Source organism: Raineya sp. (assembly GCF_053497555.1).
Map to the genome: position 1 here is coordinate 1 of NZ_JBRCWE010000060.1, position 57,671 is coordinate 57,671.

The 57,671-nt window shown below is 38.5% G+C and carries 48 protein-coding genes and 2 tRNA genes; 22 read left to right on the forward strand and 28 right to left on the reverse strand.

Translation table 11 applies throughout. The annotated features are described in order from the left end of the window. From ACWITO_RS07365 to ACWITO_RS07380, 4 genes are all read right to left on the reverse strand, one after another. A partial coding sequence (locus ACWITO_RS07365; RefSeq protein ID WP_448529351.1) for a hypothetical protein occupies positions 1 to 260 on the reverse strand: 260 nt, incomplete at its 3' end. 143 nt (positions 261 to 403) lie between these two features. Continuing rightward, the gene (locus ACWITO_RS07370) at positions 404 to 1,570 is read right to left on the reverse strand and encodes a DNA polymerase III subunit gamma/tau (protein WP_448529352.1); all 1,167 of its coding nucleotides are present in this window, start codon (positions 1,568 to 1,570) and stop codon (positions 404 to 406) included. 85 nt (positions 1,571 to 1,655) lie between these two features. Next, positions 1,656 to 2,042 carry a response regulator gene (locus ACWITO_RS07375; protein WP_448529353.1) on the reverse strand — a complete coding sequence of 129 codons (387 nt, stop codon included), beginning with the start codon at positions 2,040 to 2,042 and terminating at the stop codon, positions 1,656 to 1,658. Between the two features lie 9 nt (positions 2,043 to 2,051). After that, complete coding sequence (locus tag ACWITO_RS07380) at positions 2,052 to 2,765, reverse strand: superoxide dismutase (RefSeq protein WP_448529354.1); 714 nt, start codon at positions 2,763 to 2,765, stop codon at positions 2,052 to 2,054. Positions 2,766 to 2,992: 227 nt separating this feature from the next. Here ACWITO_RS07380 and ACWITO_RS07385 point away from each other — a divergent pair, with 227 nt between their 5' ends. Further along, positions 2,993 to 3,517, forward strand: coding sequence for an HNH endonuclease (locus tag ACWITO_RS07385; protein WP_101357766.1), 525 nt, complete (start codon positions 2,993 to 2,995; stop codon positions 3,515 to 3,517). 228 nt (positions 3,518 to 3,745) lie between these two features. On the opposite strand, the gene ACWITO_RS07390 is transcribed toward ACWITO_RS07385, so the two are convergent. After that, complete coding sequence (locus ACWITO_RS07390) at positions 3,746 to 4,570, reverse strand: sterol desaturase family protein (RefSeq protein ID WP_448529440.1); 825 nt, start codon at positions 4,568 to 4,570, stop codon at positions 3,746 to 3,748. 220 nt (positions 4,571 to 4,790) lie between these two features. Here ACWITO_RS07390 and dtd point away from each other — a divergent pair, with 220 nt between their 5' ends. The 6 genes from dtd to ACWITO_RS07420 all read left to right on the forward strand — a co-directional run bounded on the left by dtd (position 4,791) and on the right by ACWITO_RS07420 (position 9,299). Next, entirely contained in the window at positions 4,791 to 5,243 is a 453-nt protein-coding gene (gene dtd / locus ACWITO_RS07395; RefSeq protein ID WP_448529355.1) for a D-aminoacyl-tRNA deacylase, read from the forward strand. A gap of 311 nt (positions 5,244 to 5,554) precedes the next feature. After that, entirely contained in the window at positions 5,555 to 5,965 is a 411-nt protein-coding gene (gene rpsL / locus ACWITO_RS07400) for a 30S ribosomal protein S12 (RefSeq protein ID WP_448529356.1), read from the forward strand. Positions 5,966 to 6,083: 118 nt separating this feature from the next. Beyond that, positions 6,084 to 6,551: a 30S ribosomal protein S7 gene (gene rpsG, locus ACWITO_RS07405; RefSeq protein WP_101359883.1), complete on the forward strand. Its 468-nt coding sequence runs from the start codon at positions 6,084 to 6,086 to the stop codon at positions 6,549 to 6,551. 36 nt (positions 6,552 to 6,587) lie between these two features. Further along, a complete protein-coding gene (gene fusA / locus ACWITO_RS07410; RefSeq protein WP_448529357.1) occupies positions 6,588 to 8,714 on the forward strand; it encodes an elongation factor G in 2,127 nt (708 codons plus the stop codon). Positions 8,715 to 8,872: 158 nt separating this feature from the next. Beyond that, on the forward strand, positions 8,873 to 9,178 hold the full coding sequence (rpsJ, locus tag ACWITO_RS07415; protein ID WP_101359881.1) for a 30S ribosomal protein S10: 306 nt from the start codon (positions 8,873 to 8,875) through the stop codon (positions 9,176 to 9,178). A 47-nt stretch (positions 9,179 to 9,225) separates the two neighbouring features. Next, positions 9,226 to 9,299, forward strand: a tRNA-Arg gene (locus ACWITO_RS07420). Between the two features lie 134 nt (positions 9,300 to 9,433). Here ACWITO_RS07420 and sucD read toward each other — a convergent pair. The 5 genes from sucD to ACWITO_RS07445 form a co-directional block, all read right to left on the reverse strand. Further along, a complete protein-coding gene (gene sucD / locus ACWITO_RS07425) occupies positions 9,434 to 10,321 on the reverse strand; it encodes a succinate--CoA ligase subunit alpha (RefSeq protein ID WP_448529358.1) in 888 nt (295 codons plus the stop codon). Positions 10,322 to 10,440: 119 nt separating this feature from the next. Next, on the reverse strand, positions 10,441 to 11,061 hold the full coding sequence (locus ACWITO_RS07430; protein ID WP_448529359.1) for an HmuY family protein: 621 nt from the start codon (positions 11,059 to 11,061) through the stop codon (positions 10,441 to 10,443). A gap of 18 nt (positions 11,062 to 11,079) precedes the next feature. Beyond that, positions 11,080 to 11,535, reverse strand: a complete 456-nt coding sequence (locus ACWITO_RS07435; RefSeq protein ID WP_448529360.1) for a DoxX protein — start codon at positions 11,533 to 11,535, stop codon at positions 11,080 to 11,082. A 24-nt stretch (positions 11,536 to 11,559) separates the two neighbouring features. Continuing rightward, positions 11,560 to 13,617 carry a TonB-dependent receptor plug domain-containing protein gene (locus ACWITO_RS07440; protein ID WP_448529361.1) on the reverse strand — a complete coding sequence of 686 codons (2,058 nt, stop codon included), beginning with the start codon at positions 13,615 to 13,617 and terminating at the stop codon, positions 11,560 to 11,562. Positions 13,618 to 13,648: 31 nt separating this feature from the next. Further along, the gene (locus ACWITO_RS07445; RefSeq protein ID WP_448529362.1) at positions 13,649 to 14,545 is read right to left on the reverse strand and encodes a DUF6607 family protein; all 897 of its coding nucleotides are present in this window, start codon (positions 14,543 to 14,545) and stop codon (positions 13,649 to 13,651) included. Positions 14,546 to 14,799: 254 nt separating this feature from the next. On the opposite strand from ACWITO_RS07445, the gene ACWITO_RS07450 reads away from it, so the two are divergent. The 5 genes from ACWITO_RS07450 to ACWITO_RS07470 all read left to right on the forward strand — a co-directional run bounded on the left by ACWITO_RS07450 (position 14,800) and on the right by ACWITO_RS07470 (position 23,322). Further along, on the forward strand, positions 14,800 to 19,131 hold the full coding sequence (locus ACWITO_RS07450; protein ID WP_448529363.1) for a T9SS type A sorting domain-containing protein: 4,332 nt from the start codon (positions 14,800 to 14,802) through the stop codon (positions 19,129 to 19,131). Positions 19,132 to 19,316: 185 nt separating this feature from the next. Then, positions 19,317 to 20,042 (forward strand): glycosyltransferase family 2 protein, encoded by a 726-nt coding sequence (locus ACWITO_RS07455; protein ID WP_448529364.1) that lies wholly within the window; start codon positions 19,317 to 19,319, stop codon positions 20,040 to 20,042. A gap of 388 nt (positions 20,043 to 20,430) precedes the next feature. Then, the gene (locus ACWITO_RS07460; RefSeq protein ID WP_448529365.1) at positions 20,431 to 21,903 is read left to right on the forward strand and encodes an ArnT family glycosyltransferase; all 1,473 of its coding nucleotides are present in this window, start codon (positions 20,431 to 20,433) and stop codon (positions 21,901 to 21,903) included. 2 nt (positions 21,904 to 21,905) lie between these two features. Continuing rightward, the gene (locus ACWITO_RS07465; RefSeq protein ID WP_448529366.1) at positions 21,906 to 22,322 is read left to right on the forward strand and encodes a hypothetical protein; all 417 of its coding nucleotides are present in this window, start codon (positions 21,906 to 21,908) and stop codon (positions 22,320 to 22,322) included. A 4-nt stretch (positions 22,323 to 22,326) separates the two neighbouring features. Further along, the gene (locus ACWITO_RS07470) at positions 22,327 to 23,322 is read left to right on the forward strand and encodes an acyl-CoA reductase (protein ID WP_448529367.1); all 996 of its coding nucleotides are present in this window, start codon (positions 22,327 to 22,329) and stop codon (positions 23,320 to 23,322) included. On the opposite strand, the gene ACWITO_RS07475 is transcribed toward ACWITO_RS07470, so the two are convergent. The 3 genes from ACWITO_RS07475 to ACWITO_RS07485 all read right to left on the reverse strand — a co-directional run bounded on the left by ACWITO_RS07475 (position 23,319) and on the right by ACWITO_RS07485 (position 26,436). Further along, positions 23,319 to 24,203: a DUF3822 family protein gene (locus ACWITO_RS07475; protein WP_448529368.1), complete on the reverse strand. Its 885-nt coding sequence runs from the start codon at positions 24,201 to 24,203 to the stop codon at positions 23,319 to 23,321. The genes ACWITO_RS07470 and ACWITO_RS07475 overlap by 4 nt on opposite strands. 172 nt (positions 24,204 to 24,375) lie before the next feature. Next, complete coding sequence (locus ACWITO_RS07480) at positions 24,376 to 25,800, reverse strand: Glu/Leu/Phe/Val family dehydrogenase (RefSeq protein WP_448529369.1); 1,425 nt, start codon at positions 25,798 to 25,800, stop codon at positions 24,376 to 24,378. A 108-nt stretch (positions 25,801 to 25,908) separates the two neighbouring features. Next, the gene (locus ACWITO_RS07485; protein WP_448529370.1) at positions 25,909 to 26,436 is read right to left on the reverse strand and encodes a fasciclin domain-containing protein; all 528 of its coding nucleotides are present in this window, start codon (positions 26,434 to 26,436) and stop codon (positions 25,909 to 25,911) included. A gap of 139 nt (positions 26,437 to 26,575) precedes the next feature. Between ACWITO_RS07485 and ACWITO_RS07490 the strand changes: the two genes are divergently transcribed. Next, a complete protein-coding gene (locus tag ACWITO_RS07490; protein ID WP_448529371.1) occupies positions 26,576 to 27,232 on the forward strand; it encodes a phosphatidylserine decarboxylase family protein in 657 nt (218 codons plus the stop codon). A 3-nt stretch (positions 27,233 to 27,235) separates the two neighbouring features. On the opposite strand, the gene ACWITO_RS07495 is transcribed toward ACWITO_RS07490, so the two are convergent. The 3 genes from ACWITO_RS07495 to ACWITO_RS07505 form a co-directional block, all read right to left on the reverse strand. Next, a complete protein-coding gene (locus ACWITO_RS07495) occupies positions 27,236 to 28,027 on the reverse strand; it encodes a lipase family protein (protein WP_448529372.1) in 792 nt (263 codons plus the stop codon). A 133-nt stretch (positions 28,028 to 28,160) separates the two neighbouring features. After that, positions 28,161 to 29,066: an ABC transporter ATP-binding protein gene (locus ACWITO_RS07500; protein ID WP_448529373.1), complete on the reverse strand. Its 906-nt coding sequence runs from the start codon at positions 29,064 to 29,066 to the stop codon at positions 28,161 to 28,163. 99 nt (positions 29,067 to 29,165) lie between these two features. Then, positions 29,166 to 29,247, reverse strand: a tRNA-Leu gene (locus ACWITO_RS07505). Positions 29,248 to 29,369: 122 nt separating this feature from the next. Between ACWITO_RS07505 and ACWITO_RS07510 the strand changes: the two genes are divergently transcribed. Further along, positions 29,370 to 30,002 (forward strand): OmpH family outer membrane protein, encoded by a 633-nt coding sequence (locus tag ACWITO_RS07510; RefSeq protein WP_448529374.1) that lies wholly within the window; start codon positions 29,370 to 29,372, stop codon positions 30,000 to 30,002. Between the two features lie 91 nt (positions 30,003 to 30,093). On the opposite strand, the gene eno is transcribed toward ACWITO_RS07510, so the two are convergent. The 3 genes from eno to dnaK form a co-directional block, all read right to left on the reverse strand. Then, on the reverse strand, positions 30,094 to 31,371 hold the full coding sequence (gene eno / locus ACWITO_RS07515; RefSeq protein WP_448529375.1) for a phosphopyruvate hydratase: 1,278 nt from the start codon (positions 31,369 to 31,371) through the stop codon (positions 30,094 to 30,096). 151 nt (positions 31,372 to 31,522) lie between these two features. Beyond that, complete coding sequence (locus ACWITO_RS07520) at positions 31,523 to 31,870, reverse strand: MGMT family protein (protein ID WP_448529376.1); 348 nt, start codon at positions 31,868 to 31,870, stop codon at positions 31,523 to 31,525. A gap of 117 nt (positions 31,871 to 31,987) precedes the next feature. After that, positions 31,988 to 33,874 carry a molecular chaperone DnaK gene (gene dnaK / locus ACWITO_RS07525; protein WP_448529377.1) on the reverse strand — a complete coding sequence of 629 codons (1,887 nt, stop codon included), beginning with the start codon at positions 33,872 to 33,874 and terminating at the stop codon, positions 31,988 to 31,990. Between the two features lie 202 nt (positions 33,875 to 34,076). Here dnaK and ACWITO_RS07530 point away from each other — a divergent pair, with 202 nt between their 5' ends. Beyond that, on the forward strand, positions 34,077 to 34,571 hold the full coding sequence (locus ACWITO_RS07530) for an Lrp/AsnC family transcriptional regulator (protein WP_448529378.1): 495 nt from the start codon (positions 34,077 to 34,079) through the stop codon (positions 34,569 to 34,571). 2 nt (positions 34,572 to 34,573) lie between these two features. Here ACWITO_RS07530 and ACWITO_RS07535 read toward each other — a convergent pair whose 3' ends face one another. Then, positions 34,574 to 36,145, reverse strand: a complete 1,572-nt coding sequence (locus tag ACWITO_RS07535; protein WP_448529379.1) for a glycoside hydrolase family 10 protein — start codon at positions 36,143 to 36,145, stop codon at positions 34,574 to 34,576. Positions 36,146 to 36,428: 283 nt separating this feature from the next. Here ACWITO_RS07535 and ACWITO_RS07540 point away from each other — a divergent pair, with 283 nt between their 5' ends. From ACWITO_RS07540 to ACWITO_RS07550, 3 genes are read left to right on the forward strand one after another with little or no spacing between them, the layout of a single operon-like run. Next, on the forward strand, positions 36,429 to 38,042 hold the full coding sequence (locus ACWITO_RS07540) for a hypothetical protein (protein WP_448529380.1): 1,614 nt from the start codon (positions 36,429 to 36,431) through the stop codon (positions 38,040 to 38,042). Positions 38,043 to 38,070: 28 nt separating this feature from the next. Next, positions 38,071 to 38,310: a thioredoxin family protein gene (locus ACWITO_RS07545; RefSeq protein ID WP_448529381.1), complete on the forward strand. Its 240-nt coding sequence runs from the start codon at positions 38,071 to 38,073 to the stop codon at positions 38,308 to 38,310. A 27-nt stretch (positions 38,311 to 38,337) separates the two neighbouring features. Further along, a complete protein-coding gene (locus ACWITO_RS07550; RefSeq protein WP_448529382.1) occupies positions 38,338 to 39,312 on the forward strand; it encodes a permease in 975 nt (324 codons plus the stop codon). A 5-nt stretch (positions 39,313 to 39,317) separates the two neighbouring features. Here ACWITO_RS07550 and ACWITO_RS07555 read toward each other — a convergent pair whose 3' ends face one another. From ACWITO_RS07555 to ACWITO_RS07565, 3 genes are all read right to left on the reverse strand, one after another. After that, positions 39,318 to 40,451 (reverse strand): efflux RND transporter periplasmic adaptor subunit, encoded by a 1,134-nt coding sequence (locus tag ACWITO_RS07555; protein WP_448529383.1) that lies wholly within the window; start codon positions 40,449 to 40,451, stop codon positions 39,318 to 39,320. 23 nt (positions 40,452 to 40,474) lie between these two features. Then, complete coding sequence (locus ACWITO_RS07560; RefSeq protein ID WP_448529384.1) at positions 40,475 to 44,785, reverse strand: CusA/CzcA family heavy metal efflux RND transporter; 4,311 nt, start codon at positions 44,783 to 44,785, stop codon at positions 40,475 to 40,477. A gap of 95 nt (positions 44,786 to 44,880) precedes the next feature. Beyond that, complete coding sequence (locus ACWITO_RS07565; RefSeq protein WP_448529385.1) at positions 44,881 to 45,282, reverse strand: hypothetical protein; 402 nt, start codon at positions 45,280 to 45,282, stop codon at positions 44,881 to 44,883. A gap of 96 nt (positions 45,283 to 45,378) precedes the next feature. Here ACWITO_RS07565 and mutL point away from each other — a divergent pair, with 96 nt between their 5' ends. The 4 genes from mutL (at position 45,379) to ACWITO_RS07585 (ending at position 50,394) form a co-directional block, all read left to right on the forward strand. After that, entirely contained in the window at positions 45,379 to 47,226 is a 1,848-nt protein-coding gene (mutL, locus tag ACWITO_RS07570; protein WP_448529386.1) for a DNA mismatch repair endonuclease MutL, read from the forward strand. A 108-nt stretch (positions 47,227 to 47,334) separates the two neighbouring features. Then, positions 47,335 to 48,471, forward strand: a complete 1,137-nt coding sequence (locus ACWITO_RS07575; RefSeq protein WP_448529387.1) for a Na/Pi symporter — start codon at positions 47,335 to 47,337, stop codon at positions 48,469 to 48,471. A gap of 42 nt (positions 48,472 to 48,513) precedes the next feature. Continuing rightward, positions 48,514 to 49,512 (forward strand): isoaspartyl peptidase/L-asparaginase family protein, encoded by a 999-nt coding sequence (locus ACWITO_RS07580; protein WP_448529388.1) that lies wholly within the window; start codon positions 48,514 to 48,516, stop codon positions 49,510 to 49,512. A 300-nt stretch (positions 49,513 to 49,812) separates the two neighbouring features. Next, the gene (locus ACWITO_RS07585; RefSeq protein WP_448529389.1) at positions 49,813 to 50,394 is read left to right on the forward strand and encodes a Maf-like protein; all 582 of its coding nucleotides are present in this window, start codon (positions 49,813 to 49,815) and stop codon (positions 50,392 to 50,394) included. 152 nt (positions 50,395 to 50,546) lie between these two features. On the opposite strand, the gene rsgA is transcribed toward ACWITO_RS07585, so the two are convergent. From rsgA to ACWITO_RS07610, 5 genes are read right to left on the reverse strand one after another with little or no spacing between them, the layout of a single operon-like run. Continuing rightward, the gene (rsgA, locus tag ACWITO_RS07590) at positions 50,547 to 51,470 is read right to left on the reverse strand and encodes a ribosome small subunit-dependent GTPase A (protein ID WP_448529390.1); all 924 of its coding nucleotides are present in this window, start codon (positions 51,468 to 51,470) and stop codon (positions 50,547 to 50,549) included. Positions 51,471 to 51,473: 3 nt separating this feature from the next. Beyond that, a complete protein-coding gene (locus ACWITO_RS07595) occupies positions 51,474 to 53,018 on the reverse strand; it encodes an AlwI family type II restriction endonuclease (RefSeq protein ID WP_448529391.1) in 1,545 nt (514 codons plus the stop codon). Further along, positions 53,015 to 53,980, reverse strand: coding sequence for a DNA adenine methylase (locus ACWITO_RS07600; RefSeq protein ID WP_448529392.1), 966 nt, complete (start codon positions 53,978 to 53,980; stop codon positions 53,015 to 53,017). The genes ACWITO_RS07595 and ACWITO_RS07600 overlap by 4 nt, the downstream gene beginning before the upstream one ends. Beyond that, positions 53,916 to 54,983 carry a DNA adenine methylase gene (locus tag ACWITO_RS07605; RefSeq protein ID WP_448529393.1) on the reverse strand — a complete coding sequence of 356 codons (1,068 nt, stop codon included), beginning with the start codon at positions 54,981 to 54,983 and terminating at the stop codon, positions 53,916 to 53,918. The genes ACWITO_RS07600 and ACWITO_RS07605 overlap by 65 nt, the downstream gene beginning before the upstream one ends. After that, a complete protein-coding gene (locus ACWITO_RS07610; RefSeq protein ID WP_448529394.1) occupies positions 54,967 to 57,663 on the reverse strand; it encodes a D-alanine--D-alanine ligase family protein in 2,697 nt (898 codons plus the stop codon). Before ACWITO_RS07610 ends, ACWITO_RS07605 begins: the two co-directional genes overlap by 17 nt. Between the last annotated feature and the right edge of the window lie 8 nt (positions 57,664 to 57,671).

Genomic DNA, 57,671 nt, shown 5'->3' on the forward strand with positions numbered 1-57,671 from the left:
ACACTCGCCTGAATATCAAAGCGGGTAGCGTTTTGCAAAAATTCTTGCAATAATTTTATCCAAAACTCCTTTTTTTCTCTTACAATACCAACTTGTAGGCTATTTTCTAAAACTAAATGCACAATATCGTTTTCCCAAGTAAAAGGTCTGTCCAGAATTATTCTATCAGTAGAATCAAATTCATTATCATTTTGTTTGGCTCTCTGCACAAGTTTTTGCCAAGCCTCTTGCATTTCGGAAAGGCTAATCGGTTTTTTCAAAAAAGCCTCAATACTTTCGGCAATGCTTGTGGCTTTTTGTTGAGTAGCAGTATTTTTATGGCTAATCTGACTTTGAAGCGTTTCAATAGTAGGGAGCGGAAGCGTACTTTTGAACTCTTGCGGTTTAGTTTGGGCAGAGGGCGTTATGGGGTAGGTACTTTTTTTTTATCATCTACAAAAGTTTTATTTTGAGCTATTTGAGAAAGCTCAATGGCTTTTTGCAGATGGGCAATTTTCATCAAAGCAATTTCTACCAAAAGTTTAGGGTTTTTGCTATTTTTGTATTGAATATCTACTTGTTGGAGAATATTCATCGCCGAAATTAGCCAAGAAAGGGGAGTGTTTTTTGCCTGTTCGGCATAGCGTTTTTTGATTTCATCAGCAGTTTGCAGAAGGACAATAGTTTGGGTATCTTTACTTACGAGCAGGTTTCTCCAATGTTCTGCGAGTCCTATCACGAAAAGATGCCCGTCGAAACCTTTTTTTAGAATTTCATCAAAAATAAGCAAAGTTTGTGAAAGGTCATTTTGCCAAAGGCAATCTGTAATGCGGAAATAATAGTCGTAGTCAAGAATATGAAGGTTTTCAATAGTTTTTTGGTAGGTAATGGTGTTATCGGCAGAAAAAGTTACAATTAAATCAAACATAGAAAGAGCATCGCGTAAGCCTCCATCAGCTTTTTGGGCAATCAGATGCAGTGCTTGCGGTTCAGCTTTGATCCCCTCTTTTTCTGCAATAGAAGCCAAATGATTGGCAATGTCAGAAATTTGAATACGATTGAAATCATAAATCTGACAGCGAGAAAGAATAGTAGGGATAATTTTATGTTTTTCGGTAGTAGCCAAAATAAAAATAGCATAGCGAGGAGGTTCTTCCAAAGTTTTCAGAAAAGCATTGAAAGCCGCATTGCTAAGCATATGCACCTCATCTATGATATAAATTTTATATTTGCCATTCTGGGGCGGATAGCGAACTTGCTCCACTAAATTTCTAATATCTTCCACAGAGTTGTTGGAAGCCGCATCTAATTCGTGAATATTGAAAGAGGCATTGTTCTGGAATGCAACACAAGATTCGCACTCGCCACAGGCTTCTCCTTCGGAGGTAATATGGTGGCAATTGATAGTTTTAGCTAAAATTCTTGCACAAGTAGTTTTTCCTACGCCTCTGGGTCCGCAAAATAAGAAAGCTTGTGCTAAATGGTCGTTGAGAATTGCATTTTTGAGCGTAGTAGTAATATGGCTTTGCCCTACCACACTGGCAAATGTTGCAGGACGATACTTACGAGCCGAAACGATAAAATTTTCCATTTTCTATATGCTACGCAGTTTGAGGGTGCAAAGATTTTTTGTAAAGAAATTTGCCTCAAACTTACGAAAATTTTTATATTTTAAGTCAAGAAGTCATCTCTATTGCTTTTACAAGCTTATCTTTGGAAAAAGGCTTTACAATATAATCTAACACTTGTACGTATTTCTTGGCTTTGTCAAAATCACTTTGGTTGATAGAGGAAGAAAGCATAAAAATTTGAGCATTATTTCCTCCATTCAGTTTGAGGTAATTATCCAGAAACTCCCAGCCGTCCATTTCGGGCATATTGATATCCAGAAAAATAATATCGGGCTTGGGGTTAAGATTATTTTTCAGATAACTTAATGCGTCTTCGGCACGCAAAAACGAAATTACTTGATTTTGTTCGTGTAATTTTTTTATTACCGACTCACACACCATATTATTGATGCGGTCGTCATCAATAACAAGGTAAAACTTAGGTTTTATCATACATTATACTTATTTTGCTTGCAAGGCTAATTCATAGTTCTTGCCGACTTCGTCCCAATTTATTACATTCCAGAAGGCTTGAATGTAATCTGCTCGGCGGTTTTGATATTTTAAGTAATAGGCGTGTTCCCAGACGTCAAGACCGAAAATAGTTTTAGCGATAGGTGATTTATAGAGTTTTTGCATTAGCAAGTTATCCTGATTTGGTGTATTTTCCAAGAAAAGACCTCGTTTTTTTTCGTAAGCCAGCCAAGTCCAGCCTGAACCAAAAAGCGATTTAGCTTTTTCGCTGAAAGCCTCTCTGAACTTTTCAAAACTACCAAATTGTGTATTGATAGCTTCAGCGAGTTTGCCCGTAGGTTGAGGAGAGTTTTGCTTGGGTGTAAGAATTTTCCAAAAAAGTGAATGATTGTAATGCCCGCCAGCGTTGTTGCGAATTTTAGTGTCTTTATCTGTAAGATTTGCTAAAATTTCTTCCAAGCTCATTTTTTCAAATTTCGTACCTGCAATAGCCTCATTGAGGTTTTTTACATACGTAGCGTGGTGCTTGGTATGGTGAATTTGCATAGTTTGGGTATCAAAATGTGGCTCTAATGCCTCATAAGGGTAAGGTAAAGCAGGCAACTCAAACCCTTGTACGTTATTAGCCCAAAGCCATTCGGGTTTGAGAAGGGTTGCACTTGCCAAAAGAAAGGTGTTTTGTAAAAAGGCTCGTCTTTGCATAAAGATATGCTTTTATATTCAACAAAATTAAGAGAATTTTAGGGTACTTACAAATTTTTCTTTTGAAAGCCTGCTAAAAGTTCCCCAAAAAAGATGTAATAAATGAAAGTAAAATGAACTGAATAAAAAAATTTTATTAAATTTGATTTCGGCAAAATTTTTGTAGTGATTTTGAGCGATTTATCCAAATAAAATTGCTATATTTGCATTTGAAAATCTAACCGTCTATGGGTAAGGTACTCATACTCAATCAAGATTATTCTGCCCTTACGATTTGTAGCGTGCAGAAAGCCTTTATCCTTGTGTATTTGAACAAGGCTGACATTGTATCGGTTTCTTCCGAGGGAGAAATCCGAACCGTAACGCGTACCTTTCCACGTCCTTCTGTAATACGCTTGCACAAGTACGTGAGTTTGCCTTACAAGGGTGTAATTTTGAGCCGTCAGAATATTTTTCGTCGCGATGGGCACGAGTGCCAGTATTGTGGTGCAACAGCCGATTTAACATTAGACCACGTGCTTCCACGCTCAAGAGGAGGGAAATCTTCTTGGACAAATCTTGTTACAGCTTGCAAAACTTGTAATTCTAAAAAAGGCGACCTTACCCCCGAAGAAGCAGGAATGCCTTTGAAACGAAAGCCTATCAAACCTTCGTTCATAATGTTTTTGCGTGATTTTTCGGGCAAAATTGAAAAAGAATGGGAAATGTTTTTAGGTAAAAAAAATAAAGATGAAACCGTATGGAATGAGTGAGGCAAAAGCCTCACTTTTTTTGTATTGGGGAGAGGCGTTGAAAGCTGTTTCTTTGTGAAAATTTTTGACTATTTTGCTCAAAAGCATAGATGATTTGAAGTTATACTTAAACCTGATAGGTTTCCCAAACCTGTCAGGTTTTTAGTAGTTTGATTTTCAAGATTCTATTTCCCCAAAAATTACACGATTAGCTCTAAAAAAATCATAAAGTTTTTACGCTCAGTTGTTTTATTGTGTAGGAGGTCGGTAAGGCTGAAAAGGCATTTTCAAAAGTCCTTTCAAAGTGGCATTTTCTTTGGCTTCGGGGTGGGTATCTAACCCATAACGCAACTTTTCGGGTTTTTCAAAAGTATATGTTCCGAAAATCCTGTCCCAAATGGCAAAAATATTTCCGTAGTTGGTATCGGTGAGTGGGCGAGTGGTATGATGATGAATTTTGTGCATATTGGGTGAAACAATCACCCAACTTAATATTTTGTCCAGCTTTTCGGGCAAACGAATATTGGCGTGATTGAATTGAGAAAAAAACACCGAAAGGCTCTGATAAAGCATAACAAGCCACATTGGTGCACCCAAAAGTGCTACGCCCAAAGTGGTAAAAACAGCCCGAAACACACTTTCGCCAGGGTGATGGCGATTGGCAGTAGTAGCATCTACATTGGTATCGGTATGATGAACCAAATGAAATTGCCACATCCATTTTACCTGATGTTCAAGCCAATGGATAAAATACGCTCCTATCAAATCCAAGCCCAAAAGTCCGACTATTGCAAATGCCCATAGGGGAAGTTTTATCCACTGCAAAACACCAAATTTTTCGCTGACAGCCCAATCGCTGGTTTTGAGTATGAGCCAAGCAAAAGCAAAATTGATAACTACCGTAGTGAGCGTAAAAAACAAGTTGATACCTGCGTGTTTCCACTTGGCATAATTTGTTCTGAAAAGTGGAATAAGGCTTTCCAAAGACCAAAACAATGCCAACCCTCCTACCAAAATCGCAGACCTGTGCGTACTTGGTATCTCGCTGAAATAATTTGCAATTTGTTCAAACATAAGCAATAAGCATACAAAGATTCCATAAAAAATAAGGCTATTTACCAAATAATATTCTGCAATATACAAACTTTGCAAAATAAAAAAGGTTTCTCAAACAGACTTTTTTTGCACTTTGCTGAATAATCTCTAATATTGCTTTCTAATTTTTGAAAAAACTTTTATTCCTGCACTTTTGAAAAGCATTTTAACCCCACAAATCTGTAAATTTTAGTAAAAAATGATAGCAGTAATTCAAAGAGTAAAAAATGCTTCTGTAAGCATAGAAAACGAAATAAAGTCTGAAATTGGGAAGGGTTTGCTTGTTCTTTTGGGTATTGGCAACGAGGATACTCTTGATGATATTACTTGGCTTGCTAAGAAAATTGTACAAATGCGAATTTTTGCTGATGAAGAGGGGAAAATGAATCTTTCGGTGCAAGAGATAGCAGGGGATATTTTGCTGGTAAGTCAGTTTACATTGCTGGCAAGTACCAAAAAGGGTAACAGACCTTCCTTCATTGAGGCGGCTCGCCCCGAGGTAGCCATTCCTCTATATGAAAAGGCGATAGAAATATTTTCGCAAGAACTTGGCAGGGCTATTCAGACAGGAGAGTTTGGGGCAGATATGCAAGTGAGCCTTTGCAATGATGGACCCGTAACCATTGTGATAGATACCAAGAATAAAAAGTAATGGTTTGGACATTTACCCCGCCTTTCTATCGTAGCACAAGCAATGATGCCGCTCTGATTGACATCATCGCTCTCAAAAATATTTTGTGCCTTACATCAATTGCCTAAATCCTGCTTTCCTACTGAAAATAACGCCTAAACATTTACCAAATTTTTAGACAAGCTCTTTATCAGGACAGATTTTCAAAAAAATTGTGGAAGGCATTAATTGGAAGATTGCCGAAAATTATTTTTTACAAAAAATTTGGCAATAAAAAGTTTTTTCGTACCTTTGCACTTCAAAATTAAAAAAGGTCTAAAAATCTGAAGTAAATGCCTACTATACAGCAATTAGTGAGAAAAGGAAGAGAGGCGAAAAAGGCAAAGTCAAAGTCGCCTGCCCTTGATGCGTGTCCGCAGAAGCGAGGCGTATGTACCAAGGTTTATACAACTACGCCCAAAAAACCTAATTCAGCGTTGAGAAAGGTTGCCAAAGTGCGTCTTTCTAATCAGCAAGAGGTAATTGCCTACATTCCTGGCGAAGGTCATAACCTACAAGAACACTCCATCGTGCTTATTCGTGGAGGTCGTGTAAAGGATTTGCCTGGTGTTCGCTACCATATAGTTCGTGGTGCTTTGGATACGGCAGGTGTAGCCAATCGCCGCCAGAGACGTTCAAAGTATGGAGCCAAACGTCCTAAACCCGGTCAGCAGGCACAACCCGCAGGAAAAGGTAAAAAATAATTTCAAGGTTTAGAATATTTTTACAACTTCTAAACCAATTCATTAGAAAATTTAGTTTTCAGTGAAGTAAAACAGCCGATAGAGTTTCGGTTGAGTAACTTAAAAATTTGTTGGACTTATGAGAAAATCAAAACCACCTAAAAGGTACGTATTACCTGACCCCAAGTATAAAGATACTTTGGTAACCAAATTTGTAAATAATCTGATGATGGAAGGCAAGAAAAGTCTTGCTTACAGAATATTTTATGGAGCGATTGATTTGGTAAGTGAAAAAACCAAAGAAGACGGCTTGGAAGTATGGCGTAGAGCCTTGAACAACGTAATGCCTAGCGTAGAAGTAAGAAGCCGAAGAGTAGGCGGTGCTACGTTTCAAGTTCCTACCGAAGTTCGTCCTGAACGTAAGATTTCTTTGGGTATCAAGTGGCTGATTAAATATGCTCGCCTTCGCAACGATAAGACAATGGTTGAGTGTTTGGCTAACGAAATTATCGCCGCTTCCAAAGGCGAAGGTGCCGCTGTGAAAAAGAAAGATGATACTCACAGAATGGCTGAAGCAAACAAAGCGTTCTCGCATTTCAAATTCTAAAAATATTTTTATCCGTTTCGCTAACAACCTATAATTATGGCAGACTTAAAGTATCTCAGAAATATTGGTATCTCTGCTCACATTGATGCAGGAAAAACAACCACCTCTGAGCGTATCCTGTACTATACAGGTAAAACCCACAAAATTGGAGAGGTACACGAAGGTGCCGCCACAATGGACTGGATGGAGCAAGAGCAAGAACGTGGTATTACTATCACTTCTGCCGCTACTTCTACCCGCTGGAACTATCCTACCGTACAAGGTGAAATTACACCTGAATCTAAAACTTATTCAATCAACTTGATTGATACGCCCGGTCACGTAGATTTCACCGTAGAGGTTGAGCGTTCTTTGCGTGTATTGGACGGAGCTATCGCCTTGTTCTGTGCTGTGGCAGGTGTTCAGCCTCAGTCCGAAACTGTTTGGAGACAAATGGATAAGTATCGTGTTCCTCGTATCTGTTTTGTAAATAAAATGGATAGAGCGGGTGCCGATTTCTTTAAGGCTGTCAGAGAAATAAAAGAAAATTTGGGAGGAAATCCTGTTCCTCTACAAGTACCTATTGGTGCTGAAGATACTTTCAAAGGAGTAGTAGATTTGATTACCAACCAAGGCATCATCTGGAACGAACACGATGAAGGTAAAACCTATCAAATCGTTCCTGTTCCTGCGGATATTCAGGAAGATGTGAATTTCTGGCGTCAGAATCTTATTGAAGCTGTTGCTTCTTATGACGACCACTTACTTGAAAAATTTTTTGAAGACCCCAATTCTATTACACCTGCTGAAATTCGTGCCGCCATTCGTAAGGCTGTAATTGATATGTCAATGCAACCTGTAATGTGTGGTTCGGCTTTCAAAAATAAAGGTGTGCAGTCTTTACTTGATGCTGTTTGCGAATTTTTACCTTCTCCTTTGGATTTGCCTCCTGTAAAAGGCAAACACCCTGAAACTGAGCAGGAAATTGAACGCAAACCTGATGTAAAAGAGCCATTTGCGGCACTTGCTTTCAAAATCGCTACTGACCCTTACGTAGGACGTTTGTGCTTCTTCCGTGTGTATTCTGGTTCTTTGGACGCAGGTTCTTACGTACTCAATACACGTACAGGTAAAAAAGAGCGTATTTCTCGCCTTATGCAAATGCACGCCAACAAGCAAAATCCTATTGATAAAGTAGAAGCAGGCGATATTTGTGCGGGTGTTGGTTTCAAAGACATCAAAACAGGCGATACACTTTGCGACGAAAACAATCCTATCATTTTGGAAGCAATGAGCTTCCCTGAGCCTGTAATTGGTTATGCTATTGAGCCTAAAACCACTGCTGACTTAGACAAAATGAGTAACGCTCTTGCAAAGCTATTGGAAGAAGACCCTACGCTTAGTCTTTATACAGACCACGAAACAGGACAAACCGTTTTGCGTGGTATGGGAGAGTTGCACTTGGAAATTATCTTGGATAGAATGAAGCGTGAGTTCAAAGTAGAAGTAAATCAGGGTGCCCCTCAGGTAGCCTACAAAGAGGCTCTTACTTCTACCGTTGAACACAAAGAAGTCTATAAAAAGCAGACAGGTGGTCGTGGTAAATTTGCTGACATTGTATTTGAAATTGGTCCTCGTGAAGATGGCAAGCCCGGATTAGAGTTTATCAACGATATTGTAGGTGGAGTGATTCCAAGAGAATTTATTCCTTCTGTGCAGAAAGGTTTTGAGGCGGCAATGAAAAACGGACCTTTGGCAGGTTATCCTGTGGATTCTATGCGTGTTCGTTTGTTCCACGGCTCATACCACGAAGTAGACTCAGACTCCTTCTCTTTTGAAATGGCGGCTTCGCTTGGTTTCAAAGAGGCGGCTAAAAAAGCCTCACCCAAACTTTTAGAGCCTATTATGGCTGTAGAAGTTGTTACTCCAGATGAATTTACTGGACCTATTACAGGTGATTTGAACCGCAGACGTGGTGTAATGAAAGGAATGGACAGCAAAGGCGGTGCTCAAATCATCAAAGCAGATGTGCCTTTGGCAGAGCTATTTGGCTATGTAACTACGCTGCGTACCATTTCTTCGGGTCGTGCTTCTGCTACGCTTACTTTCTCTCACTACGATTTTGTACCTCAAAACATTGCAGAGAAAGTTATCGCAGAGGTAAAAGGAGCAAAAGCAAACTAATCACTCAAATTTAGGGTACAGAGTAGCTGGTAAAATACTCAACACTCTGTACCCAAGCCAATTTTCGGGAATAAATGACGCTTTCTGAAATTTGGCTACAATATAAAAAACGCGTCTTTCATTGGGTACAAACGTGTATCCGCAAATTTTCAACGACAATGACACAGAAAATTAGAATTAAACTGAAATCTTACGACCACAATTTGGTGGATATTTCAGCCGCAAAAATTGTAAAGGCTGTAAAAGACAACGGAGCAGTTGTTAGCGGTCCTATTCCTTTGCCTACGCGTAAAGAAATCTTTACCGTACTTCGTTCCCCTCACGTAAATAAAAAATCACGTGAGCAGTTCCAGCTTTGTACCTACAAACGCTTGATTGATATTTATTCGTCAAGTCCTAAAATTGTAGAAGCACTGCTCAAATTGGAACTTCCCAGTGGAGTAGATGTAAAAATTAAAGTCTAAAAAATTTGGAAGATTGCAAAAGATATTGTACTTTTGCAATCCAATTTGTTCTCGTAGCTCAACTGGATAGAGCATCTGACTACGGATCAGAAGGTTGAGGGTTCGACTCCTTCCGAGAACACAAAAAATCATAATTTATACAAAAAAGCCCTTTTGCAAGGGCTTTTTTTATTTGCTTAATGATTTCAAACAAAAATAAAGCACTCACATTGGGTTTGTAAGTGCTTTATTGGATTTATTTCTTGTAAAATTTGCTTATGAACTTTGTCCTTTACTTAAAACTCTCACCACAGTAGCACCAATATCGGCAGGTGAATGTACTACGTGGATACCACATTTACTCATAATTTCCATTTTTGCTTGAGCAGTATCATCTTTTCCGCCAATAATAGCCCCTGCGTGTCCCATACGTCTGCCTTTGGGGGCAGTTTGCCCAGCGATAAAGCCAATAACAGGCTTTTTATTGCCCGTAGATTTGATATATTCGGCGGCAACCGTTTCATAGTTTCCACCAATTTCACCAATCATTACAATGGCATCAGTTCCTTCGTCTTCCATTAACAATTCAACAGCTTCTTTGGTAGGTGTGCCAATAATGGGGTCTCCGCCGATACCAATAGCAGTAGAAATACCCAATCCCGCCTTTACAATTTGGTCAGAAGCCTCATAAGTAAGCGTTCCTGATTTTGAAACAATACCCACACGTCCGGGTTTAAATACGAAACCGGGCATAATACCTACTTTGGCTTCTCCGGGAGTAATGACACCAGGGCAGTTCGGACCAATCAGACGAGATTTTTTGCCTTTCAAGTATTCTTTCGCATACATCATATCCTTCACAGGAATACCTTCTGTAATACAAATGATTACCTCTATACCTGCATCAGCCGATTCCATAATGGCATCAGCGGCAAAAGCAGGAGGTACGAAAATAATAGAAACATTTGCTTGTACATCTCTTACAGCATCATACACGGTATTGAATACAGGGCGTTCTAAATGCTTCTGACCGCCTTTGCCCGGAGTTACACCACCCACAACATTAGTTCCGTATTCAATCATTTGCTGAGCGTGGAAAGTTCCTTCCGAACCTGTAAAACCTTGGACAATTACACGAGAGTTTTTATTTACCAAAACAGCCATAACAAGTGAAGTTTTTTGTTTTGGCAAATTACGAAAAAATTGTATTTCAATAAAATTTTAAGAGAAATGTTTTGAAAAATACTTGCAGAGGATATCCTCTGCAAGTATTTGCAAATAGCCTAAAAATTTGTCCCATTAGGTTGATATACGTAGCGAAAAGTGTAATAACGAGGAAGGTCTGAACTAGCATTAGGATTAGCAGGAGCATCTTTGTAATAGCTTAAAATCTCAAATTTTGCATATTTGCCGTTAGTGGTTTTTACTACAAAAACCCTTCCTGCAATAGGGGTTATTAAAAAAGTTTGAGAGTTGTAACTATACCACCCATTTCCACTGCCTGTGGGGATAGCATAAAAATTTTGTCCGTCTTGACGAAAACTAGAAGCACTTGGAACTTGATTGATTTCCTCAAAAGTTCCAATTTGCATACTTACTGCGGCTTGCCCTGTACGTTCGGTTTCTTCATTTAAACCAATTTTTGAACCTCCGTTCACAATAATAGTGAGTCCGCGAAAAGCTATGTCCCAGGTATCGTCAGTAACTATTTCCCCCTTTGCAAAACTAAATTTTGTAAAAGTTCCTCCTATGGGTTGCCCCGAACTTCCACCTCCCGTTTGTGGAGCATATAAGTTTTTGTAAGTTTTTACTTCCAGAGGTTCAGGAGTAGGCTCTTTCTTCTTACAAGATACTGCAGAGAGTAAAGTAGAAAAGATAAGCGTAAGAATTGAAAATCGGTTCATAACATTTTAATTTTTGGGTTAAAGAATTGATTTATTGAATAAAAGATGTTTCCATTTATGGTATTCAATACCTATAAGCCACAGGTTAAATAAAAACATTAAGCCTGTTTCAATGAGCTCACCAACCTCGTGAGGTTCAAGAAAAAGATGAAATAAGAAGATTTGGATAGTCATTGGGAAAGCAACTACTGCACCTATTAAGCGAAAAACTTGACTAAATAAAAGCAAACTCGCTAAAATTTCACTTATACCTAAAAATTGCCAAAAGTACCCTGTTTGTTTCATACCGAAAATGTAGTTTTTTATTTTAAGGGTGCTTTCATCAATTTTATCATACTCACCTTTTTTGAAGGCTTCTATTTGAGCATTAGGTGTAGGTAGAGGTTTGCTAAACTTACGAGTGCCACCCCAAAAGAGTGTCCAACCTAAAAAAAGGCTAATAGCAATGTTAAAAATAGAAAAAAACTTTCTCATACTTGTACTTTTATTTTTTATGGTTTAGAAATGAAACTGCATTTTTGCAAAAAACTGTCTGCCTGCAATGTTGGTAATATTCTCGGCATCAGTGAAATTAAACAAATTATTTGCTCCTGCTTGAAATGATAATTTATTCATAAAATATTTACTAATGGATAAATTTACCCAAAAATATCCTTTTACAAAGTTGTCATAGTTATCCAAAATACCATTGGCATTACTATCCAAAATACCAAATTTGCTTCTGTAAAAAAGTCTTGCTAAAATATTAGTTTGCCATTGAGGAATTTGGTAATTGATTTTGAAATTAAGTAAATGCTTAGACCGATTGAAAAGTCCAAAATAATCTGATGGTTGTAATTTGAATGATGCTAGTGTTTCAGGGTTGCGAGCAAATACTTGTCCGTTACGAATCTTTTCAACTATTCCCCAATCTTTGGCGGTAAGATATTGATAACCTAATGAAATATTGAGGTTCTCATAAGGACGATACGAAAGGTTTAACTCAAATCCTGATGTAAAAATGCGATTGATGTTAAAATAAGAAAAAACATTTTGTCCGTTTGTTAGTTGAGCTACTACTCGGGTATCAATAAGATTGCGAATTTGGTTGTAGAAGAAGTTTAAATCAATATGCCAAGTTTTTTGCTCAAAATATGTTCCTAAATTATAGTTTAAGGAACTTTCAGGTTTTAAGGGTTCAGAAAAATTTGCATCTCGCATAAATAATATCTGCCCTTGTTTTTGCAAAGTCTGGATTTTACTTTCAGCAACATTATATCCAAAAACAGCGTAGCCTACTGCACTATTGAGAAAATCAAAGTAAAGCTGGCGTAAATCGGGGGCTTTGTAGCCGTAACCCAAAGAAGTTTTTACGAACCAGTCTTTTAACAAACGATAGTTGAGTGCTAATTTAGGACTAAACTGTGATTGGTATTGTTGTTGGGCGTCGTAACGAAAACCTATTAGGAAATTCCATTTGTCTTTCAAAAACCACTCATATTGAGCAAAAACATAATAAGCTTTCAAAGTAGCGGTTTGTGAAAAATAAGTGCGTTTAAGGTTTTCGTGAGTTAGACCAATACCTGATGTAAGTGTATTTCCACTAAAATGCCAATAAGAACGAATTTCAGGTCGCCAAAACCATTGATTGTAAAAATTCTGTTCAAAGAGATGATTCTGAGAATTATTCAAGTATTCATCAAAACGAAAGTTTGTACCATAGAAATCGTAATTAATTTTCCAATGAGATGAAACTTTTTGTTCAATGAGCCAACTAAGATTCCACTCTTTCGTGTTGCTTTCTCCCTTCATTCTTTCTTGTTGAATAATAGCTTTGTAATCTTGATTTTGTGTGTAAAATCGGTTATTGAAGATGATTTTCCACTTTTCTGTAAAATTGAGTTGCAATTTAGGTTGAAATGTGAAGTTGCGAAAAGGCTCAACGGTTTGTAAATAATCGTTATTAGAGAGGTTATAGCCTTTTGATGCAAAAAAGTTACCAAATAAATCTATACCTATTTTATTCTTTGAGAGTTGTAAATTAAAAGAAGCATCGTGAGTACCGAAGTTGGCAATTCGGTAGCTTACAGCACCATTGGTTCTGAATATACTATCGGTAGAGATTTTTTTTGTAATAATATTGATAACCCCTGCCAGTGCATCAGAGCCGTAAAGTGAAGAGGAGGCACCTTTTACAATTTCTATTCTTTCAATATTGTGTAAACTAATGCGAGCAAGGTCAAGTGTACCTGCTCTACGCCCCACAAGTGGCTGTCCGTCAATTAAAATCATTGTGTAGGCGGCGTCTAAGCCCTGCATTTGTACCCCTTCACCTCCACCAAAATCAGGAATTGTGAGAAGCCCTGTCTGCTCTTGAATAATTTCGTGTAATCTGCTCAAAGCCGTTTTCTGAATAGCTGCTGCTGTAATAATTTGCGTGGGCAAAGGTAAAGAGGCTATAACTCTTTCGGTGCGAGTAGCAGTAACTACAATCTGTTCAATTTCTTGATTTTGCTTCAAACTATCAGTTTGCTGAGCCCAAACACTTAAATTAATTTGAAAAACACAGATTAGCATTATTTTATTTTTGAAATAACACATTAGGTTTTCAATTTTTAAGTTCAAAGAATTGCTCAATTAAACGATTGATTTCTTCTTGGGAAGCGGTATTTTTCAAAGCAAAGATGTGCATAAAAAGAGGTTTGTCTTCAAGACGCTTTTTGAGTTTGACATATTGGTTTTTAGCAAGTTCGCTATCCCATTTTTTACGTACTTTTGTCCAAAACTCACTATTCTCTCTCCACCATTTTTGAGCGGCGGCACAGCGGCTATCATCTACTTTTTTGTAGGGTATGAGCCCCTTTTCTTTGGCAAGCAGTTTCTCTTCCCCTTTCTCATTGATAATAACTTTATCGTTATCTTGCTCAAAAATCCATCCATAGGGAGTGATTTCGTGGCGATTACGGCGAATAAGCAAATTGTAATCATTTCTTTTAGTAAATTCTCTACGAGGTAGTGGAGAATAAGCAGTAGCCTCCCAGTAATGCTTGCCATCTTTGTGAATCCAAGAACCAGAACCTTCGTAGCGAGGCGAGTCATCTACTTGATATACTTTTTGCGTCCATTGTCCTTTAACTTTGTCTTTGGGTAAAACTATTTTTTTCCAATCTTCAAAACCATTGAATTGCATAATATGCGTATTTTCATAAAGCCAGTCTTGCCGCCAGTGCTTCAAAGCCCCTGTATCGTTGATTACAAGAATGTGCTGTAAAACAATTTTTCTGGGACTTTCCTCTACAAGTTCTACCCATTCAAGAGCTTTTTCGTGATAAACTTCTGAGGGTTTGTACTTTGCTACATCTTTGGGATAAGCAAATGTTTCTGCAAAATTGAATTCTATTTCATAACAGCCACACATTTGCTTGATGGCTTTTCTATCATCTTTGGGCTGAGCAATAAGGCATTGCCCCACTAACAAAATTGAAAAGAGCAGTTGAGTTCGCATATGTCTTTTAATTTTATTTAGACTAATTACAAATTTTGATACAAAGAAAATCATTATTTAGAAATAGTCCAAATAAAATTTGATTTTTTTTCAAAACCCCCTTTTTGGGGGGTAAAAAAATATCTAACACAAAGTATTTTTGGAAAAAATATGTTTCCAAAATTTTTGGAATAGAATTTGATTACCTTTTATGAGAAAATTGTATAAATAATCATAAAAATATATTTTAATATTTTGCAAAAATCACTACATCTATGAAAAAGTTACTACCAGCTATTTTCGCTATTTGGGCTCAGGTATCTTTTGCCCAGAGCATTACGGTAGGTACGGTTAGCCCGCTTACGCTCTGTGCAGGCGACCCTATTGCAGTACCTTACACACGAACAGGCACATTCAATCCTGCTAATGTATTTACAGCCCAACTTTCTGATGCTTCGGGCAGTTTTGCGAGTCCTGTGAATATAGGAACTCTTATTGGTACAGGCAATGGAACTATTGCCGCAACTATTCCCATAACTACTCCCAATGGTACTAACTACCGCATACGTGTTGTAAGTTCAGACCCTGCGGTAGTAAGTTCTAATGTTAGTGCCGCTATCACCGTAACTACTACTACAGGTAGTCCTTCTGTTTTTGGTAGTGGCGAATGGATTGCTTATGTTTTTGAAGGTAATATATTCGGCACTGCTACTTACAAAGGTTTTTATACACAAACAAGCCTCAATTTCAATTCAACTTCTCGTTGGGGGGCGACAAGCACTCCTTCTAACGCCAATGGTACAGGCGGTAATCCTTATACAGGTTGTGTCGTTGGAGTAGATAACCATTCGGTTAGCTATAAAAGAACTAACTTTACTTGTGGATATTACCAAGTAGATATTACTCATTCAGATTATTATGAAATGGTTGTTGATGGAGTAGTGGTAGCAAGCAATACAGGCGGTACTACTCGTACCAATCGTTGGCGTGGAATTTTGGGAGCTGGCTCGCAAGTAGAATTTAGATGGTATGATAACACAAGCCCCAATGTGAATAGCAACCTTGCAGTTACTTTTACAACGCTTTCAGCAGATGCAATGATAGTAACACCTGTACCGCCTATTTGTGCAAGTTCTTCTGCTACTATCAATTTGGTAAATTCAGCTTCTAATCAGACCGTAGACTTTCGCATTCCTGCACAAGCAAGCAATTATACTTTTACTTGGTCTGGACCTGCGGGTTTTACCACCGACCCAACAGGTACAACCCTAACCACCGCACCCGGAGCCGTAGGAACTTACACCGTTACAGCTACGCATAGCTCGGGTTGCGTAATTACAGGTAGTGTAACTGTAAGCTTAGCTCCACCGCCTTCGGTTACTATAGCACCTACCAATCCCACGATTTGTGCAGGAGAAAGTATAACCCTTACGGCTTCGGGAGCAGTAAGCTATCTTTGGTCTACGAGTGCTACTACACCCGCAATCACCGTTTTTCCTGTTACTACTACTACTTACACCGTTACAGGAACAGATGGCTGTACAAGTAGCAATGCCAGCGTAACCGTGAATGTTTTACCCAACCCCACCGACCCCGGCACCTTTGGCAATGGACATTGGTTTGTAGCTTGCTATCAGGGTAATAATTTTCAGAGATATTTTGGTTATTATACAGAAAACAATTTAAGTTTTAGTACAACCACTCGTTGGGCTCAGAATTCAACGCCCTCTAGTGCCAATGCGGCAACAGGACTTCCTTATACAAGTCCATTAAGTTGTGATATAAACGTAGATAATCACTCTTACACCTACCGCCGAACTAACTTTGCTTGTGGCTACTATCGTATCAGAGTTTTACAAAATGACGATTACGCTTACCTGTATATCAATGGTAATTTAGTTTGGCAAAGACTGACTGCCAGCAATACCAATGTAACTGCTTGGGAGGGATTTTTAGGGGCGACTTCTACGGTAGAAATTAGAGCAAGGGAATTTAGTGGCAATTCAAGGCTTATTATAGATGTAACAGAAATTTCGGCTACGCTTGCTCCCATTACTTCGCCTTCGGCAGTTACGATTTGTCAAGGTTCATCAACCAATATAACTACTAACGGACAACCTGTTCAGGTATTTTACAATACAGATGGTTCTTTTAATTCTTTTGGAACAAACTCCAATATCACTTGGACGCAAGTTACAGGCAATCCCGGCGATTTCACAATAACCCCAAGTGGTACAGATGCTACCGTTACGGCAAATGTAACTCCCACGCCCAATCCTGCTATGATACGAGCCACTTTTACAGACCCTTTCTCAGGGTGTAGTATCAGTAGAGATGTTGCTATCACGGTGAATCCTTTGCCTTCTACATCGGTTTCTGCCACGAATCTTACTATATGTTTAGGAGAAAGCACTACGCTTACGGCTTCGGGGGCAAATACTTACACGTGGTCGCCAGCGGCAGGTTTAAGCAGTACCACAGGACATATTGTTACAGCATCGCCTATGGTTACTACTACTTACACCGTTTCAGGTAGTAATAATTGTGCAACTATTGATGCCACCATTACTATCACGGTTATCAATCCGGGGCTTACAGGTTCGGAGTTTGGTATAGATGAATGGATTGCTCATTGCTATAATGGAGCAATTATTACTAACCCTGGCGGTGTAGCATATAGGGGCTACTATACAGAAAAAAGTATCAGTTTCAATTCACAAACTCGTTGGGCACAAAACCAAAACCCTACACTTGCAGTAGGCTTGCCCGATGGCTCTTTGGGCTACAATGGTTGTTCTGTAACCAACGACAATCATTCTGTGGTTTGGAAACGTACCAATTTCCCTTGCGGATTTTATACTATCAGTGTGGGCAGGGACGATAGATATGAGCTATTGGTAAATGGAAATTTAGTAGCCAGTAGTACCATTGCGGGCTTTTCACCTATTGTATGGTCGGGTTTGCTTACTACTACATCTACCGTGGAGTTTAGGGTGCAAGAAGGAACAGGCAATTCTTATGGACAATTGAGCATTGGCTTTGCCTTGGGCTCTGCTACCACAACTATCTGGACAGGTGCTGTGAATAACGATTGGTTCAATCCTTTGAATTGGTGTCCCGTTGTGCCTACGCAAAATATTGATGCTATTATTCCCGGAGGGGCTATCACAAATTTCCCTATCATCAATGCCACAGGGGCAGAAACTCGGAATCTACTCATTGCCACAGGAGCAACTTTGACCATCAACAGCGGTTTTGCCTTAAATATTCACGGCGATTATCAACAAGACGGTAACTTGGTAGCTAATACGAATACCATTGTTCGTATGCTTCATAATAGTACGCCTGCTTCAGCTACTATGCAGGTTGCAGGGACGGGGGCTTTCTTTAATTTAGAAATCAATAAATTGGCTCATCAGGTAACTTTGCTTTCTGGCGTGCAAGTGAATAATCAGCTCACTTTGGAGAATGGGGAACTCAATCTCAACAATAACACCATTTCTATCCAAAATCCTGCTCTTACTGCTATTGTAAGAAATAACAACGCTTATATTCGCAGTGAAACCAATGCCGCAACCAATAATAGTCGTATCTGTTGGAATACAGGTACTAATACAGGTGCATACGTGTTTCCTTTTGGGGTTTCGGTTTCAGAGTATATCCCTGTTACATTTAATAAACTGACTAATGTCAATACCACAATTTGTATTGCTACACGTGCTACGGGTCCCGATAACACTCCTTGGGCGGCAGGTGTAACTAATGTAACAGGTGTTTCGGGAGCAACGGCTATCAACGATGTAATTGATAGATGGTGGAACATTACTTCAAGTGTTAATCCTTTGCCTTTGCCCGGTGCCAATGTAACTTTCCGTTATAGAGGTGTAGAAAATACACTTGCTCCTTCACAAACGGATAATATCGCCGCTCAACACTGGAACGGCACTGATTGGGACGCTCCTTATGCCAACTCTTCCCCAGCTGTGGTAGCAGGCATAGGTAGTGTAACTGCGGTAGGTTTGCAGAATTTTTCTCCTTTTGTTTTGGTGCGAGAAGTTCGTCCTTTGCCTGTTCGCTTGATAGATTTCACGGCTCAAGCCCAAAACTCTTTTGTTACTTTGCGTTGGCGTATTGCTCAGAAAGTAAATAATGAAACCCATGTCATTGAACGCTCTGCTGATGGTAGAACTTTCCAAGCTATTGGTAGTATAAAACCTGAAAATGATGATAAATTTGAGTGGATTGATAAAAATCCTTTGCAAGGCATTTCTTACTATCGCCTGAAACGTACCGATACGCAAGGTGGTGTAGAATATTCACAAATTCGGGCTGTAAATCTAATAGCTTCACTTTTCGAAGGAATGTTTGTAATTCCCAATCCTAGCAACGGCGAGGCTGTTCTCATTACTCTACAAAGTATTCCTTTTGAAAATGGCAGGCTTACTATCACTGATGCCTTGGGAAGAGTAGTATTTGAAAAAACTATTCAAACAAACGAATTGGGCAGAGCTGATACACAACTGCACAACCTTTTGACCAAGGGCATATATGTTGCTCAAATTCAAACCGAAAGAAAAATCTATCAGCAGAAAGTTGTAATCAAATAAAAAGTTGAAATCGTAATGCTAAAAGCCCTTGCTTAAAAAAATTGCAAGGGCTTTATTTATTACGAAAACTATTCTAAACAGGTTGCTACTGAAAGCAAAAATTCTACTCTTTCTTGTAGCATTTATTTGTTTTTTGCTACTTTTGCAAAGTGCATATACCATTTTTGAAAATCAGCCCCAAAATTATGGCTCATCAAAAACTCTCCATCGTTATTCCTGCTTACAACGAAGCTAAAACCATAGAGTTCATTTTGGATAAAGTAAGAACGGTACATTTGATAAGCGAGCTATCTAAAGAAATTATCGTAGTAAATGACTGCTCCAAAGATAATACAGAGGAAGTTATCTTAAATTACCGAAAAAAATATCCTGAATGTAATATTCAATATTTCAAACACGAGAAAAATCAGGGGAAGGGGGCGGCTTTGCGAACAGGTATCCAAAAAGCAACAGGTGATTTTCTTATTATTCAAGATGCAGACCTTGAATACGACCCAAGAGAATATAATCTGCTTCTTCAACCTATTTTAGAGGGTTTTGCAGATGTTGTGTATGGTAGCAGATTTATGGGGGGGAATCCGCACAGAACTTTATTTTTTTGGCATTCCATAGGCAACAAATTTCTTACTTTCCTTTCTAATATGTTCACCAACCTGAACCTAACAGATATGGAAACTTGTTACAAAATGTTCAAAACGCCTATCATACAAAACATTCAACTACGAGAAAATCGCTTTGGCTTTGAGCCCGAAGTAACTGCCAAAATAGCACGTATCCCAGGCATTCGCATTTATGAAGTAGGCATTTCGTATTATGGTAGAACCTATGCCGAAGGGAAGAAAATCAATTGGAAAGATGGCTTTCGGGCAATTTATTGCATTCTGAAATATGGAATGTTGAGAATTAAGTAGTCAATAGGCTTATTCTATGAACTTTTTTATTGTTTTTTCTTTTTTATCCTTTGTTGCTCTTTTTGCGATTTTATACTCCGCTCCCCAAAGTCTGAGCAAAAGTAAAGTAAGAGAAAGTTTTTTACTTGCAACCCTAATATTTTTTTTATTTGTTGCAATAAGCACTGAAATATTAGGCTCATTTCACTTGCTTAGTGCATTTTCAGTAAGACTTTTGTGGATTATATTGTTTGTAGTTTTACTCGGAATTTGCTTTTACAAGTTAAAAAAAGCCAGTTTTTTGCTATCAAATGATAATTATGAAAGAATTGCAATCATAATTCTGGCTTGTTTACTGGTGGGACTACTAATAATTTGCATTATTCACCCTTCTACGAATTGGGATTCTATGACCTATCATTTGAGTAGAGTGATGCACTGGCAACAAAACCAAAGTTTGGAGTATTATGCTTCACATATTGAAAGACAAATTGTTTTTCAAGGTTTTGCCGAATATTTTATCTTACATACTGTATTACTTACCCAAAATGATTATTTTGTAAATATACCTCAATGGCTTTCATTTGTAGGGCTGATGGCAACCGCCTCTCTCATAGCTTCCGAACTTGGTATTTCACGTAAGGGGCAACTGCTTACAGCCTTTTTAGTGCTTGCTATTCCTATTGCTTTGTTACAAGTTCCTTCGACCCAAAATGATTTGGTAGGTTCTTTTTTTGTAATTTACTCGTTTGGGCTTTTTCTTAAAATACTGAAAAAAAAATATCAATATTCACTTCTATTAGGGATAAGTATTGGAATGGCTATTCTAACCAAAGGGACTTCTTATTTATATCTAACGCCTTTAATTCTTTTTTTTGTTATTTTTTGGTTAAAAGAAAGAACTTATGTGCTATTTAGGGCTGGGCTTATCACTGCAACTGCAATACTTCTGATAAATGCGGGGCTATTTTTCAGAAACCTCTATACCTTTCGTAGTTTGCTGATTTCAAACTCTACTGAAGTAAATGCTGTAAAAAATCAGACCTATCAATTGCAAAGTTTTTACAGCAATTTGATTAGGAATTTTTCCAATAATTTAGTTTTACCTCACCTTCAAACAACTGTATTTTGGGAAAATATTGTCAGAGGTTTGCACAAGGTTGCTCAAATAGATATAGATGACAAGCGTACTTCTTTTACTAATTTTGAAATGCCTTATGGGCAAAAATTTTATTCCCAAGACTATGCTCCTTCTCCCTTACACGCTTGGGCTTTTTTAATACTACTACCGATTTGGTATGTTTTTAGAGAAAAGTTGAGCAAAGAGTTCAAATATACATTTATTTGGGGGCTGGGCGGGTTTTTGCTTTTGATTTTTATGCTCAAATGGCAACCTTTTGGAGTTCGTTTCCAAATTCCCTTTTGGACTTGGGTTTCTGTTTGGATAGCCTACACCATTGATGTATTTTGGCAAAAAGAAAATAGGCTTAAAAAATGGTTTTTTCTTGTGCTCTATTTACTTTTATCTTTGAAGGCTGTATTTTATTTGTATAATTCTGCTAATTTGGCTCTCAAAGAAGAAAAAAATGTTTGGAATACCCCAAGAGAAGAATTATATTTTTTAGCTCGCCCCGATTTATACCCAAGCTACCAAAGACTTGTAGAGCAAATCATTCAAACTCGCTGTAAAAAAGTTGGGCTTATACTCAAATTAGACGATTGGGAATATCCATTATGGAAAATGTTGCACAACAGGGGTTTTTATCCTGAAATCAGGCATATTCAGGTAGAAAATATTACCAAATCTTTGGAAGATAAAAACTTCCAACCTTGCATTGTTGTAGAAATTGATAATCATAAGGGTATTGCTAAAATTCGTTAGTTATGGCTTGGAAAGAAAGGCTGTTTTTGGTAAGTATTATTATCGGGTTGATTGTTGCATTGTTTTTTACCATTGATGCCTACGAAAATCGTATCTTGAAAGAGGAATTTCGTGTGGTAGATGGCAAAAAAATCAAGAAGAAATACACCAAAAATGAAATTTTAGAAATGATAAAGTCCCTGCCCGACTATCAGGGAGATAGCCTGACTATCTTTGAAGATGGCACTATTCGCAGTTCTATTCCTGAATTGGACGGCGGTCTGAACTATGCCCAAACTGATAAAGCAACGCGTAAATATTTAGAAGATATTGCCCGAAACGAACATTTGCCTTTTGCTTTTGTGGTGTATAAGCACGTTTTACCCTATTACATTAACGAACACGTCAAAAATAAAAACAAAGACAATAAACCAAAATAAGGATATGAAGTTAGTGGAGAGTTTTGTAAAATTAGGTAATCATATTCCTCAAATACCTGATGAAATCAAGTTGAAGGCACATTTACACAATGCTTGGTTTTCTGTTGAAAATATTGAAAAAGCCCTTAAAGGCATTGAAATTTATTTGCAGAAGGAAAACTTACAAAAATGGTTAGCTTCTTATCAGGATAAATTGCCTATCCAAAATCCTAAAAAAGTAGCCGTAGTAATGGCAGGGAACATTCCTTTGGTAGGTTTTCACGATTTTTTGAGTGTGCTGGTTTCAGGACACACATTACTAGCTCGTATGAGCAGTGATGATAAAATTTTGTTACCCTATCTTGCCCAAAAACTTTTGGAAATTCAGCCCGAATTTGCTCAAAGGCTATTTTTTGTAGAAAAAGTAAATGAAGCAGATGCTATCATAGCCACAGGAAGCGATAACACCGCTCTGCATTTTGAATATTATTTTCGCAACAAACCGCACCTTATTCGTAAAAACCGAGTGAGCGTAGCCATACTCAACGGAAAAGAAAGTCAAGAGGACTTGGAAAATTTGGGAAATGATATTTTCACACATTTTGGACTGGGTTGTAGAAATGTCGCTAAACTTTTTGTACCCACAGGCTACGACTTTTCAAGATTCTTTCAAGCTACAGAAGGCTTTGCCCCAATCAAAAATCATCATAAATACGCCAATAATTACGAATACAACAAAGCTGTTTATCTGCTTCGCCCTGTAAAACATTTGGATAATGGCTTTTTGTTGCTTTCGCAAAATGATGAGATTGCTTCGCCTGTGGCTTGTTTGTATTATGATTTTTATGCCAGCGAGGCAGAATTGGAGCAAAAATTAAATTTGCATAAGCATAAAATTCAATGCGTAGTTTCGCAAAATGCTTGGTGGGCAGGAAGTATTCCATTTGGGAAAGCCCAATACCCTGAACTTTGGGATTATGCTGATGGTGTAAATACTTTGGAATTTTTACTCAATCTTTAAGCATTAAGGCAATGATATACGTTGTATAGGTCAAAATAGCGGTGGTCTATTACTTCGTCAAAAACATAGCTAAATGACAAACTAGAAGGTTTTTTACCAAATTCTACGTTACGTACATACTTTTGAAGTAAATTGTAAATGCCAGAATCTTTGCTAATTTCTCCATATAGTTTCACCTGACAAGTTTCAGCATCAAGTTGTAATTCATCTATGGCAAAAAGCACAAAATACACAAAATCTTGCGGACTTTGATAATAATAACGATTGTGTAAAAGCAAGTTATCGCCTTGTAGAATGGTCATATTCATATACTTGCTTTCAATGTAGATGAATATATTAGCACCTTCGTGGTTTTCTTGTAAAGCTCCTTCCAGAAAAGCATCGGACTGATGTAAAACTTGAATTTCTTTATTGGGATAGGCTTTTTTTGCCCATTCAACAAATTCTGTTTCTATGCGGAAAATGCTATGATACTTGCGTTTGCTATGGAAAAAACTTCTTACCTCTGCATTGTCCAAGTTGTTGGGATAAAGTTCAAGGTAAGTGTGTATTAGGGTTTCATCAAAAAAATCATCAGGAACGAGAGCAAAACAGCCACTGCGAGCCACTAAAATAATATCTTTCCAATACCCTGCCCGTAATACCAAATGGCTTTCCAAAATAGCATTGAGTTGCTCTATGGTATCGGAGCGGGTATTTAAGCCCGAAAAGCGATAATCTTCTAAAAGCATACACTTTTTTTGTGCTTCATCAACAACTACTACTCGCAGGTTTTTATCTTCTACGGAAAGAAATAATCCATACTGACTTAATTGGTTGATATCTAACGAAGGGTCATTGATACGATGAGTAACCCTGACTTTTTTGCTAATTTCCTGCATTGAATAAAATTTTGAGAATTGTCCGAGAAAATTCAATTTGCAACAAGCAAAAAAATAAAATATTTTTCAAACTTCAAAAATTCGGAATAAAATTTTGCAAAAAGGCTTTTACAAACAAGGGCTTCGCAGTGCAAAGCCCTTATCTGTAAATTATTGCCAGATCTATTAAATTTTAAGGGAAAATACCCATTAGTTGATAGCTCAAAGCTATTTTCTTGATAGCGATATAAAAGGCAGCAGTACGCAGGTCGCCAAGTTCAGGTTTTTGCTTCAAGGCTTCGCGAATTTCCTGATAAGAGCCTATCATTGTATCTTCCAAACCAGAACGTACAATATCTTCCTCATCTGCTCCCTGCACAATTTTACTTCTTTCTTCATAAGAAAGATGTTTTCCCGTCAGGGCTTCTACGGTATCTACTATTTTACCATAGCTTTTCTCTTCGGCACGCTTGCCCATACGTCCAAAACGCACATTAGAAAGGTTTTTGAGCCACTCAAAATATGAAACTGTAACCCCACCTGCATTCAAATATAAATCGGGAATGATTACAACGCCTTTTTTGAGTAAAATCTCTTCGGCAAGCATTGTAATAGGTCCATTAGCGGCTTCTGCAATCACTTTTGCCTTAATTCTATCGGCATTGTCTTTGGTAATTTGGTTTTCCAAAGCGGCAGGAATAAGAATATCGCAAGGCATTTCAAGCATTGAAAGAGAATTTTCAATGTTTTGAGCTCCGGGAAAATTCAGGATAGATTTGGTTTCTTTGCGATGCTTGAATACGGCTTCTACATCTAAGCCATTTTCGTTGTAGATACCGCCTTCATATTCGGCAATACCTATGATTTTCGCTCCTGCTTCGTGCAAAAATTTAGCTGAATGGTAGCCAACATTTCCAAAACCCTGTACAATGACTGATTTTCCTTGTACGCCAGTTGTCAAACCAATTTTCTTAACATCATCTTCATAGTTCAAAAACTCTCTGATGCCAAAGAAAACGCCCAAACCAGTGGCTTCGGTACGCCCACGTATGCCCCCGATACCTACGGGCTTTCCCGTAACACAACCTTGGGCATCTGTATCGCCAAACTTAAAAGTCATATAAGTATCTGCAATCCAGCCCATTTCTCTGCCACTTGTGCCATAGTCGGGTGCAGGAACATCTAAGGAAGGACCAATCAAATTCTTTTTGATAAGCTCGGCGGCAAAACGGCGAGTAACTTTTTCTAAAACTTTTTCAGAAACTTTGCGAGGGTCTATCTTCACCCCACCTTTTGCCCCTCCAAAAGGTACATTTACTACGGCACATTTGAAAGTCATCAGCGTAGCAAGGGCTTTTACTTCATCTTCCGACACTTCGGGGCTGTAACGAATACCTCCTTTGGTAGGCAATTTGTGCAAACTATGCTGAACGCGTATTCCCTCAATATTATGAATTTCGCCGTCAATTTCCACAGGAAAATAGACTTTATAGACACTATTGCAGTTTCTAATTCTTTCTAAAAGCCCTTGGGATAGCCCTGTGTGCTTGGCGGCTTTGTCGTAATAATACATTACGGTGTCCAGGAATTTTTTGCCTTCTTCCAAATAATTGCTCATAATTTTGCTGATGTTTAAGGTTAGAACATTGCGTTTTTCACCCGCTAATTTCTGCTTTTTCCCAAAAAAATCATAAAATTTCCCAAAAAAATTTTATTTCTGCTTGGGCTACTCAATTACTTTATTGATAGCGTGAATGATACCATTTTTGGCAGGAATATCCGCCGCTACTACTTGGGCTTCGCCAATGGTAATTTTATCACCTTCCACACTTACTTTGAGTTTTTTGCCGTCCAGAGTAGTTACTTCGGGTGTATTTTGAAGGGCTTTTACATCAAATTTACCCTTGATGATATGCCTTTTGATAAATGCCGCTCCTTGCGAAACAAACTTGCTCATTTTGGCTTCTCCCAGACTTTCAACCGCTTTGTTGTTGGGGGCAAGTACAGTATATTCGCCTTCGGTAAGGATTTTTGAAAACTCGGTATTGAGATAAGAGGCAAACATTGAAAAATTTTCACCTGTATTCAGAATATCGGTGATAGTAGGAGCTTCTTGCATATTGGCTATGGGCTTTTGCTCCTGAATAGCTTTGGTACTATCTTGCAGGTTTTCGGTGGTTGTTTGCGAACTTTGCTCGCCACTACAAGCCCCAAGTAATATAAGAGAAGCAATCAGAAAAAGGTTTTTGAACATATACTACAAAAGTTTTAGTTTGCAAAATAACGTGCAAAAGTGCAAAAAAAATTTCATTTCTCCGAAAAGCCCTGGTAGGATTTTTTGAAACAAATTTGGCATTTTGCCCTGAAAGAATTTTCTTTGCGAAAAAAACGTTATGTCTATTCATAGAGAAGGTTTTACTACGATATTTTTGGTTCTTTTCGCTTCTACTATTTTGTATTTGGGGGCAGTTTGGCTTTTCCCTGAAAATAGAATCGTGCAGAACGTTGTTTTAGGTGTTTGCTTAGTAATTTTTGTAATTGTTTTGCAGTTTTTCAGAAATCCTACAAGGCATATTGAGCAAAATTTTGCTCATATTCTTGCTCCTGCCGATGGCAAAGTAGTAGCCATAGAGGAAGTATTTGAAAGCGAATTTTTGCAAAGAAATTGTCGGCAGATTTCTATTTTTATGTCGCCTTTCAATGTCCATATCAATCGCAATCCTATTTCAGGCGAAGTAAGTTATTTCAAATACCACAAAGGCAAATACTTGGTGGCTTGGCACCCCAAATCCAGCACCGAAAACGAAAGAACTACCATCGCGGTACGCACTCCCGAAGGAAAAGAAGTGCTATTTAGACAAATTGCAGGGGCATTAGCCAAACGTATTGTTTGGTATGTAAAAGAAGGTGAAAAAGTACAACAAGGTGATGAGTTTGGTTTTATCAAATTTGGCTCAAGAGTTGATATTTTTATTCCTTTGGAGGCAAAAGTGGCTGTAAAAATTGGCGAAAAGAGTGTAGGAGGAAAGACAATTTTAGCTACTTGGTAGTTATCAGTAATGTTTTCTCAATCTTTCCAGATAGGTTTGTATAGAATGAGCTTGTAAGCCATCAGTGGAATAGTCCCAAAGCATATCCATAATTGTTGAAAAGGTATTTTCAGCCGTTTCAAAAATATTGCCGAAATACTCAATTTCAAAAAATCCATCGGCTTTCAGCTTTACTCCTATACCCGAATGATACAAATTGGGTGGGTTTTTCACTACACTATCTTCTTCGGTGTAGAGCCGAAAAGTTTGGTTACGCAGTACGTTGTCGTAACTGGAAGCAAAAAGTAAATCTCCTACTTTGGGTTGCCCGAAGGTATAAACGCCTTGTATAGAAAATTTTTCATCAAAAAGCCTACGAGCTGTTAGTTGTGCCAAAGCTCCACCTTGGCTATGCCCCGCGAGCCAAAGCCTTTGAGTAGGTTTGTAATGAAAGCGAAGTTGCTCTAATAGTTGCTCCCAAACTACTTGGGTTGCCTCCCAAAAACCTTGCCGCACATTGCCTATGCCATAAGCAAAGGAGCGGTTATCTACGTTATTGAGCCAATCTTCCAGACTATTTTCTTCTGTTCCACGAAAAACAATTAGAAAAGCGTTTTCGTTAGTAGCTACAAAAACATTGGTATCATAGCCTCTATTTTTACCTGCGTGCAAAAAAACAAAATGCCCGTATCCTAATGTTTGTAAATCATTTTGTAGAGTATTCTCATCTTCTCGGTATGCCCAAGCTGAAAGTTGTGCCAAATGTAGAGCATTTTGCAACTCAAAATCGTTGGCACTTTGTAAAAGAGGTAGCATAGTGGTAATTGTTTAGGTCTGATTTGCATTAGTGAAATAGGATTTTAGGCAATTGATGTCAGATAAAAATAACGAGGTAAAGTTCTTAAATTCTCTGATTCCCAAACTAAATCTAAAAGCTAACGCTCTAATCTTAGTTAGCACTTTCACCCACAAGTTGTATGAAAATATCATTGATACTTGGGATATTTTCTTCAAAATGATGAATTTCTACTTGTGGGAGTAAAAATCTCAAAAGGTCGTTAGGGCTTTGCTCGGGCGAAATTTGAATGATAAACTCTCTTTCCCCTTCCTTATGATTTTCCTTTAAGATATTCATTCCTTCGGGCAATTCGGCAATAATGCCATTACAACGCACTCTGTAAGAATGGTTTTTGTATTGTTTTTTGATATCAATGGTTTTCCCTTCTAAAATTTTTTTGGAACGATTGATCAGCACAATGTTATCGCATAGTTCTTCTACGGATTCCATTCGGTGGGTTGAAAAAAGAATAGTAGCTCCTCTTTTTCTTAGTTCCAAAATTTCATTTTTAATAATTTGAGCATTTACGGGGTCAAAACCTGTGAAGGGTTCGTCTAAAATAATCAGTTCGGGTTCGTGCAAGACGGTAGCCACAAACTGCACTTTTTGTTGCATACCTTTGGAAAGTTCCTCAATATTTTTTTCAGCCCAGCCCTGCATATTTAGTTTTTCTACCCAGTATTTGATGCGTTTTTTAGCTTCTTGGCTACTCAAGCCTTTTAGGCGAGCCAAGTACACAAGCTGTTCGCCTACTTTCATTTTCTTGTAAAGTCCTCTTTCTTCGGGCAAGTAGCCAATAGCTTGTGTATGCGAAGGATTTAGCTTTTCTCCTTTGAAAGTGATTTCTCCACTATCCAAGCTGATAATTTGCGTAATAGTACGAATAAGCGTGGTTTTTCCTGCTCCGTTGGGTCCTAAAAGTCCAAAAATACTTTGAACAGGTACATCAAAACTAACATTATCCAGTGCCTTGTGTGTAGCGTATTGCTTGCTTAGGTTACGAATACTTAAAATCATAGCAGATTTTTTTACAGAACGCAAGATACTAATTTTTATGTTGCAAGAGAAATAAAAAATCCTGAAAGGCTATTTGCTTTCAGGATTGCAGTTTGGGAGTGCGAAAGGAGGGACTCGAACCCTCACGGATTGCTCCATACGCCCCTCAAACGTACGTGTCTACCAATTCCACCACTTCCGCTTAAAATTTGGGATTGCAAATTTAGTAAAAAAAAGTTTTCTTGCAAAAAAACACGAATTTTTTTTCGCTTATCCACCCAAGTTTTGGTATCTTTGCGGGCAAAAAATCAAAATTCATTCAAAATGAAAAAATTAGCCATTTTCGCCTTCATCAGTCTTATACTTGGAGCTTGCGAGAACAAATCGCAAACAAGTAATAGCACCAATAATACTACTTCTACCAAAACCGAAGCCAAAAATGATATTGACAAAAGTATTGTATATGTAAATTCAGATTCGGTAATTGCCAATTACGAGCTGTACAAAAAATCTATCAAAGAATTTGAAGTAAAACGTAATCAGTACACAGGCGATATTGAAAACCAAGCCAATGCTTTTCAGAACAAAGTGCTACAAGCCCAACAAAAGGCTCAATCAATGACTATGGGTGAAATAGAGGCTACTAAAAAAAGCCTTGCCGCCGAAGAGCAACGTCTGATGCAATATCGCGAAACTTTGCTTCAGAATCTTGCCAGCCAAGAGAAAGAAATGGTAGAAAAAATCAATAAGAATATTGATGATTTTATGAAACGTTATGCCGAAAAAAATGGCTATAAAATGATTCTGGGCTACAAACAAGGCGTAACAGCTTGGTATGGCGATAGCCGTTTGGATATTACCCCCGAAGTAATTAAAGGACTTAACGAAGAATACAACCAAGCACAAGCGGGAAGCAAAAATGAAAAAGAAACCAAAAAAGATAGTGTTAAGAAGTAGTAATTAAGCAGATAAGTTGTGTGTGTTGAGTTGTTTCTGCTAATCTAAAAAAATAGGCTTCGCAATTGCGAAGCCTATTTTGCTTAAACACTTAAAACTTATTACCCGGATAGTAGGCTGTTTCATCAAGCATTTCTTCAATGCGTAGCAGTTGGTTATATTTTGCCATTCTATCTGAGCGTGAAGCCGAACCTGTTTTAATTTGCCCTGTATTGAGAGCTACTGCCAAATCGGCGATGGTGGTATCTTCTGTTTCTCCTGAACGATGCGACATTACGCTCTTGTAACGATTGCGATGAGCTAAATTCACTGCATTGATAGTTTCTGTAAGCGTACCAATCTGATTTACCTTTACCAAAATTGCATTGGCAACCCCTTCATTGATACCTTTTTGTAAAAATTCAACATTCGTTACGAACAAATCGTCTCCTACGAGTTGCACTTTATCTCCTAGTTTTTCTGTAAGCAATTTCCAGCCCTGCCAATCATTTTCAGCCATACCATCTTCTATGGAGCGGATAGGATATTTTTTTACCCATTCTGCCCAATAAGCTACCATTTCGGCGGAACTGAGGCTCTCGCCTGTACTTTTCTTGAAAATATATTTTTTCGTTTTGCTATCATAAAATTCAGAGCTTGCCGCATCCATTGCAATAAAAATATCTTCGCCGGGTTTGTAACCTGCTTTTTCAATGGCTTGCAAAACAACCTCTATGGCTTCCTCATTAGATTTCAGGTTAGGTGCAAAACCTCCTTCATCACCTACATTCGTAGAATGATTTTTATCTTTCAATACCTTTTTGAGTGTATGAAACACTTCCGTACCCATACGCAACGCCTCGCTGAAAGATTCAGCTTTTACAGGCATAATCATAAACTCCTGAAAATCAATGGAGTTATCAGCGTGGCTACCGCCATTCAGAATGTTCATCATTGGTACAGGCAAAGTATTGGCATTTACGCCGCCAATGTAGCGAAATAGTGGCAAGTTCAAAGAATTAGCCGCCGCTTTGGCAACTGCCAAAGAAACCCCTAAAATAGCGTTGGCTCCAAGTTTTTTCTTGTTGGGTGTGCCGTCTATTTCAAGAAGTATTTTATCAATCAGATTTTGGTCTAAAACATTGTAGCCGATGAGTTCATCAGCGATGATTTCATTGACATTTTCCACAGCCCTCAACACTCCTTTGCCGAGGTACTTAGTTTTATCGCCATCGCGAAGCTCAACTGCCTCGTGAGTACCTGTGGAAGCCCCCGAAGGAACAGCGGCTCTCCCTTTAATTCCTTCGTTAGTTAGTACATCTACTTCAATAGTGGGGTTGCCCCTTGAATCTAAAATTTGTCTTGCGTAAATTTCTTCTATAAATGCCATAATTTTCTGATTTTAAGTAAATGAAAATGAGCCTGCAAGTTAGAAAAAATGTTGTAAATGCAGAAGCAAGAAATAGCTGAATTGTTGAGTTTGTTTGCAGTACATCACCTAAATTGTACTGGAAGTAGGAAGCGAGAAACAGAATTATTTTTCAGAGTTCCTGAATGGGGTTCCAGAAATGCTTTTCAAAATCTTGGATTTGGTCGTCTATAACTCTGATGCCTTCGGCTTCCAAGAGTTCTTGCATTTGGGTAGGGGTAGCAAAAAAATGTTTGCCTGTAAGCATACCATTCCTATTGACAACCCTATGAGCAGGAATATCTGCTTGCGTATGAGAGCAGTTCAATGCCCAGCCTACCATACGAGCAGAAAGTTTGGTTCCTAAAAATTTAGCAATTGCTCCATAAGTAGTAACTCGCCCTTGGGGGATAAGGCGAACTACATCATAAACTTCCTGAAAAAAATTGGAATTTGATGATTTTGAACGAATTTTAGCCATTTTGTAGAGGTGATAAAGTCTTGAAGTCTTGAACTCCAAACGCTGACATAAATACAAAGCCAATAAAAAAACGACAACATCACTTGCAGGTGATGTTGTCGTAGAAGGATTTTGCAATTATTTTACCTCTTCAAACTCGGCATCAGTAACATCAGAGTCCTTACCTGTATTAGCAGAGCCATTCGCTTCAGAAGTATTCTGACTGCCCTGATACATTTCGGTAGAGGCTTGTTGCCAAGCGGCGTTTAGTTGGGCAAGAGCCGCATCAATGGCATTGACATCTTTATTAGCGTGAGCCTGACGCAAAGCAGAAAGAACATTTTCTATCGCCGATTTGCTACCTGCCGAAATCTTATCGCCGTATTCTTTAAGTTGTTTTTCAGTTTGGAAAATCATAGAATCAGCGGCATTGATTTTTTCAATACGCTCTTTTTCGGCTTTATCGGCGGCTTCGTTGGCTTTGGCTTCGGCTTTCATTTTTTCAATTTCATCTTTGGAAAGTCCAGATGAAGCCTCTATACGGATTTTTTGCTCTTTACCTGTTGCTTGGTCTTTGGCAGTAACATTCAAGATACCATTGGCATCAATATCAAAAATTACTTCAATTTTAGGTACCCCACGAGGAGCAGGCATAATGCCATCAAGGTGGAATCTTCCGATAGTGCGGTTATCTTTGGCAAGAGGTCTTTCACCTTGCAAGACGTGTATCATTACGGAAGATTGGTTATCTTCGGCAGTAGAAAACACTTCCGATTTTTTCACAGGGATAGTGGTGTTTGCTTCAATGAGTTTGGTAAATACGCCACCAAGCGTTTCAATACCCAAAGAAAGAGGCGTTACGTCCAAGAGCAATACATCAGTAATTTCTTTGTTGAGTACGGCTCCCTGAATAGCGGCACCAATAGCTACTGCCTCGTCAGGGTTCACGTTTTTGGAAGGTTTCTTACCAAAAAATTTCTCTACTTCCTCCTGAATTTTAGGAATACGTGTAGAACCTCCTACCAAAATTACTTCGTCAATATCATTTACACTGATACCCGCATCTTGAATAGCCTTGCGGCAAGGTTCAAGGGTACGGCGAATGAGGTCATCTACAAGTTGCTCAAATTTGGCACGTGTAAGGGTACGAACAAGGTGCTGAGGCACGCCATCAATAGGCATAATATAAGGCAAATTGATGTCGGTGCTTTGCGAAGAAGAAAGTTCAATTTTGGCTTTTTCAGCGGCTTCTTTGAGGCGTTGCAAAGCCATAGGGTCTTTGCGTAAATCTACGGTAGGGTGGTCTTTCATAAACTCTTCGGCGAGCCAATCAATGATTTTTTGGTCAAAATCATCACCGCCCAAATGCACATCACCATTGGTAGATTTTACTTCAAACACACCGTCGCCAAGTTCCAAAATAGAAATATCAAAAGTACCTCCACCAAGGTCAAATACAGCGATAGTAGCTTCTTTGCCTTTTTTATCCAATCCGTATGCCAAAGCGGCGGCAGTAGGTTCGTTGATGATACGCTTTACATCAAGCCCTGCAATGATACCCGCTTCTTTGGTAGCTTGACGCTCGGCATCGTTAAAATAAGCAGGTACAGTAATTACGGCTTCGGTTACGGTAGTACCCAAATAATCTTCGGCAGTTGCTTTCATTTTTTGAAGAATCATAGCCGAGATTTCTTGTGGAGTATAGAGGCGGTCGCCTATACGCACACGAGGGGTATCGTTGGGACCTTGCTCAACGGTATAAGAAATATGTTTGAGTTCGTTGCCCACTTCCGAAAATCTTTTACCCATAAAACGCTTAATGGACATCACGGTCTTTTTGGGGTTGGTTACTGCTTGCCTTTTGGCAGAGTCCCCTACTTTTCTTTCGCCATTATCCAAAAAAGCCACGATAGAAGGGGTAGTTCTACGTCCTTCGCTATTGGGGATAACCACTACCTCGTTACCCTCCATTACAGCTACACAGGAGTTTGTAGTTCCTAAGTCTATACCAATAATTTTTCCCATTGCTAAAAAGTTTTTAAGTGAATAAACATAACTTGCAAGGATTATATCAATGAATATGCCAATGCCAGAATACTGACAATTTGACATAAAGCAGACTTGGCAAAATTTTATTTTAATTTTTTCTGAAAAAATTTCTTTTTCCACTGAAAAAGGCTTTACTTTGCGGGCAAAAAAGTATTAAATTTCAAAATCCTTCAATCTTATGCAAGAAAAGAAAAGCTTAAAACTTGATGAACTTGACCAGCTCATTTTGGAAAAATTGCAAGCTGATGCCAAAATTACCAATGCCCAACTCGCCAAAGAAATAGGACTTTCGCCCGCTCCAACTTTGGAAAGAGTAAAAAAATTAGAAAAGTTAGGCGTTATTAAGAGCTATCACGCCGTAGTAGATGCCAACCAAATTGGCTTGGGTGTAACTACTTTTGTACAGGTTTCGCTGGTGAGCCACAAAAAGTCTGTTATTCAGTCTTTTGTGAAAAAGATTGAAAAAATTCCTAACGTGATAGAATGTCATCATATGACGGGAGCATCTGACTTTTTGCTAAAAATTACTGCCAAAGATATTCCTGCCTACCAAAAACTAATGCTGGAAGTAGTGAGCGAGATAGAAGAAATCAATCATATGCAATCAATGATTGTACTTTCTACTTTCAAGCATAGCCACGTTTTGCCTTTGGAGCAGGCTCTTGAAGACTAATCCTAATCTTCCCGAATTTCACCATCTTTAATAGGTGAAGCCATCGTCAGTTTCTTGACGGTGGCTATTGTTACTTTGGCGTATTGCCTGCTTTCGTTGTGCAGTCTATCAAAAGATTTTACTGCATAGATGTAGCGTCTATTTTGCTCCAAATCTTTATCCAAGAAATAGTTTTCCCGAAGAATAGCAACAATTTTAGAGGCATCTTCAAAATCCATTTCCATTTCGTTTTGGAAACGAAAAACTACATAATAATCGGGCTTTTCTTGGTCTGGGGCGGCTTTGGGGCTTTGCCAATACAGCAGAACGTTGTTGTGAAATACATTAGCTTTCAGACTATCAGGGGGTAGTGGTGGAATGGAATCTTTCCAAGGCATAGCAGGTACCAAAGCAGGAAAGCGAAACACAGAATTTTGCAGGCTATCGCAAATTTTGAGCGGATTGCGAAGCAAATGTTTAAGCGAAAAAAACATTCCGCCTTTGATATTTTTAAGAGAGCGATTGAGGCGAATTTGCCTGATGATTTCTTGGCTATCGTTCCAATTATCTTTTTCTTCGGAGTTGGCAACTTTGAAAAGTGCGTGTCCGCTGTAAATATGCCTTCCGAAGTTATTTTCATTCCACCATTCGGCAAGCACTTTGAAAGAGGCTTGTGGCGAAGCGATTGTCCAATAGGTTTGGGGGGCAAGATAATCCACCCAGCCTTGCTCTAACCACTTGCGAGTATCGGCAAAGACATTATCGTAAGCGGGTTGTCCTAAATTGGTAGCCGAACCTCTACTATCTTTGTTTTTGTTTCGCCAGCCTCCTGCGGGGCTTATACCAAATTTCATTTTAGGCTTGATTGCCCTGATGCTATCCGAAACAGCTTGTACAAACAAATCTATGTTGTTCCTTCGCCAATCTTCAATATTTCTGAAATCTTTGCCAAATTTATCAAAAGTATTGTCGTCATTGATTTTTTCCCCAGCAATAGGGTAGGGGTAAAAGTAATCGTCAAAATGCAAGCCATCAATATCGTACTTTCTGACTATCTCTAAAATGACTTGTAGCAAATACTCTCTCACTTCGGGAATACCCGGATTGAAATAAACCCTATCGCCATAACGAAAAAACCATTCAGGACGCTTGCGTGTGATATGCTCGGGGTGAATATGGCTGTAATTTACATTGGCAACGGCTCTGAACGGATTTATCCAAGCGTGAAATTCAAGAAGTCTTTTTCGGCTCTCTTCAATCATAAAAGCCAAAGGGTCATAACTGGGAGCAACACCTTGCTTGCCTTGCAGCACCTCTGACCAAAGTTCCAAACTGCTTTCATACAAGGCATCAGCGGCAGGACGCACCTGTACTATGATGGTATTCAGGTTTAGCTGTTTGCATTTTTCTAAAATGTTGATAAATTCTTTTTTCTGCTCTTCTGCCGAAAGCCCTTTACGAGAAGGGAAATCTATATTTGCCACAGTAGTTACCCACACTGCCCGCATTTCGGTGCGTGGATACAAGGCTTTTTGTGCAAAAGTTTGGGCACAACAAATCAAAAGTAAAACAAGAAATAAGCACTTTTTCAACACAAACAATGATTTTTTTCAAAAATAAGCAGAAAAATGTAAAATGCAAATTTCGTCAGCAGTACGAATTTGGGGGCAATTTTTAGATAGCTGATAAACAAATGTTTAATGATGCAAATTGTTTTCTTTGGCATAAGAAGCCGCCCTATCTAAAATTAGCAAGTTTAATGCTAAAAATCATTTTTTAGTGTGTAAAATTATCAGAACTTGCAATGAAATATGAACCAATAAAAATAACTTATTGTTTTCTTTCATTGAGAACTAATCAAAAAAATCAACAAAACTTATGAAAAAAAATTTGTTTTTTTCTATTCTTTGGATGCTTGTATTTACCCAGTTTTCATTTGCTCAAAGTGATTTTCCTTACGAAATTGTCTTGAACCCTGTAAGCGTTCCCAATCTGCCGAACTTACATTCTTACGCTTATGCCCAACATCAAGGCAAATGGCTCATCATTGGTGGCAGAAAAGATGGGCTTCACCCCCGTCAGCCATTCAACTCTTTCCCCGCTTCGCAAAATAATACCAATATCTATGTGGTAGATGTAAGCAACCGACAAGTTTGGAGTGCTTCGGTAGATGTATTACCCACCAACTTGAAAGAACAACTACAATCTACCAATATGAATTTTTATCAAGATACCGATACGCTCTACATTATAGGTGGCTATGGTTTTTCTGCTTCTCAAAACAAACACATCACTTACCCTTATCTAACTTCTGTGCAGGTTTCAAGCCTTATAAACGCCATTACCAACGGAGCAAATATTACACCCTATTTCAAGCAAATTCAGAATGATATTTTTGCCGTAACGGGAGGGCATCTTAAAAAACTCAAAAACTATTTCTATTTGGTAGGAGGTCATCGTTTTGATGGTAGGTATAACCCAATGGGTAATCCTACTTTTACGCAAACCTATACCAACCAAATTCGCAAATTTACAATCAACAACTCGGGCAGTCAGTTAAGTTTTGGTAATTATTCCGAAATCTATGATGAAGTGCATCTGCATCGTCGCGACTACAACCTTTTGCCTCAAATCTTTCCCAATGGCGAACAAGGTTTTACCATATCGTCGGGGGTGTTCCAAATCAATGCAGATTTGCCCTTTTTGTACCCCGTAGATATTAAAGAAAGTGGCTATACTCCCATTACAGATTTTAACCAATACCTTAGCCATTACCATTCGGCAGTAGCTTGCCTCTACGATAGCCTAAACAATAATATGCACTCTGTATTTTTCGGCGGAATGAGCCAATATTACTACCAAAATGGTAGTTTGGTGCAAGATAATTTAGTTCCTTTTGTAAAAACTATCAGTCGGCTAACCCGCGATAAAAACGGAAAACTCACTGAATACAAACTTTCTACCGAAATGCCTACTTTACAAGGGGCAAGTGCCGAGTTTATTCCCAACCTAAATTTACCGCATTACAGCAACAAGGTAATCAAGCTATCGGAAATCAATCAAGAACGATTTTTAATTGGGCATATTTTCGGAGGCATTCTTAGTACAGCCCTCAATCCTTTTTCAAGCAATCAAACCAATCTTACTGCTGCCGATAACAGCATCTATGAGGTTTGGCTTCAGAAAATTTCTCCGAGTGCTATCAGTGAAATGATTGTCAATGGTAAAAATCCTTATGATATAGAAATTTTACCTAACCCTTTCCGCAATACCTTCAAAATCAAATTTTATACCGATAAGCCTGTAAGAATGAGCTATATCCTTAGCAATAGTTTAGGACAGGTAGTGTTTGAATCAGAAGAAAAGCGATATAATATGGGGGAGAATCAGGTAAATGTTCGTGTCAGCAAGCAAGTGGCACAAGGATTGCTTTACATTACGGCTATATTTGATGACAAGCATTACGTAACAAGAAAAATTATTCATAACTGAACTAAACCTAAATAAACCCTAAACATTTATGTTACATATCAAAATACTCGGCCCCGGCTGTGCTAAATGTAAAACAACTTACCAGAATGTTTTAGATGCAGTGAAATCTGCTAATATTGAGGCACAAGTAGAAAAAGTAGAAGATGTAGAGGAAATTATGAAGTACAACATTCTCTCTACTCCGGCTTTGGTTATCAATGAAGAGGTAAAAATTAAGGGTAGGGTGGCTAATGTAAATGAAATTGTTGAAATATTGAGAAATTGTTGATAATTCTAACCTGTAACTGCCTGTATAATGTTTGATTGGCTGCAATCTTTTGCTGATTGGGTAGTATATGCTTTGCTCAATATCCCACAAAAGAGCCATTTAGGGCAATCGTTAGATTTCTTTATTTACGATACGCTCAAAATTCTTATTTTGCTTTTTTCAATGGTTTTTTTGATGGGGGTGGTGAATAATTATTTTCCCATAGAAAGGCTTCGCTACTATCTGCAAAAAAATAAATTGTACGGATTAGAGTACCTCTTGGCTTCTTTGTTTGGGGCAATTACGCCTTTTTGTTCGTGCTCTTCGGTTTCTTTATTTATTGGATTTGTACAGGGAGGCATACCACTAGGGGTAACATTTGCTTTTCTAATCACTTCGCCGCTTGTCAATGAAGTGGCAATTGCAGTTTTTTGGGGAGTATTTGGCTTGAAAGTAACACTCATTTATACTATATCAGGAATTTTATTAGGTACACTGGGTGGGTGGTTTTTAGGAAAACTGCATTTAGAAAATTGGCTTACGGATTGGGTGAAAAAGATTTTAGAAAAAAAGCTCAACAGCACAGCCTATGAAAACGAAAAATTAAGTTTTAGAGAAAGATTACCCGAAATTACGCGTGGGGCTTTGGAGATTGTTAGAGGCGTATTTTGGTATATCATTGTAGGGATAGCAGTGGGGGCAATCATACACGGATACGTTCCTGAAAACTTCTTTGCTCAGTATTTAGGGGGGAATGAGTGGTGGTCTGTACCATTGGCTACTATTTTGGCAGTACCTATTTATACAAATGCGTCGGGTATTGTGCCTATCATTCAAGTTTTGGTAAGCAAGGGTGTTCCACTCGGAACAGCCCTTGCCTTTATGATGGCATCTGTAGGGCTTTCTTTTCCCGAAGCTACAATGCTCAAAAAAGTAATGACAACCAAACTGATAGCCACCTTTTTTGGCATTGTAACGCTATTTATTATGATTTTAGGCTTTCTGTTTAATGCTATACTATAAAAGACTTATTCTTCTTTTTGCATTGCTCCTTGCAAATAGATAGCCCCTTGCTCTACCACAATGGCATTTTCGGGAATTTCTTTGAGTAGCTCAATGGCTACCCAATTTTCCTCTCGTTTTTTGATTTTGATAGGCATTTGGTAAAAGCGTTTTTGGTCAGTGGTGAAGAAAACAAAGTTTTCTTCACCTTCTTGTACAATAGCCCCTTCGGGAACTGCCCAAAACTCGCCTTCGCCTACTGCAATACGAGCATTTACATACATACCGGGCAAAAAGGGCTTGCCCACTTCTTCAAAATGAATATGGACGTTGGCTGTTTTGCTTTGCATATCAAAATTTTGACCTATTAAAAACACCTCTCCCTCAAACACCGCTTCGCCTAAATTCGGGCTTTGAAAATACACTTTTTGCCCCTTTTTGATTTTGGTAATATCTTTTTCAAAAACTTGCAGTTCTATATGTAAATGCTCTTTGCTCACAATCTCAAAAAGCACCGTTTCGGCAAGTACATTTTGCCCTCTGGCGATATTTACGCTTTTTACATAGCCACTGATAGGGGCGGTTACTACGAAAGTTGCACCGATAGAGCTTGCTTGCAAAGCCACAGGACTGATGCCCACAAATTGTAACTGCTTTTCAAGGCTTGCCAAACGAATTTTAGCACTTTGCAAATCGGTACTTACCTTTTGCAGATTTTTCTTTGTGCCTGCTTCGGCTTCGTCCAAACGGCTTTGGCGAGCAAATTCTTGCTCCAAAAAAACTATCTGATTTTTGGTGTTTAGGTACTCTTCTTGCAGGCTAATGAGGCGTAAGTTTTCCAAAACGGCAAGGACTTGTCCTTTTTGCACAAAATCTCCGATAAGCAAATCACATTTTTTTACAAAACCTTCCATTTTGGCAGTAACAATCGCTTTGCTTTCAGGTGGCACGTCTATCATTCCATTTGCCAAAATAAATTCGGAAATTTTTCTTTTCTGCAATTTCCCCAAACGAATACCCATTGTTTGGATTTGCTTGGCGTTGAGTTCTATGGAAACATTTTCTTGTGAGTTTTGAGGAACTTCCATTTCGCTTTCAACACCTTTCCGACAGGAAAGTAACACCAAAATCAAAATAACAAAAATTTGTACGTTTCGCATAATTAAAAGATTTTTGAATGATTTTACTGCAATAATTCCCACTGCAACACAAGTAAATTGTAGTTTGTGAGGGCATCTAAATACCCCAAGCGAATTTTCCAAGCCTGCTCGGTGGTTTGTACGAAAGTGGTGTAATCAATTTCGCCTACCCGAAACATTGTTTCAGCTTTTTCTAAAATGGCTCGGGCTTGCAAGAGTGCTGTTGTTTCGTAAAAATCAAGTAAAGAAACACTTTGGCTTATTTTGCTTGCAAGCACTCTCCGCTGATTTTCTTGGATTTGCTTTTGATAATCGTATTGGGTTTGAGCCAAATACTCTTTGGCTTTGGCGGCTTCAATACTTTTCTCGTAGGCTCTTGAAAAAATAGGCACTGCCACTCCCGCCTGAAAAACCTGTGCTATGGGTCTGCCTTCTACCGTCATCAGGTAGTAGCCCACCCTAAAATCGGGCAGACGCTGGGCTTGCCAAACTTTACGTTCTTGGGTGGCAATGTTTTTTTGCTCTCGCCAAAGTGCTAAAAAAGCATTTTCAGCACTAAACGCAAGTGTATCGGGCAAAGGCAATTTTTGAGCCAAATTGGTATCTAATGCTATTTTTTCCTCTTTGCCGAGCCGTAAGGCAAGCTCTTTTTCTAAAATAGCTTTTTCCTGCTCAAGCAAAATTTTATTTTGCATTGCTTCGCGTAAAAAAGTTTCCGCACTGATTTTCTCCAAAACGTTGCTTTCGCCTTCTTGCCACCTGCGGGTAGCTACTTTGAGCAGTTTTTCGTACAACTGCATTTTTGTTTGCCATACTTCTATGCGTTTGCAAACGAAAAGATGTTGGTAAAAAATAGATTTTATTTCGTTGGCGATAATTTTTTCTTGCAAAGCATAATCTTTTTGGGCAAAATCTATACGGCTTTGCCAAAACGCTTTTTGGGTTTTGTACAAACGAGGTGAAGCAAAACCTTGTGAAATTTGTGCCGAAAAATCTGTTTTTTCCAAAATATTGATTTGTCCGTATTGGGTTTCAAAAGCCATTTTGGGCAATTGGAAGGCAGTTTTTTGAAGTTTTTCCTGATAAAGCACTTCCGTTTTTTTGCTTTGAAGCAAAAGGTTCTGATTTTTGGCTATTTGCAAAGCTTCATCAAGGGAAATAGGCTTTTGAGCCTGTGCCGAAAATGCCCAAAGCATAAAGCTCGCACAAGCAATTATTTTAGAACTTGGTTTCATAGGTTTTCTCTCTGAAAAATAATACAAAATAGGTAGTACAATAAGCGTAAGGAAAGTAGCTGAAATCAAACCGCCGATTACTACCGTAGCAAGTGGCTTTTGCACTTCTGCTCCTGCCGAAGTGGAAAGAGCCATCGGCAAAAAGCCCAAACTCGCCACCGATGCCGTCATCAGTACAGGACGCAAGCGAACAAACACGCCTTGTAAAATTCTGCGGTGCAAATTTCTTAGCCCTTCTTGGGCTAAATGGTTAAATTGCCCTATTAGCACAATACCATTCAGCACTGCCACCCCAAATAGTGCAATAAAACCCACCCCTGCCGAAATGCTAAAAGGCATTCCACGAAGCCATAAAGCAAACACTCCACCTATTGCCGAAAGTGGTATAGCCGTAAAAATAAGCACGGCTTGCTTAAAAGAATGAAAGGTGAAGTACAAAAGCATAAAAATCAAGCCCAAAGCAATCGGAACGGCTATCATTAGGCGTTGTTTGCCCTTTTCAAGGTTTTCAAATTGCCCGCCAAACTCTACATAATATCCCACAGGCAAGCGTACTTGCTTTTTTTCAAAGATGCTTTGCATATCTTTCACAACACTTTCCACATCACGCCCTCGTACATTTACACCAATTACGATGCGTCTTTTGGTATTTTCGCGAGAAATTTGCACGGGGGCAGGCTCGTAGTCAATCCAAGCGACTTCCTCCAAACGTACTTGCGTACCACTGGCGGTACGTACATAAAGGTTACGAAGATTTTCAAGGCTACTGCGTTGGGTAGTATCTAAACGAACAACTAAATCAAAACGCTTTTCGCCTTCAAAGACAATTCCTGCCGCTTCGCCTGCAAAGGCTGTCCTTACGGCTTGATTAAGTGTTTGAATATCCAAGCCGTATTGGGCTATTTTGGTGCGGTTGTACCTGATAAGCATTTGGGGCAAGCCCAAGATTTGTTCTATCTTTACATCTGCCACTCCTTTGATTTTTCGGATTTTTTGGGCGGTTTGTTCAGCTTTTTGGGCAAGTGTTTCTAAATTTTCGCCATAAATCTTGATAGCAATATCCGATTTTACGCCTGTCATTAGCTCATTGAAACGCATCTGAATGGGTTGCTGAAACTCAAAATTTACACCTACGAAATGCTCTTCAAGGGCTTTTTGCATTTTTTCGGCGAGTTCCTCTTTGCTTTCGGCGGTTTTCCATTCCGATTTATCTTTCAAGATAACCATCAAGTCGTTGGCTTCAATGGGCATAGGGTCGGTGGGAATTTCCGAAGAGCCAATTTTAGAGACACAAGTTTTTACTTCGGGAAACTGCAAAAGCACTTTTTCCATTTCCGAAGAAATACGGATAGTTTCTGAAAGCGAAACACCTGTTTTGAGCCTTACTTCAATGGCAAAGTCGCCTTCATCAAGTTGTGGGATAAATTCGCCCCCCAAACGCCAAAAAATCAGTAGTGCTACTATAAAAAGTCCTGCGGTTGCCCCTAAAACTTGTATTTTTCGCCGTAAAGCCCACAAAATAATGGGCTTGTAGATTTGAGCAATACGAGCCATTAGCCTATCGGAAAAAGTAGTTTGAAAGTGGATTTTTTTGCTCAATCCCAAAGCCGACATCATTGGCACGTAGGTAAGCGAAAGAATAAATGCTCCCAAAATGGCAAAACTTACGGCTTGTGCCATTGGCTTAAACATTTTTCCCTCGACCCCCGAAAGCGACCAAATGGGCAGATAAACCATCAGGATAATGATTTCCCCAAAAGCCGCCGACTGCCTGATACGTTTTGCGGCGGTGAAAACCTGCTCGTCCATTTCTTTTTGAGAAAGCTGAAAACCTGCGTGGCGGGCAAGCAAATGCGTATAAAGAAAGTGTAAAATTGCTTCTACAATAATAACCGCTCCATCTACAATTAAGCCGAAATCAATTGCTCCAAGGCTCATCAAGTTGGCAGAAATGCCAAAAAGGTTCATCATTGCTAGCGTAAAAAGCAAAGCCAGTGGAATAACACTTGCCACAATAAGCCCTGCTCGCAAGTTTCCCAAAAATAAAATCAAGACAAAAACTACTATCAGTCCTCCCAAGGCTAAATTTTCAGAAACCGTGAGAATGGCTTTATTCACAAGTAGTGTTCTATCTAAAAAAGGCTCAATAATAAGCCCTTCGGGTAGGGTTTTTTGCACCTGTTGTATGCGTTCTTTGACTTTTTCAATTACCTGTGCCGAATTTGCACCTTTGAGCATCATCACAATGCCGCCTACAACTTCGCCCTTGCCGTCTTGTGTCATTGCTCCATAGCGAGTAGCACTGCCCAAACGTACTTTGGCTACATCTCGCACCAGCACAGGCATTCCATTCGGCATAGTTTTAATGGGTGTTTGCTCAATATCTTGAAGGGTTTTGACAAAGCCTTCTGCCCGAATAAAATACGCTTTCCCCTGACGCTCAATGTAACTACCCCCTGTATTTTCGTTATTTCGGTGCAATGCCTCAAATACTTCGCTAATAGTAAGGTCATAAGCTCGGAGCTTTTCGCTTTCAAGAGCTACTTCGTATTGTTTTACTTTACCCCCAAAGCTATTTACCTCTACTACTCCCTCAATACCTGCCAAACGCCTTTTTACAATCCAATCCTGAATGGTGCGTAAATCTTGGGCGTTGTAGTGTTTTTCATAGCCTTTCAGGGGACGAATAACGTATTGATAAATTTCCCCCAAACCCGTAGAAATAGGTGCTAAATAAGGTTGCCCCATTGTAGGAGGAATATCTTTTTCGGCAAGTTTGATTTTTTCAGCGACCAGTTGCCGAGCCAAATAAATGTCAGTTTCATCAGTAAAAACAATTGTAATTACCGAAAGTCCGAAGCGAGAAATAGAGCGAATTTCCTCTACATTTTGCAGATTTGCAAAAGAAATTTCCAGAGGTGCTGTAATAAACTGCTCCACTTCTTGTGCCGAAAACTGCGGAGCAGAGGTAATTACTTGCACTTGGTTATTGGTAATATCAGGAACGGCATCAATAGGAATTTGCGTTGCTGAAAATCCTCCCCAAATCACCAGTGCCACTACAAACACCCCTACAATAATTTTATTGCGGATAGAAAATCCGATGATAGCATCTAACATAGATTTGTTTTTTGGCTAAAAATTAAAATTCAGTGTACCAAGAATGGCAAGAATGCTTTTAGATAAACTAAAAATGTGTAACCCAATTCAAAAATTTAGGCAAGTGTGTTAGAAAGATTTTTTGGGGGTTGGAAATTTTCGTCTATGAGTTGAAAATGATAAAAAGTAGGGTAATCAAAGTATTTTTCTTTGAGAGGTGTAGGAGGAGTGTAGGGCTTAATTTCAAGACAAATAGAAGGTAAAACTGCTAAATGCATACACTCGGCGTGTAAATGATGAAAAGGCAAATTCTTATGTTTTTGGTCTTGTTTTTGGTGTTCAGTATGGGTATAATGAAGCCATAAGAATTGCCAAAAGCTCATATTTTCTTGCTTTTGATGTTCTGCAAAATGATGAAACAAAGAACCCACATCTCCCAAATAATGCGTATCATTTTTTGGGAAAAAGGCTGTAAAACCTATCCAAATGCTTAATAGTATGGTAGCAATCTGTTTCACAAAAGCAAAGGTCTTAAAAAACAAGTTTAGAAACAAGATAAATTGTTTGATATTTTTGGTATAAATTCTGTAAGTTTGTCTTGAAATTCAATAGCTATGCAAGATGTAATTCGTCTTTTGCCTGACTCGCTTGCTAATCAGATTGCCGCAGGGGAGGTAGTTCAGCGACCTGCTTCGGTAGTAAAAGAGCTTTTAGAAAACTCCATTGACGCACAAGCTACCCAAATTCAACTGATTATCAAAGATGCAGGCAAAACGCTCATTCAAGTAATTGATGATGGCATTGGAATGTCGGAAACTGATGCTCGTATGAGCTTTGAACGCCACGCTACCTCCAAAATCAAGACGCAAGAAGATTTGTTTAGAATAATGACAATGGGTTTTCGGGGAGAGGCTTTGGCTTCTATTGCGGCTGTGGCACAGGTAGAAATGCGTACTCGCCGAGAAATTGATGATTTAGGAACGCAAATTATTATTGAGGGAAGTGAGCTAAAAACTCAAAGTAAAATTAACTGCCCCAAAGGAACTTCTATTGCAGTAAAAAATCTTTTTTTTAATGTACCTGCTCGCCGAAATTTCTTGAAGTCAAATCCCGTAGAGACCAAACATATCATAGATGAGTTTCAACGTGTCGCTCTTGCCTTTCCCGAGGTTGCTTTCCGAATGTATCACAACGAAGAGGAGATTTACAATTTGCCCAAAGGTAAATTAGCTCAACGAATTATTGGTATTTTTGGCAAAAACTATCGTGAAGGGCTTATACCTTGTCAGGAAGAGACTCCTCTGCTCAAAGTCAAAGGTTATATTGGCAAACCCGAGCTGGCTAAAAAAACGCGTGGTGAGCAGTTTTTCTTTGTAAATAATCGCTTCATCAAGCACGCTTATTTGCATCACGCTGTGCTTACCTGCTATCAAGACCTTTTGCCCAAAGAGCATATTCCTTTCTATGTGATTTTTTTAGAAATTGAACCACAACATATTGATATAAATGTTCATCCTACAAAAACCGAAATCAAGTTTGATGACGAAAAAGCCATTTATGCTATTTTACAAGCTACGGTACGGAAGGCATTAGGCTCGGTGCAAAACAATTTAGATTTTGAGGAAAAGCCCTTTATCTTTGATTCTGTTTTTAGTAATGAAAAAAAACTCTTTACGGATAGCTCAACACAATTTTCACCCAAAGAGAATTTTAGCAACTTGGGCAAAACTACCTATCGCGAGAAAAGTAATTTACGAAATTGGGAAACTATTTTTGCAGGGCTGAAAAGCCAAGCTATTCAGACCTTTGAGCAAGAAAAAAACGAGATTTTCCCACAGGAAAATGTTTCGGAAACTGCTACACTTGCCAAAGAATATGAAAATCCTGAAACTAAAACTTTTCAGTTGCATCAAAGATATATTGTTACGCAAATAAAGGCAGGTCTGCTGATTATAGACCAACATTTAGCACATCAACGTATTTTATATGATAAGTTTTTAAGCCTTTTGCAAAGTGAAGGTTCAGGACGAGTTTCACAGCAGTTGCTTTTTCCTATCCAAATTTCTCTGAACCCTACCGATTTGGCTCTGGTGCAAGATATTGCGGAGCAAATACGCTATTTAGGCTTCAATTTTGAACTGAACTATGATAGTATGACTTTGTATGGTACTCCCCCAAACCTGCCTCGTGAGCAAGAAAAAGAAATTGTAGAGTCTTTTATTGAGCAAATCAAACATTCGGCGGATATTAGCCTGCTTCCCTCGCAAGAAAAAATTGCCCGCCTGATGGCTCAACGCTCTGCTCTACGTTACGGGACAAAGTTGGATTCTGCTGAAATACAAACACTTTTGGCTCAACTCTTTGCCTCTTCCAATTCTAATTATAGCCCCAACGGTGAGCCTACAATGATAGTAGTAGATATGGTAAAGATTAGAGAATGGTTTGCCAGCGGCTTACATTAAGCGAAAATTAAATTTTGATTAGAAAATTTTACAAGCCACCTTTCGTTGGAAAATTGTATTATTTTTGCAAAAAGTTATCATTTTGCCAAGTTCCCACTAATCAAATAAATGAAAGTTTTAACCCAAGTAAGTACGATTTTTCATAATTCGCAAACGCGTTTGGGGCAGAACGTGTACCGTGCCGCATTGCTTTTACTACTGACTTTATTTTTTCTTTTTGCTTTGGATATGGCTATTGAAAGTCTCAGACATATCGTAGGCATTGAGTATTTACGCAAATCTTTGAACGAAATTTATAATCCTTTTATTGGGCTTTTTGTGGGCATTTTGGCAACTGCTTTGGTGCAAAGCAGTACTCTGATAACTTCTTTGGCTGTGGCTCTCGTAGCGGCAGGCACTGTGAGCATTTCTAATGCTATTCCGCTTGTAATGGGAGCCAACATAGGTACTACTATTACGGCAATGCTGGTAGCTTTTGGACACGTAGGCAAACGCAAAGAATTTCGTAAAGCTATTTCGGGAAGCCTATTGCACGTTCTTGCCAATATTTTACCAACACTCATTATTTTCCCGTTAGAATATGGCTTTGGTTTTCTTACCAAGCTTTCTTTATTTTTTGCCACTTGGGTTTCGGGAGAGGGGAAAATCATTTCCTTTGAAGGCTGGCAGTTCAGCAAGTATGTTACTCAGCCTATACTCAATCATTTGCCACTGGCAGAGCACGGCTGGATTTTTTTACTTGTAAGCGTGATAGGCATCTTTGCTTGTATTCGCTTGTTTATTTTGCTTTTCAAAAACTGGCTCGTAAGCGACCTTCTACATAAAATCCAAAATGTTTTTTGGGTTACTTCTTGGAGAGCCTTTGGTTGGGGAACGCTTATCACTGCGATTATTCATTCCAGCACTGTGGTTACTTGTTTCTTGGTTACGCTTATTGGTTCAAACAAACTTTCTACTCGGCAGGCTTTGCCTTTTATTTTGGGAGCAAATTTAGGAACAACGCTCACGGCTCTTACTGCCTCTTTGGGAAAAACAGAAACCGCTATTAGCATTGCTTTTGCCCACTTTTTGTTTAATGTTCTTTCAGTGTTAATGATTTTGCCTATTCCTTACCTGAAAATGCGGTTTATATTGCTGAGCCGCTATTTGGGAAAATTGATGATGAACTACCGCTTGCTTGCTTTTGCTTTTGTACTGATATTCTTTTTTCTTTTGCCTTTCGTTCTGATTTACTTGCACAAGTGAAGCATTTTTGCTTTTTTTGCTTTTCACCAAAACGCAATGCTTATGAAAAAGTTTTTTCTTGTGATTTTCTTGTGGGTAGGAATACAAAATATTTTTGCCCAAGCAGTAAAGCCTGTCATTGTTATTCACGGTGGGGCAGGGGTAATCCGTAAAGCTGATATGACCCCCGAAAAAGAACGCGAATACGAAGCTAAACTTAAAGAGGCATTGGAGAAAGGCTATGCAGTTTTGGAGAAAGGCGGTACTAGCTTAGATGCCGTAGAAGTTGCTATTCAGGTACTTGAAGAGTCGCCGCTATTCAATGCAGGTAGAGGCTGTGTGCTGAATAACCAAGGTATGCCCGAACTTGATGCTTCTATAATGAACGGGAAAACATTAGAGGCGGGAGCTGTTGCAGGTGTAAATAAAGTAAAAAGCCCTATTACACTAGCTCGTACTATAATGAGCAAATCCGAACACGTAATGCTTGTGGGAACTGGTGCAGAGCTTTTTGCCAAACAACAGGGATTAGAAATGGTAAAACCCTCTTATTTTATCACTGAAAAACGCTCCGAGCAACTCAAAAAAGTAAAAGAGAAAGAGAAAAAAGATACAAAATCTGACCTTGATATCGCTAACCCTGATAAGAAGTACGGCACCGTAGGCTGTGTAGCTCTGGATAAGTTCGGAAACCTTGCCGCAGGTACATCTACGGGGGGTATGATGAACAAACGTTATGGCAGAGTAGGCGATTCGCCCATTATAGGTGCAGGCACGTATGCCGATAACAATGGCTGTGCTGTTTCTGCCACAGGACACGGCGAATATTTCATTCGTTCGGCGGTAGCTTTTCGTACCAATGCCCTTATGCAAATGAAAGGGCTTTCGCTTGCCCAAGCCGCCCAAGAGGCTATTCAGTTTATGGGTAATTTGGGAGGAACAGGGGGAATTATTGCTTTGGATAAAAATGGCAATATTGCTATGCCTTTCAATACTGAAGGAATGTATCGTGGCTATATTGATGCCAACAAAAATATGCTTATCCGTATGTATCAGGATTAGGAGTTTGAGTTTGCCAAAAATTGATGAAAGTAGATTGGAAAAGTTTTGAGCTTTCGAACTATTCTTAATCCTTCTAAAAAATGTAATCTTGGGTGTTTTTTCAGGCTGGTAGCGATGATGTCGCTATCAGCGGCATCATCGCTTGTTACGTTTGTATGAGTGTATTATGAGTGGTTTTATCATCGTAGAGTTTCATTAGCTTTGGCATAATTGAGATTAGAGCAGTGCCGAAAAAATAACAGCTTCATCTTTGAAAAGCTATCAAAGTTTTTTCTTACATTTATGCCAAAACCTTCGTTTATGCTTTCTCAAAAATTTGTGGGTACTGAAATTATTTTAGCTTCGGCTTCGCCACGCCGTAGACAATTGCTGGCAGGTTTGGATATTGAGTTTGAAGTAAAAACCAAAGAAGTTTCCGAAGATTTTTCTGCTGAAATGCCCGCCAGCCAAGTTCCTTTGTACTTGGCACAGAAAAAAGCGGAAGCCTTTGGGACAGAGTTACAAAAAAATCAGCTTATCATAGCCGCCGATACCATTGTAAGCATAGAAGGAACGATTTTGAACAAACCCAACTCTCCACAAGAAGCAAAAGCTATGCTTGAAATGCTATCGGGAAAAATGCACGAAGTAATTACAGGGGTTTGTTTGCTTAGCAAACACAAAAAGGAACTTTTTGCAGATATTACCCAAGTATATTTTCGCTCTTTGAGCCAAGCTGAAATAGATTATTATGTAGAACATTACAAGCCCTTTGATAAAGCAGGTAGCTACGGTGCCCAAGAATGGCTCGGAATGATAGCCATAGAACGCATAGAAGGCTCTTATTTCAATGTTATGGGCTTGCCTGTGCATTTACTTTACGAAAAACTCAAAAATTTCTAAATTGTAATTATTTACATTCAAAAAGTTTGAAGGTTCAAGAGTTGGGTGAAAAATTCTACTCCCTCTAAATATCCAATATTCTAAATCCTGTTTCCTGCTTCTTGTTTCCTGTTTCTATACTACAAATTAGACCTAAAAATTACTCTAATTTTTCACCTTCTATTATCCTCGTTGGCAAGCATACTCAAATAGCTTTCATAGCGGAAAAGTGCAATTTCTCCACTTTCAACGGCTTCAATTACCTTGCATTGAGGTTCGTGAATATGCAAACAGCGAGAGCCGAATTTACACTCACCCAAATATTTTCTCATTTCGGGGAAATAGTGCGAAAGTTCGTCTGCTTCAATTTCTACAAGTCCCAATTCTTTGATACCGGGCGTATCAATGATAAAAGTATTTTCGCTAAGCTCAAACATTTCGGCAAAGGTAGTGGTGTGCTTTCCTTTTTGAGAAAAGTCTGAAATTTCGCCTGTTTTAAGGTTCAATGAAGGATTGATAGCATTGATAAGGCTGGATTTGCCTACCCCCGAATGCCCTGAAAGCAAAGAAACCTTACCTTGCAAGATTTTTTCAAAATCACTGACACCCTCTTGGCTGATAACAGAGGTTTGAAGACAGCAGTAGCCAATTTCGGTATAAATTTGCATAATTTCTGCCTGATAGTGTAGAGCTTCCTTGTCTAAAAGGTCGCTTTTATTGAAAACCACCACCGCAGGAATCCTGAAAGTTTCAGCAGAAACTAAAAACCTATCAATAAAGCCAAAAGATGTACGGGGGGCTACAAGGGTAGCAATGATGATGGCTTGGTCAATGTTGGTAGCAATGAGGTGTGCGTGGGCTGTTTTATGTACCGATTTACGAATGATGTAATTTTCGCGAGGCAATATGTCTGTAATTACGCCTGTTTTTTGGTCTTTTTCCCATTCCCATTCTACTCTATCGCCTACGGCAATAGGGTTGGTAACTTTCAAATCTTGCAATTTGAATTTGCCACGCAAACGACACGAAATAATCTTTTTATCATTTGTTCGTACTTCGTACCAAGCCCCTGTGGAGCGAATAATAATGCCTTGCATAGTTTAGGGTTTTTCGCAACTGGTTTTACCAAAAGCCACTTCGTACAATGTATTCAGTTTTTCAAGTTGTTTCAAGAATAAATCTATATCCAGAACCCTAACCTCATAACCATATTGAAACTTGATATAAGCCGAATGGCGACAAGTATCAATGTGAGCTTTGGGAGAAATTAGAATACTACAAGTGTTTGAGTTTTTCTCTAAAAAACTTTCCAGATGCCGCTGTACCGAATAACTTTCACGAATGTGTTGTGTTGCACCCTTCAAAAGGGTTACTTCTAAAAGGAAAACGCTATCATTTTCATAGCATTCTATATCGGGCAGGTTGGCAGGGGCAAAGCAAGTGGGCAATCCTTCGTCATCACTGATATAATTAGGCTTGATGCTCAAATGAGGTATTTGCTTTATTACAGATAGCGTAGTTAGAAATTCTAAACGCAAAGGAGCCTCTATGAAGCGTAAAATTTCGTTTTTAGAGGTTTTGCCAGAGGCTAAAAAAAGCATTTCGTTCTTGATAGTTTCCAAAGAAAAGCGATTGAGCCACTTTTCTAAATCTTTTTTTTGAGCAACCTCTCTTTGTTTGTAGGAAGTAAATTGTTCAAGAAGAGTTTGGTCTATTGTACCAATATACTCAAAAAAATCTTTTTCCGAATGAAAATTTTTTGTTTGAGCATATTCTTTCAAAATATAAGTAATAGCTTTTTCCTCTTTGGTGTTGATATCTATGAATTTTCCCCCTCCACGCAAGCTGATAAGCCCTGTCAAACGCATTTTACGTATAAATTCATCTGTATAATCTACCAAAATAGACTTTTCATCTCTTTTGATTTTATCAAGAAGCCTATCACAAATTTCTAAAATTACTTCATTGCTTGGTGCATAGCCAAAATTCTTTCTCAAGTCTTTAATTTGTTGGCATAGTTCAGAAGCATTATCATCTCGCCAGCAAAGGAGCAAAGAAATTTCTTGGCGGGCAATACCTGCTTGGGTTTGCTTTTTATCGTTTTTAAGTAGTAGAATAGTCTGTAAAAGCAAAATAAGCGGTTTATTTGCATTTAATACTTTTCGGAAAGGATTATTTCTTTGGTATTTGGCAAAAGCATTAGCAAAGACAAAAATTTCATTACTTGGGTTCTCGGTATCTAAAAGCATTTTTCCTGTTTGAGAAAAAATAATTTTTTCGTTGAGGGCATAATATACAAAGCCCAATTCTTTGGCAAGTTTGAACCAAGTATCAAATCTGGATGCCCAACCTTTGCTAAATCCAGCCTCTTTATGCTTTTGGGGGTTATCGGCAAATACTTTTTCTACTTCGCTTAGCGATAAATCTTCATTATTTTTCCATTTTCGCTTTATTTCAGGGCTTACTTGGGTAGGCTGATATAAACCTTTCTGTATTAGCTTTTTAGAAATTTTCTCAATAACTCTTTCTGTTAGAATTTCTTGTTCGTATTCAGCTAAAATCGTAAGAAAATCTTTCAGCCGTTCGGGGTTGCGAATGGTTGTTGTAAAAAGTAAGGGTTTGTACTTGAAACGTTGATTGTTCATAAGTAATTACAAACTAAAACTTCTTCAAATTTTTTGTGAGAATTGTCGTGATAGCTGATATAATTGCTTTTAATAGGAATAATGGTGAAATTTTTCGCCCATATTTTAAAAACCTCATTCACTTTGCCTTTATAGGAAATTACATTAGAAACGGCAAAACGCAAACCTTTCTGATGCAGTTCGTTCAGCATTTTGATAAGTTCTTTTTCTTGGATTTGTGTCCATAGTTTGTTGTATTCGCTGAATGTAATAAGATAGGGAGGGTCTAAATAAATAAAATCTTGGGAGGTGAGGTAAAAATTTTTGAGAAAATCTCTGTAATCCTGATTGAACCAGTTTATTTTTCTGTTTTTTACTACTTCAAAATAGTTTTGCAAAGCCTGAAAAACATTTTTATTAAAATCTACATTTCCTACGGGTACGTTAAAATCGCCTTTGGCATTAAAGCGTAGCATTCTATTGAAACCATAAATAAGGAGCAGGTAAAGTTTGAGCATATCATTTTTCCCGCTTTGGTTGAAATCTGCTTTTAACTTTTCAAAGGGTGTTCTATTAAAATGTGCATAATACGTTTTTTTGTGTTTTAATTTAAGCTCTTTGGGGACAATATCTTGCTTGAAAGAGTAAGAAAAGCCATATTTTTTTATCCAAAATTCAATTTCTTGGAAGAATATCTCTGGGTGCTGGGCTTTCTCACAAAGAAATTGATGAATTTGAACAAGATAGCTATCTATATCGTTCAAGTAATAACTTTCAGCCTCTACATTCAAAAATACCGAGCCGCCTCCTACAAATGGCTCAATAAATTTGTTTATTTCCGAAGGAAAGTATTTTTTGATTTCTTTCAAGAGCTTGTATTTATCCCCTACATAAAATAAAGGAGAGCGTATAAGCCTATCATTTTTCCACTCGGGAAATAAACAAAAATTCTCGGTGGTCGTTAAATTCTGTTTTGCCTGCATTGAAAAATTTATAGGGTTTTTCAAAAACTTGTGTTTCTCCTTTTTGGCTTAAAACTTCATAAATCTCTTCTAACTTAATCTTATTGGTAGATGAACTGCTTTTAGATTTGTAGGTATTGTTATACGATACTACAATGTAGCGAACTTTTAGATTTTTTATCAGGTCTGTAAAAACTTGTTTTGCTTTGGTAGTGCAGTATAGGCTATTGTTTTCAGGTTGGGGTTTGAGAGCCACTCCAAAAAGTTTTGGTTTTTTCCATTCAACCAAATTTTCGTATACGTGATAAAAGCGATTATATTGCCGAGAGTTGTAAGGAGGGTCTATGTAGGCAATATCTGCCTGAACCTTATGTACCAGGTCATTAGCATTTTCTTTATAGATTTCTATATTTGGGTGCGGGCATTGCTCTATGAGTTTGAGTTGTAGTTGGGGGTGCTGAATATTTTTTTTGATATAGGCATCAAAATGCCCTACGGTGTTGGCAATTTTATCTATGTTGTAAATGAGAGTAGCCAATAGTATGTAAAACTCTTTGGTTGTAAGTTCATTACGCCGTTTTTCTAAATCTTCACGAATATAGCCAATAATTTTAGCGTTAGGGTAGTCAAAAAATTTATTGCCAAAGTTTTCTGAAAAATAGTTATCAGGTAGTAGAGTTGGATTGAGTTGATTATAGAAATTCAAAATATCGGTAATTTTCGTAAAATCCCAATCGGACTTTTCAAAAAATGCCTTGTAAATAACAAAATTAGAATGTAAAAGGTCATTGATGATAATTTTGGGATAAATTAGAGTAGCTTTTTTGCTTAAAATGCCTGTTCCTGCGAATGCATCAAAAAAACTTTGGCAGTTTTGCGTATGCTTTTGGATATGTTCAAATATCCAATCAGAAAGTTTGAATTTGTTGCCGATATATCTTCGGCTTTCCAGAGGTATCCCTTGGTAAGTGTAATTTTGAAATAAGTCTAATGTAAATGTATGCAAATCAGCGATTTTTCCCATACTCCAAAATTTTATCTATGAACTCATAGGGTTTGTAGCCATTTAGGGAGGCTTGGTGAAAGATACAAGTGGCGGGTGTCATTCCTGGTAAAGAATTAACTTCAATGATAATGGTTTCTACTTTGCCACTGGCGTATATGCGTACAAAGGCATCTATACGGCAGTAACCTTCTACATTGAGAATTTCAGCAGTTTTTTGGAGAGTTTTCTTGACTTCCGCCGAAATACGCTCTTGCTCTGCGGGGTTTTTAGAAAATCGTGCAGGGGTGATATTTTGTCCCTCTCCTGCCAAAAACTTTTCTTCCAACGATAGTACATCGCCAGTGGCAAGCGTTTCGGAAGGCTCAAACACTTCGTAATGTCGCAAGCCATTGGGCAAACGATGCGTGAGCATTCCCCCTGTGATTTCTAAAAAATGCTCGGCTTCGCCTTGGGTGATAAGCTCTTCAATTAAAAAATAATCTCTACGGGGAAATTCCTCACCTGCTTTGAGTTGTAAGATTTGCGTGGCTTGGGGCAGGAAATTTTCATCTTGTCTGAAAGTTTGTTCAATATAGGCTTGCAATTGCTCGCGATTGCGTACTTTTTTTACAGCCGAACTGCACCCATCATCAGCAGGTTTGCAAATAAATGGATACGAAAATTTTGCCTCAATCTCTTGGATAGCTTTCTGGGGGCTGGTAAGATATTCTTTTTTGTAGAGCAAAGCGTGGCGGGCAACAGCAATGCCATTTTGAGCTAAAATTTCGTTGGTTTCGTACTTATTGATAGTAACTTGCGAACTGGCAACACCTGAACCATTGTAGGGCAAGCCTATTTTTTCTAATTCTTGTTGCAAAGCCCCATCTTCGCCCGGTCTGCCGTGCAGTGCAATGAAAGCTACATCAGCTAAATTTTTCAAATCGGCATAGGTGATTTTTTGAGGTTCAAAGATGGGGTGGTGGGCGTATTTTTGTGTGATAGCACTGCCTTCATTTCTGATTTTTGCCAAAATATCTTTTTTGCTGTCTTGTAACTTGATTGCTTTTGCTTGCATAGCAATATCGTCTGCATTATCTTTGAGCATAATATTGATAGGAAGCAAATACAATTCGTGATTTTCGGTATTGCCTGTCAGAAATACAGGAATAGGCTCGTACTTACCTGATGAAGCCAATTTTTCGTAGATATTTCTACCACTTTCTACCGAAATATGCCTTTCCGAAGAATAACCGCCCATAATTACGGCTACGCGTGTTTTGGGTACTTGCTTATTTTGTTCATTTTCAAGGGCTTTGTCCAAGTTGGTTAGCAGTTGTTTGATGAAGTAGTTGTTTTTGGGTGTTTTGGCTCTTGCAGCAAGCGAGGTGCGAATAATGTACGTTAGAAACTGCGAGGGGTTCAAGCCAATTTCAGCGGCTTGATGAAAAAAGAAAGAAGAAGGCAACATTCCCGAAGTAGTGTTGGGGTCGTTGAGGTAGATTTCACCCAAAGCATTGATGAAACCATCTATACGGGCATATACGCTTGCGTGAATAGTTTTGAAAAGCCTGCAACACTCTTTGCGAATAGCTTCAATTTGTTCGGTGGGCAAATCAATGGGCGTAACTTTCCTGCTGATACCGGGCAGATACTTGGCTCGGTAGTCAAAAATATCCGATTTTTTGACAATTTCAGTAGGAGGCAAAGCCAAAGGCTCACCATTTTCGTCTTCTATGACAATACAAGAAAACTCTTTGCCGATAATAAACCGCTCAATCAGGATACTTTCTTCACTGCTTGTGGCAGTCATTTGGGCTTTGTAATGATTTTCCGTAAGGATTTCATCAAGTTTCTGCCAGAGTGCTTCGGGGTGATAAAAAATTCCAAAATTGTTCAATTCTTGTCGAGTGCCGTCAAGATTTTGAGCAATGAGTCGCAGTTCCAAAGGAAAGCCAATGCCTTCACGAATATCGGTAAGGCGGGTAATAAAAGCCCATTTTTGCTCACGAGAGAAGTTTTTCCACTTCCGTCCTGAAATTTCTTCTATAAAAAAGGCTTTGCAAATAAGTTCGTGAAAAGCGTGGTTATCTTTTTCGTTGAGAATGGAAATGCCAATGGAAGAGCCTTGATTAGGGGCTTTGATAACCATAGGCAAGCCAATTTTGGCAACGAGCCATTCTAAAATATCACCTTTGTAAAAATTTTGCAAATACTCTTTTTTGCTCAAAGTGAGATATTTGGGGCGTTTGAAACCATATTGAGCCAGTAAATCGGCTTGCACGGCTTTGTTTGTACCAATTGCCGAAGGTAAAATACCACAACCTGTGTAAGGAATATCGTACCACTCCAAAAGTCCCTGCACGGCTCCATCTTCGCCTTGCAAGCCGTGCAGAGCCAAAAATGCTACATCAAAATATTGCTTAAATTCTGAAGGTTGAATTTTTTTGCCAATGGTATGGGTTAAATCTTGGTTAGGCAAAGATTCAATATAAATTTGAAATTCTTTGGGCTGGTGCGAAGCGGGTGGATAAAAATCGCGAATAGTCCCTTTGTAAATATATTGCCATTCAAGCAAAATAAAATTGCCCAAACTATCTACAAAAATAGGTACGGGTTCAAATAATTCTTTATTGAGGTTATCATAGACGGTTCTACCTCCTGCAAAGGCAATTTCACGCTCACGCGATTGCCCACCAAAAAAAATACCAATGCGTAACATATGTGGAT

Coding starts and splice junctions, on each gene's coding strand:
- ACWITO_RS07465 (WP_448529366.1), top strand. CDS start 21,906: ATGGCTTGGAAAGAAAGGCTGTTTTTGGTAAGTATTATTATCGGGTTG.
- ACWITO_RS07605 (WP_448529393.1), bottom strand. CDS start 54,983: ATGGGAAAAATCGCTGATTTGCATACATTTACATTAGACTTATTTCAA.
- ACWITO_RS07445 (WP_448529362.1), bottom strand. CDS start 14,545: ATGCGAACTCAACTGCTCTTTTCAATTTTGTTAGTGGGGCAATGCCTT.
- ACWITO_RS07485 (WP_448529370.1), bottom strand. CDS start 26,436: ATGTTCAAAAACCTTTTTCTGATTGCTTCTCTTATATTACTTGGGGCT.
- ACWITO_RS07530 (WP_448529378.1), top strand. CDS start 34,077: ATGCAAGAAAAGAAAAGCTTAAAACTTGATGAACTTGACCAGCTCATT.
- ACWITO_RS07510 (WP_448529374.1), top strand. CDS start 29,370: ATGAAAAAATTAGCCATTTTCGCCTTCATCAGTCTTATACTTGGAGCT.
- ACWITO_RS07430 (WP_448529359.1), bottom strand. CDS start 11,061: ATGAACCGATTTTCAATTCTTACGCTTATCTTTTCTACTTTACTCTCT.
- ACWITO_RS07585 (WP_448529389.1), top strand. CDS start 49,813: ATGCTTTCTCAAAAATTTGTGGGTACTGAAATTATTTTAGCTTCGGCT.
- ACWITO_RS07440 (WP_448529361.1), bottom strand. CDS start 13,617: ATGCTAATCTGTGTTTTTCAAATTAATTTAAGTGTTTGGGCTCAGCAA.
- ACWITO_RS07520 (WP_448529376.1), bottom strand. CDS start 31,870: ATGGCTAAAATTCGTTCAAAATCATCAAATTCCAATTTTTTTCAGGAA.
- ACWITO_RS07600 (WP_448529392.1), bottom strand. CDS start 53,980: ATGCAGGCAAAACAGAATTTAACGACCACCGAGAATTTTTGTTTATTT.
- ACWITO_RS07455 (WP_448529364.1), top strand. CDS start 19,317: ATGGCTCATCAAAAACTCTCCATCGTTATTCCTGCTTACAACGAAGCT.
- ACWITO_RS07380 (WP_448529354.1), bottom strand. CDS start 2,765: ATGCAAAGACGAGCCTTTTTACAAAACACCTTTCTTTTGGCAAGTGCA.
- ACWITO_RS07555 (WP_448529383.1), bottom strand. CDS start 40,451: ATGCGAAACGTACAAATTTTTGTTATTTTGATTTTGGTGTTACTTTCC.
- mutL (WP_448529386.1), top strand. CDS start 45,379: ATGCAAGATGTAATTCGTCTTTTGCCTGACTCGCTTGCTAATCAGATT.
- ACWITO_RS07370 (WP_448529352.1), bottom strand. CDS start 1,570: ATGGAAAATTTTATCGTTTCGGCTCGTAAGTATCGTCCTGCAACATTT.
- dtd (WP_448529355.1), top strand. CDS start 4,791: ATGATAGCAGTAATTCAAAGAGTAAAAAATGCTTCTGTAAGCATAGAA.
- rpsJ (WP_101359881.1), top strand. CDS start 8,873: ATGACACAGAAAATTAGAATTAAACTGAAATCTTACGACCACAATTTG.
- ACWITO_RS07490 (WP_448529371.1), top strand. CDS start 26,576: ATGTCTATTCATAGAGAAGGTTTTACTACGATATTTTTGGTTCTTTTC.
- fusA (WP_448529357.1), top strand. CDS start 6,588: ATGGCAGACTTAAAGTATCTCAGAAATATTGGTATCTCTGCTCACATT.
- ACWITO_RS07540 (WP_448529380.1), top strand. CDS start 36,429: ATGAAAAAAAATTTGTTTTTTTCTATTCTTTGGATGCTTGTATTTACC.
- ACWITO_RS07385 (WP_101357766.1), top strand. CDS start 2,993: ATGGGTAAGGTACTCATACTCAATCAAGATTATTCTGCCCTTACGATT.
- ACWITO_RS07610 (WP_448529394.1), bottom strand. CDS start 57,663: ATGTTACGCATTGGTATTTTTTTTGGTGGGCAATCGCGTGAGCGTGAA.
- rpsL (WP_448529356.1), top strand. CDS start 5,555: ATGCCTACTATACAGCAATTAGTGAGAAAAGGAAGAGAGGCGAAAAAG.
- ACWITO_RS07435 (WP_448529360.1), bottom strand. CDS start 11,535: ATGAGAAAGTTTTTTTCTATTTTTAACATTGCTATTAGCCTTTTTTTA.
- ACWITO_RS07500 (WP_448529373.1), bottom strand. CDS start 29,066: ATGATTTTAAGTATTCGTAACCTAAGCAAGCAATACGCTACACACAAG.
- rsgA (WP_448529390.1), bottom strand. CDS start 51,470: ATGCAAGGCATTATTATTCGCTCCACAGGGGCTTGGTACGAAGTACGA.
- ACWITO_RS07595 (WP_448529391.1), bottom strand. CDS start 53,018: ATGAACAATCAACGTTTCAAGTACAAACCCTTACTTTTTACAACAACC.
- ACWITO_RS07450 (WP_448529363.1), top strand. CDS start 14,800: ATGAAAAAGTTACTACCAGCTATTTTCGCTATTTGGGCTCAGGTATCT.
- ACWITO_RS07550 (WP_448529382.1), top strand. CDS start 38,338: ATGTTTGATTGGCTGCAATCTTTTGCTGATTGGGTAGTATATGCTTTG.
- sucD (WP_448529358.1), bottom strand. CDS start 10,321: ATGGCTGTTTTGGTAAATAAAAACTCTCGTGTAATTGTCCAAGGTTTT.
- ACWITO_RS07475 (WP_448529368.1), bottom strand. CDS start 24,203: ATGCAGGAAATTAGCAAAAAAGTCAGGGTTACTCATCGTATCAATGAC.
- ACWITO_RS07460 (WP_448529365.1), top strand. CDS start 20,431: ATGACCTATCATTTGAGTAGAGTGATGCACTGGCAACAAAACCAAAGT.
- ACWITO_RS07545 (WP_448529381.1), top strand. CDS start 38,071: ATGTTACATATCAAAATACTCGGCCCCGGCTGTGCTAAATGTAAAACA.
- ACWITO_RS07470 (WP_448529367.1), top strand. CDS start 22,327: ATGAAGTTAGTGGAGAGTTTTGTAAAATTAGGTAATCATATTCCTCAA.
- ACWITO_RS07375 (WP_448529353.1), bottom strand. CDS start 2,042: ATGATAAAACCTAAGTTTTACCTTGTTATTGATGACGACCGCATCAAT.
- ACWITO_RS07390 (WP_448529440.1), bottom strand. CDS start 4,570: ATGTTTGAACAAATTGCAAATTATTTCAGCGAGATACCAAGTACGCAC.
- ACWITO_RS07575 (WP_448529387.1), top strand. CDS start 47,335: ATGAAAGTTTTAACCCAAGTAAGTACGATTTTTCATAATTCGCAAACG.
- rpsG (WP_101359883.1), top strand. CDS start 6,084: ATGAGAAAATCAAAACCACCTAAAAGGTACGTATTACCTGACCCCAAG.
- dnaK (WP_448529377.1), bottom strand. CDS start 33,874: ATGGGAAAAATTATTGGTATAGACTTAGGAACTACAAACTCCTGTGTA.
- ACWITO_RS07580 (WP_448529388.1), top strand. CDS start 48,514: ATGAAAAAGTTTTTTCTTGTGATTTTCTTGTGGGTAGGAATACAAAAT.
- ACWITO_RS07560 (WP_448529384.1), bottom strand. CDS start 44,785: ATGTTAGATGCTATCATCGGATTTTCTATCCGCAATAAAATTATTGTA.
- ACWITO_RS07480 (WP_448529369.1), bottom strand. CDS start 25,800: ATGAGCAATTATTTGGAAGAAGGCAAAAAATTCCTGGACACCGTAATG.
- eno (WP_448529375.1), bottom strand. CDS start 31,371: ATGGCATTTATAGAAGAAATTTACGCAAGACAAATTTTAGATTCAAGG.
- ACWITO_RS07495 (WP_448529372.1), bottom strand. CDS start 28,027: ATGCTACCTCTTTTACAAAGTGCCAACGATTTTGAGTTGCAAAATGCT.